Origin of the sequence: Rhodococcus sp. CX, assembly GCF_015865005.1 — a bacterium.
Taxonomy (GTDB): Bacteria; Actinomycetota; Actinomycetes; order Mycobacteriales; family Mycobacteriaceae; genus Rhodococcus.
The window spans coordinates 1-56,092 of sequence record NZ_JADZGH010000145.1 but is presented as its reverse complement, the minus strand read 5'-3'; the positions used below and the strand labels follow the sequence as shown (position 1 = coordinate 56,092).

General features: G+C 68.3%; 54 protein-coding genes and 2 pseudogenes (1 of these 56 cut by a window edge). 31 read left to right on the top strand and 25 right to left on the bottom strand.

Translation table 11 applies throughout. The annotated features are described in order from the left end of the window. Nucleotides 1-171 carry the final stretch of an SRPBCC family protein gene (locus tag I0Q12_RS15355; RefSeq protein WP_197252723.1) on the top strand. Its footprint begins 588 nt before the window's first position, so 171 of the gene's 759 nt are visible here — the last part of the coding sequence; its start codon lies beyond the left edge, outside the window; it ends in the stop codon at nt 169-171. A gap of 72 nt (nt 172-243) precedes the next feature. On the opposite strand, the gene I0Q12_RS15350 is transcribed toward I0Q12_RS15355, so the two are convergent. From I0Q12_RS15350 to I0Q12_RS15335, 4 genes are read right to left on the bottom strand one after another with little or no spacing between them, the layout of a single operon-like run. Then, nucleotides 244-1,173: a BMP family protein gene (locus I0Q12_RS15350; protein WP_307846263.1), complete on the bottom strand. Its 930-nt coding sequence runs from the start codon at nt 1,171-1,173 to the stop codon at nt 244-246. A gap of 57 nt (nt 1,174-1,230) precedes the next feature. After that, the gene (locus tag I0Q12_RS15345; RefSeq protein ID WP_197252722.1) at nt 1,231-2,193 is read right to left on the bottom strand and encodes an ABC transporter permease; all 963 of its coding nucleotides are present in this window, start codon (nt 2,191-2,193) and stop codon (nt 1,231-1,233) included. Next, complete coding sequence (locus tag I0Q12_RS15340; RefSeq protein ID WP_307846262.1) at nt 2,190-3,272, bottom strand: ABC transporter permease; 1,083 nt, start codon at nt 3,270-3,272, stop codon at nt 2,190-2,192. The genes I0Q12_RS15345 and I0Q12_RS15340 overlap by 4 nt, the downstream gene beginning before the upstream one ends. Continuing rightward, on the bottom strand, nt 3,269-4,837 hold the full coding sequence (locus I0Q12_RS15335; RefSeq protein WP_197252721.1) for an ABC transporter ATP-binding protein: 1,569 nt from the start codon (nt 4,835-4,837) through the stop codon (nt 3,269-3,271). Before I0Q12_RS15335 ends, I0Q12_RS15340 begins: the two co-directional genes overlap by 4 nt. 256 nt (nt 4,838-5,093) lie before the next feature. On the opposite strand from I0Q12_RS15335, the gene I0Q12_RS15330 reads away from it, so the two are divergent. Together I0Q12_RS15330 and I0Q12_RS15325 are read left to right on the top strand one after the other, a co-directional pair. Next, the gene (locus I0Q12_RS15330; RefSeq protein WP_197252720.1) at nt 5,094-6,053 is read left to right on the top strand and encodes an isopenicillin N synthase family oxygenase; all 960 of its coding nucleotides are present in this window, start codon (nt 5,094-5,096) and stop codon (nt 6,051-6,053) included. A 221-nt stretch (nt 6,054-6,274) separates the two neighbouring features. Then, a complete protein-coding gene (locus I0Q12_RS15325; RefSeq protein WP_197252719.1) occupies nt 6,275-7,087 on the top strand; it encodes an ABC transporter ATP-binding protein in 813 nt (270 codons plus the stop codon). Nucleotides 7,088-7,140: 53 nt separating this feature from the next. Here the strand turns inward: I0Q12_RS15325 and I0Q12_RS15320 are convergent, their stop codons facing one another. From I0Q12_RS15320 to I0Q12_RS15310, 3 genes are read right to left on the bottom strand one after another with little or no spacing between them, the layout of a single operon-like run. Beyond that, on the bottom strand, nt 7,141-9,843 hold the full coding sequence (locus tag I0Q12_RS15320) for a molybdopterin-dependent oxidoreductase (RefSeq protein ID WP_197252718.1): 2,703 nt from the start codon (nt 9,841-9,843) through the stop codon (nt 7,141-7,143). Beyond that, entirely contained in the window at nt 9,840-10,649 is an 810-nt protein-coding gene (locus I0Q12_RS15315; protein WP_197252717.1) for a xanthine dehydrogenase family protein subunit M, read from the bottom strand. Before I0Q12_RS15315 ends, I0Q12_RS15320 begins: the two co-directional genes overlap by 4 nt. 5 nt (nt 10,650-10,654) lie before the next feature. Beyond that, nucleotides 10,655-12,028, bottom strand: coding sequence for an 8-oxoguanine deaminase (locus I0Q12_RS15310; RefSeq protein WP_197252716.1), 1,374 nt, complete (start codon nt 12,026-12,028; stop codon nt 10,655-10,657). 164 nt (nt 12,029-12,192) lie between these two features. Here I0Q12_RS15310 and I0Q12_RS15305 point away from each other — a divergent pair, with 164 nt between their 5' ends. Next, complete coding sequence (locus tag I0Q12_RS15305) at nt 12,193-13,686, top strand: PucR family transcriptional regulator (RefSeq protein WP_307846261.1); 1,494 nt, start codon at nt 12,193-12,195, stop codon at nt 13,684-13,686. A 21-nt stretch (nt 13,687-13,707) separates the two neighbouring features. Here the strand turns inward: I0Q12_RS15305 and pucL are convergent, their stop codons facing one another. From pucL to I0Q12_RS15285, 4 genes are all read right to left on the bottom strand, one after another. After that, nucleotides 13,708-14,616, bottom strand: coding sequence for a factor-independent urate hydroxylase (pucL, locus tag I0Q12_RS15300; RefSeq protein ID WP_197252714.1), 909 nt, complete (start codon nt 14,614-14,616; stop codon nt 13,708-13,710). Nucleotides 14,617-14,619: 3 nt separating this feature from the next. Next, a complete protein-coding gene (uraH, locus tag I0Q12_RS15295; protein WP_197252713.1) occupies nt 14,620-14,943 on the bottom strand; it encodes a hydroxyisourate hydrolase in 324 nt (107 codons plus the stop codon). Beyond that, the gene (gene uraD / locus I0Q12_RS15290; RefSeq protein ID WP_307846259.1) at nt 14,940-15,482 is read right to left on the bottom strand and encodes a 2-oxo-4-hydroxy-4-carboxy-5-ureidoimidazoline decarboxylase; all 543 of its coding nucleotides are present in this window, start codon (nt 15,480-15,482) and stop codon (nt 14,940-14,942) included. Before uraD ends, uraH begins: the two co-directional genes overlap by 4 nt. A 140-nt stretch (nt 15,483-15,622) precedes the next feature. Beyond that, complete coding sequence (locus tag I0Q12_RS15285) at nt 15,623-16,549, bottom strand: LysR family transcriptional regulator (protein ID WP_231610718.1); 927 nt, start codon at nt 16,547-16,549, stop codon at nt 15,623-15,625. Between the two features lie 251 nt (nt 16,550-16,800). Here I0Q12_RS15285 and I0Q12_RS15280 point away from each other — a divergent pair, with 251 nt between their 5' ends. From I0Q12_RS15280 to I0Q12_RS32935, 9 genes and pseudogenes are all read left to right on the top strand, one after another. Then, a complete protein-coding gene (locus I0Q12_RS15280) occupies nt 16,801-18,906 on the top strand; it encodes an ATP-binding protein (RefSeq protein ID WP_197252712.1) in 2,106 nt (701 codons plus the stop codon). Between the two features lie 72 nt (nt 18,907-18,978). Next, on the top strand, nt 18,979-19,875 hold the full coding sequence (locus I0Q12_RS15275; protein WP_231610717.1) for an amidohydrolase family protein: 897 nt from the start codon (nt 18,979-18,981) through the stop codon (nt 19,873-19,875). A 194-nt stretch (nt 19,876-20,069) separates the two neighbouring features. Then, nucleotides 20,070-20,567, top strand: coding sequence for a cysteine dioxygenase family protein (locus I0Q12_RS15270; RefSeq protein WP_197252711.1), 498 nt, complete (start codon nt 20,070-20,072; stop codon nt 20,565-20,567). Nucleotides 20,568-20,635: 68 nt separating this feature from the next. Then, entirely contained in the window at nt 20,636-21,544 is a 909-nt protein-coding gene (locus tag I0Q12_RS15265) for an ABC transporter substrate-binding protein (protein ID WP_197252710.1), read from the top strand. 9 nt (nt 21,545-21,553) lie between these two features. After that, nucleotides 21,554-22,645: an ABC transporter ATP-binding protein gene (locus I0Q12_RS15260; RefSeq protein ID WP_197252709.1), complete on the top strand. Its 1,092-nt coding sequence runs from the start codon at nt 21,554-21,556 to the stop codon at nt 22,643-22,645. Then, nucleotides 22,642-23,340 carry an ABC transporter permease gene (locus tag I0Q12_RS15255; protein WP_197252708.1) on the top strand — a complete coding sequence of 233 codons (699 nt, stop codon included), beginning with the start codon at nt 22,642-22,644 and terminating at the stop codon, nt 23,338-23,340. Before I0Q12_RS15260 ends, I0Q12_RS15255 begins: the two co-directional genes overlap by 4 nt. A gap of 65 nt (nt 23,341-23,405) precedes the next feature. After that, nucleotides 23,406-24,068 (top strand): ABC transporter permease, encoded by a 663-nt coding sequence (locus tag I0Q12_RS15250; protein ID WP_197252707.1) that lies wholly within the window; start codon nt 23,406-23,408, stop codon nt 24,066-24,068. A gap of 87 nt (nt 24,069-24,155) precedes the next feature. After that, nucleotides 24,156-24,599: a hypothetical protein gene (locus I0Q12_RS15245; RefSeq protein ID WP_231610716.1), complete on the top strand. Its 444-nt coding sequence runs from the start codon at nt 24,156-24,158 to the stop codon at nt 24,597-24,599. Nucleotides 24,600-24,849: 250 nt separating this feature from the next. Next, nucleotides 24,850-25,944, top strand: a pseudogene (locus I0Q12_RS32935) (FAD-binding oxidoreductase); the annotation flags it as partial. Between the two features lie 36 nt (nt 25,945-25,980). Here the strand turns inward: I0Q12_RS32935 and I0Q12_RS32930 are convergent. Together I0Q12_RS32930 and I0Q12_RS15235 are read right to left on the bottom strand one after the other, a co-directional pair. Next, the gene (locus I0Q12_RS32930) at nt 25,981-26,391 is read right to left on the bottom strand and encodes a hypothetical protein (protein WP_231610726.1); all 411 of its coding nucleotides are present in this window, start codon (nt 26,389-26,391) and stop codon (nt 25,981-25,983) included. A 79-nt stretch (nt 26,392-26,470) separates the two neighbouring features. Further along, nucleotides 26,471-26,920 carry a DoxX family protein gene (locus I0Q12_RS15235; RefSeq protein ID WP_197252705.1) on the bottom strand — a complete coding sequence of 150 codons (450 nt, stop codon included), beginning with the start codon at nt 26,918-26,920 and terminating at the stop codon, nt 26,471-26,473. A 175-nt stretch (nt 26,921-27,095) separates the two neighbouring features. On the opposite strand from I0Q12_RS15235, the gene I0Q12_RS15230 reads away from it, so the two are divergent. The 3 genes from I0Q12_RS15230 to dmpG are packed head-to-tail and all read left to right on the top strand — an operon-like array spanning nt 27,096 to nt 29,910. After that, nucleotides 27,096-27,908, top strand: a complete 813-nt coding sequence (locus I0Q12_RS15230; RefSeq protein WP_197252704.1) for a 2-keto-4-pentenoate hydratase — start codon at nt 27,096-27,098, stop codon at nt 27,906-27,908. After that, nucleotides 27,905-28,879: an acetaldehyde dehydrogenase (acetylating) gene (locus I0Q12_RS15225; RefSeq protein ID WP_197252703.1), complete on the top strand. Its 975-nt coding sequence runs from the start codon at nt 27,905-27,907 to the stop codon at nt 28,877-28,879. Before I0Q12_RS15230 ends, I0Q12_RS15225 begins: the two co-directional genes overlap by 4 nt. Continuing rightward, nucleotides 28,876-29,910, top strand: a complete 1,035-nt coding sequence (dmpG, locus tag I0Q12_RS15220; protein ID WP_197252702.1) for a 4-hydroxy-2-oxovalerate aldolase — start codon at nt 28,876-28,878, stop codon at nt 29,908-29,910. The genes I0Q12_RS15225 and dmpG overlap by 4 nt, the downstream gene beginning before the upstream one ends. A 78-nt stretch (nt 29,911-29,988) precedes the next feature. On the opposite strand, the gene I0Q12_RS15215 is transcribed toward dmpG, so the two are convergent. Both I0Q12_RS15215 and I0Q12_RS15210 read right to left on the bottom strand, forming a co-directional pair. Further along, nucleotides 29,989-31,011 (bottom strand): alpha/beta fold hydrolase, encoded by a 1,023-nt coding sequence (locus tag I0Q12_RS15215; RefSeq protein WP_197252740.1) that lies wholly within the window; start codon nt 31,009-31,011, stop codon nt 29,989-29,991. A 101-nt stretch (nt 31,012-31,112) separates the two neighbouring features. Next, on the bottom strand, nt 31,113-31,466 hold the full coding sequence (locus I0Q12_RS15210) for a hypothetical protein (RefSeq protein WP_197252701.1): 354 nt from the start codon (nt 31,464-31,466) through the stop codon (nt 31,113-31,115). Between the two features lie 66 nt (nt 31,467-31,532). Here I0Q12_RS15210 and I0Q12_RS15205 point away from each other — a divergent pair, with 66 nt between their 5' ends. The 5 genes from I0Q12_RS15205 (at nt 31,533) to I0Q12_RS15185 (ending at nt 35,695) form a co-directional block, all read left to right on the top strand. After that, entirely contained in the window at nt 31,533-32,099 is a 567-nt protein-coding gene (locus I0Q12_RS15205) for a helix-turn-helix domain-containing protein (RefSeq protein WP_197252700.1), read from the top strand. A gap of 103 nt (nt 32,100-32,202) precedes the next feature. Further along, the gene (locus I0Q12_RS15200; RefSeq protein ID WP_197252699.1) at nt 32,203-33,228 is read left to right on the top strand and encodes an NAD-dependent epimerase/dehydratase family protein; all 1,026 of its coding nucleotides are present in this window, start codon (nt 32,203-32,205) and stop codon (nt 33,226-33,228) included. A 35-nt stretch (nt 33,229-33,263) separates the two neighbouring features. Beyond that, nucleotides 33,264-33,731 carry an SRPBCC family protein gene (locus tag I0Q12_RS15195; protein WP_197252698.1) on the top strand — a complete coding sequence of 156 codons (468 nt, stop codon included), beginning with the start codon at nt 33,264-33,266 and terminating at the stop codon, nt 33,729-33,731. Continuing rightward, nucleotides 33,728-35,323, top strand: coding sequence for an NAD(P)/FAD-dependent oxidoreductase (locus tag I0Q12_RS15190; RefSeq protein WP_307846256.1), 1,596 nt, complete (start codon nt 33,728-33,730; stop codon nt 35,321-35,323). The genes I0Q12_RS15195 and I0Q12_RS15190 overlap by 4 nt, the downstream gene beginning before the upstream one ends. Nucleotides 35,324-35,407: 84 nt before the next feature. After that, nucleotides 35,408-35,695 carry a hypothetical protein gene (locus tag I0Q12_RS15185; RefSeq protein WP_197252697.1) on the top strand — a complete coding sequence of 96 codons (288 nt, stop codon included), beginning with the start codon at nt 35,408-35,410 and terminating at the stop codon, nt 35,693-35,695. A 10-nt stretch (nt 35,696-35,705) separates the two neighbouring features. Here I0Q12_RS15185 and I0Q12_RS15180 read toward each other — a convergent pair whose 3' ends face one another. Together I0Q12_RS15180 and I0Q12_RS15175 are read right to left on the bottom strand one after the other, a co-directional pair. Continuing rightward, a complete protein-coding gene (locus I0Q12_RS15180) occupies nt 35,706-36,359 on the bottom strand; it encodes a (2Fe-2S)-binding protein (protein WP_197252696.1) in 654 nt (217 codons plus the stop codon). Between the two features lie 73 nt (nt 36,360-36,432). Beyond that, entirely contained in the window at nt 36,433-36,615 is a 183-nt protein-coding gene (locus tag I0Q12_RS15175; RefSeq protein ID WP_197252695.1) for a hypothetical protein, read from the bottom strand. Nucleotides 36,616-36,789: 174 nt separating this feature from the next. Between I0Q12_RS15175 and I0Q12_RS15170 the strand changes: the two genes are divergently transcribed. Then, nucleotides 36,790-37,296, top strand: coding sequence for a hypothetical protein (locus I0Q12_RS15170; protein ID WP_197252694.1), 507 nt, complete (start codon nt 36,790-36,792; stop codon nt 37,294-37,296). Nucleotides 37,297-37,305: 9 nt separating this feature from the next. On the opposite strand, the gene I0Q12_RS15165 is transcribed toward I0Q12_RS15170, so the two are convergent. Continuing rightward, complete coding sequence (locus I0Q12_RS15165; protein ID WP_197252693.1) at nt 37,306-38,874, bottom strand: YfcC family protein; 1,569 nt, start codon at nt 38,872-38,874, stop codon at nt 37,306-37,308. Next, nucleotides 38,871-40,244 (bottom strand): M20/M25/M40 family metallo-hydrolase, encoded by a 1,374-nt coding sequence (locus tag I0Q12_RS15160; protein ID WP_197252692.1) that lies wholly within the window; start codon nt 40,242-40,244, stop codon nt 38,871-38,873. Before I0Q12_RS15160 ends, I0Q12_RS15165 begins: the two co-directional genes overlap by 4 nt. Nucleotides 40,245-40,413: 169 nt before the next feature. Between I0Q12_RS15160 and I0Q12_RS15155 the strand changes: the two genes are divergently transcribed. Together I0Q12_RS15155 and I0Q12_RS15150 are read left to right on the top strand one after the other, a co-directional pair. Then, nucleotides 40,414-41,025, top strand: a complete 612-nt coding sequence (locus I0Q12_RS15155) for a maleylpyruvate isomerase family mycothiol-dependent enzyme (RefSeq protein ID WP_307846255.1) — start codon at nt 40,414-40,416, stop codon at nt 41,023-41,025. 68 nt (nt 41,026-41,093) lie between these two features. Beyond that, on the top strand, nt 41,094-42,632 hold the full coding sequence (locus tag I0Q12_RS15150) for an acyl-CoA carboxylase subunit beta (RefSeq protein ID WP_197252691.1): 1,539 nt from the start codon (nt 41,094-41,096) through the stop codon (nt 42,630-42,632). A 63-nt stretch (nt 42,633-42,695) separates the two neighbouring features. On the opposite strand, the gene I0Q12_RS15145 is transcribed toward I0Q12_RS15150, so the two are convergent. Continuing rightward, nucleotides 42,696-43,922 (bottom strand): oxygenase MpaB family protein, encoded by a 1,227-nt coding sequence (locus I0Q12_RS15145; RefSeq protein WP_197252690.1) that lies wholly within the window; start codon nt 43,920-43,922, stop codon nt 42,696-42,698. Nucleotides 43,923-44,098: 176 nt separating this feature from the next. Here I0Q12_RS15145 and I0Q12_RS15140 point away from each other — a divergent pair, with 176 nt between their 5' ends. The 4 genes and pseudogenes from I0Q12_RS15140 (at nt 44,099) to I0Q12_RS15125 (ending at nt 47,753) form a co-directional block, all read left to right on the top strand. Then, entirely contained in the window at nt 44,099-44,752 is a 654-nt protein-coding gene (locus tag I0Q12_RS15140; protein ID WP_197252689.1) for a TetR/AcrR family transcriptional regulator, read from the top strand. Nucleotides 44,753-44,806: 54 nt separating this feature from the next. After that, nucleotides 44,807-45,843 (top strand): annotated as a pseudogene (locus I0Q12_RS15135) (TIGR03857 family LLM class F420-dependent oxidoreductase). Between the two features lie 89 nt (nt 45,844-45,932). Next, nucleotides 45,933-46,691 carry a cutinase family protein gene (locus I0Q12_RS15130; protein WP_197252688.1) on the top strand — a complete coding sequence of 253 codons (759 nt, stop codon included), beginning with the start codon at nt 45,933-45,935 and terminating at the stop codon, nt 46,689-46,691. Between the two features lie 105 nt (nt 46,692-46,796). Beyond that, nucleotides 46,797-47,753: a DUF808 domain-containing protein gene (locus tag I0Q12_RS15125; protein WP_197252687.1), complete on the top strand. Its 957-nt coding sequence runs from the start codon at nt 46,797-46,799 to the stop codon at nt 47,751-47,753. A gap of 65 nt (nt 47,754-47,818) precedes the next feature. On the opposite strand, the gene I0Q12_RS15120 is transcribed toward I0Q12_RS15125, so the two are convergent. Beyond that, complete coding sequence (locus tag I0Q12_RS15120) at nt 47,819-48,430, bottom strand: phosphoribosylanthranilate isomerase (RefSeq protein ID WP_197252686.1); 612 nt, start codon at nt 48,428-48,430, stop codon at nt 47,819-47,821. Nucleotides 48,431-48,609: 179 nt separating this feature from the next. On the opposite strand from I0Q12_RS15120, the gene I0Q12_RS15115 reads away from it, so the two are divergent. Then, entirely contained in the window at nt 48,610-49,113 is a 504-nt protein-coding gene (locus tag I0Q12_RS15115; RefSeq protein WP_197252685.1) for an SRPBCC family protein, read from the top strand. Between the two features lie 13 nt (nt 49,114-49,126). Here the strand turns inward: I0Q12_RS15115 and I0Q12_RS15110 are convergent, their stop codons facing one another. Continuing rightward, nucleotides 49,127-49,576 carry an iron chaperone gene (locus I0Q12_RS15110; protein ID WP_197252684.1) on the bottom strand — a complete coding sequence of 150 codons (450 nt, stop codon included), beginning with the start codon at nt 49,574-49,576 and terminating at the stop codon, nt 49,127-49,129. A gap of 286 nt (nt 49,577-49,862) precedes the next feature. Here I0Q12_RS15110 and I0Q12_RS15105 point away from each other — a divergent pair, with 286 nt between their 5' ends. Both I0Q12_RS15105 and I0Q12_RS15100 read left to right on the top strand, forming a co-directional pair. Continuing rightward, nucleotides 49,863-50,528: a PadR family transcriptional regulator gene (locus tag I0Q12_RS15105; RefSeq protein WP_231610714.1), complete on the top strand. Its 666-nt coding sequence runs from the start codon at nt 49,863-49,865 to the stop codon at nt 50,526-50,528. An 84-nt stretch (nt 50,529-50,612) separates the two neighbouring features. Then, nucleotides 50,613-52,097: a DHA2 family efflux MFS transporter permease subunit gene (locus tag I0Q12_RS15100; protein WP_197252682.1), complete on the top strand. Its 1,485-nt coding sequence runs from the start codon at nt 50,613-50,615 to the stop codon at nt 52,095-52,097. Between the two features lie 36 nt (nt 52,098-52,133). Here I0Q12_RS15100 and I0Q12_RS15095 read toward each other — a convergent pair whose 3' ends face one another. The 3 genes from I0Q12_RS15095 to I0Q12_RS15085 all read right to left on the bottom strand — a co-directional run bounded on the left by I0Q12_RS15095 (nt 52,134) and on the right by I0Q12_RS15085 (nt 55,352). Continuing rightward, nucleotides 52,134-52,613, bottom strand: coding sequence for a hypothetical protein (locus I0Q12_RS15095; protein WP_197252681.1), 480 nt, complete (start codon nt 52,611-52,613; stop codon nt 52,134-52,136). Nucleotides 52,614-52,806: 193 nt separating this feature from the next. After that, nucleotides 52,807-53,562, bottom strand: coding sequence for an alpha/beta hydrolase (locus tag I0Q12_RS15090; protein ID WP_197252680.1), 756 nt, complete (start codon nt 53,560-53,562; stop codon nt 52,807-52,809). Nucleotides 53,563-53,873: 311 nt separating this feature from the next. Next, nucleotides 53,874-55,352: a glyceraldehyde-3-phosphate dehydrogenase gene (locus I0Q12_RS15085; RefSeq protein ID WP_197252679.1), complete on the bottom strand. Its 1,479-nt coding sequence runs from the start codon at nt 55,350-55,352 to the stop codon at nt 53,874-53,876. Nucleotides 55,353-56,092: the final 740 nt, after the last annotated feature.

Genomic DNA, 56,092 nt, shown 5'->3' with positions numbered 1-56,092 from the left:
CCCGCGGCTGCCCAGGCCCCGGTGGCGCCGGTTGCCGAGGCCGAACCGCTCGACCTCATGCAGTACGCGCGGGGCTCGGCGATCAAACGCATCGGACCCGCCGTGGGCGCGGCCGCGCTGCTGGTGATCGTCCTCCTGGTGCTGCGGCGCCTGCTCGGCTCCCGCGACTGACGCGTCCGGCCGCCACCTGCCCGGTGGCGGCCGGAGCGCCGGTTCGTTCATACCTCGACGATCACCGTCGGGTCAGTCCCCGCCCTTGTATTCGACGACGTACTCACCGGACATGATCTTCTCCCGGTACTCCTCGAACAGCGCCATCGCCTCGGGCGAGATCTTGTCGGCGAACGCCGGGTTGATCACGACGTCGAGGTTCCACACGATCGACGAGACGACGTTGTCGGGCGCGAGGGGCGTCTGGTCCATGGCGTATCCGACGACGTCGACGCCGCGCTGCTCGGCGCCCTCGACCGTGGCGGCGTCGACACCGCAGCTGGTGAACTGGTCGGCACCCTGGTCGACGAGGGCGTTGACGGCCTCGAGCGTCTGCGCGGCCGCGTCGGACCACCCGCCGATGTAGGCCGGCTTCAGGGTGATCTCACCCGGACCCTTGTAGGTGAGCTTCGCGCCGTCCGCGAACGACTCGATCTGCGCCTTGCACACGGGAATCTCGAATCCCGCTGTACCGGCGAGGATTCCGGTCTCGGTCAGCGATCCGGCGAGGATGCCGGTCAGGAACGAGGCCTCGTAGAACGGCTGGCTGTAGTCGGCCATGTTCTCGGTGATGTCACCGAACCCACCGGCGTAGGCGAACAGCACATCGGGGTAGTCGGCGAGGATGTTCTTGATCGGTTCGCCGTAGTTGAAGGAGTGGCCGACGATGAGCCGGTTGCCGTCCTCGGCGAGATCGGTCGCGATCTGGGCGATCTGATCGGAAGTCGCACCCGAATCCTGCTGTACCACAGTCAGATCGATGAGCCCTTCGTCGTCGAGTTTCTGTGCGCCTTCCACCATGCCCTGGTTCCAGCCCAGGTCGTTGACCGGGCCGGAGGTGATGACGGCAACCTTGATCGCGCCGTCGCCGGAGGCGTCGCCGCCCGAATCCGAACTCGAACATCCGGCGACGGTGACGACCACGGCGGCCGCGGCCGCGACGGCGGTACCCAACTTCTTCACAGAACTCTCCTAACCACGGGGAAACCCGTTACGTGTACTGCCATTTCGCGGGGGCTGTCATTTCGCGGGAACGAAGGGGCTTCCCAGCGCAGAGGGGGCATTGGTTCGGCGGAACCACACGGTGGTGACGACGACCGCGATCAGGGTGACCGCGTACGGTAAGGCCTGGAACAGCTCGTAGGGCACGACCGTGGCCTGCCCGCCCGACGCGGACTGGACGCGGAGCTGGAACGCGTCGACGAGACCGAACATGAAACCGCCGGCCATGGCGCCCAGCGGGTTCCATCGGGCCAGGATCACCACCCCGAGCGCGACCCAGCCTCGACCACCGGTGATGCCGTCCTGGAAGAAGCCGAGGCCGTCGACGACCAGCGCACCGGCCAGACCGGCGGTGGCTCCGGACACGAGCAGTGCGGCCCATCGTGTGCCAGGCACGGAGACCCCGACCGAGTCCGCGGCGTTCGGATTCTCCCCGGATGCGCGCACCGACAGGCCGAATGCGGTGCGCCCCAGCACCCACCAGAGGGCGACGACGATCGCGATCGACAGGTAGACGAGGGGGGACTGCGAGAACAGCACCGGCCCGAGCAGCGGGATGTCCGACAGGACGGGGATCTCGACCGGCGCGGTGCCCTGCGTGCGCGGCGGCGTGCCGCTGATCCCGAATGTCTGCAGGTACAGGAACGATGCGAGACCGGTCCCGAGAATCACCACCGAGATGCCGGTGATGATCTGGTCGATGCCCAGCGTGATGGTGGCGGCGCCCACGACCGCGGCGACGGCCAGGCCGGCGGTCGCCCCGACCGCGGCACCGAGCAGCGGGCTGCCGCTGTAGTAGGTCGTGATGAACGCGGCGACCGCGCCCATCATCATCTGCCCCTCGATGCCCAGGTTCAGCACCCCGGAGCGTTCGGCGAGGCACGCGCCGGCCGCCGCGACAATGATCGGCATCGCCAGGCGCAGCGCCGCGGTGAGCAACGGCACGATGGCACCGGCGCCCAGGACATCGGACCAGTTCATCGGGCACGCTCCACAATTCGATTCGCCACCAGCACGGTCAGGATCATCACCGCCTGTACCACCGTCCCGATGGACGCCGGGATCTCCTGCGTCCGCTGCACCGCCTGTCCGCCGAGTGTCAGCCCGGACACCAGCGCCGCAGCGAGGACGATCCCGAAGGGGTTGCGCCGGCCGAGCAGCGCGACGACGATCGCGGTGAAGCCGATTCCCGACGAGATCGCCAGGGAGAGACGGAACTCGCTGCCGAGCAACATGATTGCGCCCGCAATTCCGCCGAGGGCGCCGCTGATCAACGATGCGGTGATCACCGTGCGGGCCACATCGATACCGTTGGCGGCGGCCACGGTCGGGCTCTCCCCCACCACCTGCGACGCGAAACCGAAACGGGTGGAACGCATCAGCCACCACACCGCGGGGACGGCGAGCACGGCGACGAGCACACCGAGGTGAATCTTGGTCCCGGGGAAGGTCGCCAGCTGCGCCCACTCCGGGATCCGTTCCGACTCGGGGGTGAAACCGTTGGGGTTCGCCAGCGGTTTGCGCACCGCCCACGCCAGGCCGTAGAAGACCAGGTAGTTGAGCATGAGCGAGGAGATGATCTCGTTGACGCCGAGCCGGGCCTTCAGCACCCCCGCGACCGCGCCGACGAGCGCACCTGCCGCCGCGGCCGTGACCGCGACGACCGGGATCGCCACCCAGCTGCTCCCGAGCGGCAGGCCGAGCACCACCGCGGTGGCGGTGATCGCACCGACGTCGTAGTGGCCCTGCGCCCCGATGGTGACGAAACCGGTGCGGTAGGCGACGGCATAACCGAGTCCCATGAGCACGAGCGGGGTCATGCCGGTCAGCAGCCGCCCGAGCTGGGTGTCCCCGCCGAGCGCGGCGTCGAGCATGGTGCCATAGGCCTCGAGGGGTGAACCGCCGGCCAGGACGATCAGCACCGCGCCGACCGCCAGGCCGACCATCACGGCGAGCAGCGGCACCGCGGCTGCGGTCGCGGCGGCTCGCACCCGGGACGTGCCGGAGCCGTCCGACGGTGCCGGTGGGGCGGGCGGGGCAGTGAGCGTGCCCGCGTTCACGCGGCGTTCTCCTGGATCTGCCGACCGCCCATCGCGGAGCCGATCGCCTCGCGGTCGAACGGGCCGTCGGCGAACTCGGCGACGATCCGGCCGCGGTAGAGAACGACGACCCGGTCGGCGAGGCTGCAGATCTCGTCGAGGTCCGAGGAGATCAGCATGATCGCCGCTCCCCGAGCACGGTGTTGTTCCAGTGTGGCCCAGACGAATTCGGTTGCCCCGACGTCGAGGCCACGGGTGGGCTGAGCGACGAGCAGGACGTCGGGCTCACCGTCGAGCACGCGGCCCAGCACCACGCGCTGCGCGTGTCCGCAGGAGAGGGTTCCCACCGGGACGGACGGGCTCGCGGCCTTGACGGACAGCGCCTCGATGATCCGGACGGCGCGGTCGCGGATCGCTTTGCGCGACAGCGCCCCCCAGCGCCGAGCGACCGGCGGCCGCGCGGACGAGTCGACGGACAGGTTCACATCGATCCCGAGGGCCTTGGCGAGACCGCGGGTGTAGCGGTCGGACGGGACGATCCCGACCCCTGCGGCGCGGACCGTACCGGGGGTGAGCCGCTCGACGACCTCACCTCCGATCCGGACGACCCCGGCGGTGGCCGGGGCGAGCCCGGACACGACGTCCTCGAGCGTCGCTTGGCCGTTGCCCTCCACACCGGCGACCGCGACGAGTTCCCCTGCCTTCACGGCGAGATTCACGTCGTGCAGCTGCCCCGGCACGGACACGCCGGCGAGTTCGAGTGCCGTGGCGCCGGGCGGCGAGGTGGCCGCCCGTCGCACGCCCAGCCCGACCTCACGGCCCACCATGTGGCGGGCCAGTTCGGCGGTGGTGACGTCGGCGACCGCCTTCTCGGCGACCAGACGGCCGCCCCGCAGGACGCTGACCCTGTCGCAGGCCTCGAGCACTTCCTCGAGGTGGTGGGTGATCAGCACGATGCCGACGTTCAGATTGGCTGCGAGGTCGCGGATCCGGGACAGAAGGGCGTCAACTTCGGGGGGAGCGAGGTTCGCGGTGGGTTCGTCGAGAAGCAGATAGTGCGCGCCCTGGTGCAGGGCCCGCAGGATCTCGACGCGTTGCTGCTCGCCGACCGAGAGCGAGTCGATGCGCGCCCGGGGATCGCACTGCAGGCCGGTTTCCTCTGCGAGCGATTCGATTTCGCGTGACATCGCGCGGAGACGGTTGCGTCCGACGATGCCGCGGGACCGGCCGAGCAGGAAGTTCTCCGCGACGGTCATGTTGGGCACGAGCATGAAATGCTGGTGCACCATCGCAATCCGATTGCGATTTCCCTCGGTGAGTTCCGCCCCGTCGAGCGTGACGGTGCCCTCGTCGGCGGGCAGCAGTCCGGTGAGAATCCGCATGAGAGTGGATTTGCCGGCGCCGTTCTCGCCGAGCAACGCGTGGACCTCGCCCGGGCGCACGTGCAACGAGACGTCGCGCAGGACCACGTTGTCGCCGAACGCGCGCCGGATGTTGCGCATCACGACGCCCGGTGCAGCGGGGTCCGTGTCGGACACGGTGTCGGCGTCCGATGCCGTGCGGCGCAGAGCTGAGGCAGTCATCATGCGGTGTACGCCCTTCCGCGCAATCGTTGTTTGCAATAGGCAGACAATGCAGGTCGATGGTTGAACGGCAATGTCCCATTCGTGACGTTTGTGTTTCGGGGCTGCGCCCCGGTGTGCCGTTGTGGCGGCCCTGACCGCCACAACGGCACACGGGCGCGAAGCGCACGTAACGCCGATCTCACGGCTCCGAGACGGGACCGCATCATCACCGGAATTAACTGGGAACGACCATCATCCGTCCATCTGCGGAGGCCCCATGGAGACACTCCCCGTCATCGACCTACGACCGCTGCGCGACGGCAGCGATCCTGGAGCGGTCGCCGCCGCGCTCGACGCCGCATGCACCGACCTCGGCTTCTTCGCCGTCACCGGGCACGGCCTGGATCCCGCGCTGCGGGCCGCGACGATGGACCAGGCGAAGCGATTCTTCTCCCTTCCCACGGAGACGAAGATGGAGATCGCCATCGCGAAGTCCGACTGCCACAGCGGATATGTCCCACCGCGGGCCGAAACCCTCGACGACGCCGCTGGTGCCGACACCAAGGAGGCGCTCGACATCCCCACCGACCGCGGCCCGGACCACCCCGACGTGATCGCCGGGACCCCACTGCACGGCGCGACCCCGTGGCCGGCGGCACTGATGCCCGGGTTCCGGGAGGTGGCCGACGCCTACGCAACGGCGTGTTTGGACATCAATGCACACCTGATGCGAGGCCTCGCGCTCGCGCTCGGACTCGACGCGGATTGGTTCGCACCGATGTTCCGGGATCCCCTTGCGACCCTGCGAATGCTGCACTACCCACCGGTCCCCGCGAACGAGACAGCCCCGGGCGCGGGCGCCCACACCGACTACGGCTCGCTGACGCTGCTGGCGCAGGACGACGTCGGTGGACTTCAGGTCGCGGCGCGCGGCGGTTGGATCGACGTGACGACTCCGCCGGACGCTCTCGTCGTCAATCTGGGCGACATGATCGCGCGGTGGACGAACCACCGCTACGTTTCCACCCGCCACCGTGTCCTGGCTCCGGTCGGACGCGACCGGTACTCGCTGCCGTTCTTCGTGGCACCCGATTTCCACGCGATCGTCGAGGCTATACCGACGTGTGTGGAGCCGGGGGCCGAGCCGCTGTACCCATCGATCACCGCCGGTGAGTACATGCTGTCCCGATTCGACGCGACGCACGACTACCTGAAGGCGCGGTCCGGCGCGGCGTGAGCCGTCGTCTTGGATAGCATTGAGAAGCAACATGTTACGGATATCTTCGAACGATCTGTTTGCCGGTCGGTTAAGGATGCGTAACGCGGCGCACCGGCTTGACAGGGCCCGGCGCGAGCGGCACGGTGAGAATTCGCACCGGTCCCGGACCCGCGCCGTCGTCCCGGCCGTGTCCGCTTCCGGTCGTCTCGGAATCGCCCACGGATCGGAGTTGCGCCATCGTGACTGCTACCTCTTCACCCGCCGCCGACGGTCTGCGGCCCCTCGGCACCGGCCTCGACATCACCGGCCTGTCGCGCCGGTTCAAGTCCGGCCGCACCACGGTCACGGCGCTCGACAACGTGGATCTGCGCACCTCCGAGGGTCAGTTCCTCTCCCTCCTGGGGCCGTCCGGCTGCGGTAAGTCGACGGTGCTGCGGATCCTTGCGGGTCTCGACCACCCGGACGCCGGCACGGTGCTCGTCAACGGCATGAGCCCCGAGGAACTCCGCAACGCCCACCAACTCGGTGTGGCCTTCCAGGATTCGGCACTGCTGCCCTGGCGGACCGTCGAGGCGAACATCGCCCTGCCCCGGCAGGTAGCCGGACTTCCCGCCGAACCCGAGTTGGTGCGCGAGCTCATCGAACTCGTGGGACTGCGTGGCTTCGAGAAATCGAAGCCCGCGCAACTGTCGGGCGGTATGCGGCAGCGTGTTTCGATTGCGCGAGCGCTGGTGCTACGCCCGTCGGTGCTGCTGCTCGACGAACCCTTCGGTGCGCTCGACGACATGACGCGCCAGCGCCTCAACCTCGAACTGCAGCGGATCTGGACCGAGAAGCCCGCGACCACCCTGATGGTCACGCACGGTATCGCCGAGGCCGTGCTGCTGTCGGACGCGGTCGCGGTGATGAGCGCACGGCCGGGCCGGGTGCTCGACGTCGTCCCGATCGACCTGCCGCGTCCCCGCACCGCAGAGACGATGCGCAGCCCGGAGTTCCACGCCTACGTCGACATGCTGTCCGCGCTGCTGTTCCAGGGGGCAGAGGCGGCCTAGCGGCCGGTGTGCCTTTGTGGCGGCTCCTGCCGCCACAAAGGCACACGGGCGCGTCAGCGCCCGAGCGCCCTCCAGACCCGGTCGCGGGAGATCGGCAGTTCGTACGGCCGCACCCCGATCGCGCGGCGTACCGCGTTCGCCAGTGCGGGCGCGACGGGGTTGTACGGTGCCTCGCTCATCGACTTCGCACCCATCGGGCCGATGGTGTCGAACGTGTCGACGAAGTGCACCTCCGTGCGCGGCACGTCCGCATACTGCGGAATGTGGTAGTTGCGCAGCACATTCGTCGTCACCCGGCCGAGGTCGTCGGTGATCAGTTCCTCGTAGAGGGCCGTGCCGATGGCCTGTGCGACGCCGGCACGGTCGTCAACCCCGAACAGTGCCGCGGCCAGGTGGAAGGCGGCGTCGGCGGCCTGCACCGACTGCAGAATCCGGACCTCACCGGTCCGCACGTCCACCGCGACCCGGAAGCCGTGCACGTTGAACGACAGCGACCGTGGCAGACCGCCGTGGTTGCCCTCGGCGCGCAGCGGCTCACCGGCCGCCTCGAGCAGTTCCGCGGGGGTGACCAGCACATCCCCGGCCCGGGCACCGTCCGGTTCGAGGACGACCGCGTCGGCGTCGGTGCCGGTCAGTTCGGCGGCGAGTTTGCGGATGCGGCCGTGCAGTTCCCGCGCCGCCGCCAGCAGGGCCTTGGCCGCGACCACCGTGCCGGAGGATCCGTAGGCACCGGTGTCGTGGGTGGTGACGTCGGTGTCGGATTGCCGGACCTGGATCCGGTCGGGGCTGGTGCCCAGTTCGGTCGCGGCGATCTGGGTGTGCACCGTGGTGGTGCCGTTCCCGAACTCGGCGGTGCCGACCCGTGCGAGATACGTTCCGTCGGGCTGCAATTCGATCGACGTGTCGGCGTAGTGACCGCCGGGCGGGTTGGACGCGATCATCGACAGCGCCATGCCCTCGCCGATGCGCCACTGCTCCCCCACCGGCGCCACCACGTCGTTGCCCCGCGACAGGGCTTCCTGCACGACGTCGAGGCACTGGTCCAGGCCGTAACTGCCGAACACGAGGTCGGCACCCTCCGGGTGTGCTCCGATCAGATCGTCGCCCGGCACCACCACGTTGCGCCGACGCAGCTCGAAGGGGTCGATCCCGAGTTCCAATGCCAGCTCGTCCATCGCGGATTCGACGGCGAAGATCACCTGCCCGAGGCCGTAGCCGCGGAACGCCCCGGACGGCCGGTTGTTCGTATACACCGACTGGGCGTCGACGCGCTTGTTCGGGCAGCGGTACACCTCGATCGATTCGCCGCAGCCGTGGAACATGACGCTCGCCGAATGGTTTCCGTACGCGCCACCGTCGTTGAGCACGTCGATCGCCAGCGCGGTGAGGATCCCGTCGGCGTCCGCGGCAACGGTGACGTCGACCCGCATCGGATGCCGGCACGGTGCGACCGTCAACTGGTCGCTGCGGGTGAACTCCCACTGAACCGGACGTCCGGTCCGCAGCACCGCCGCGGCGACGACGTCCTCGACCAGCATCTCCTGCTTCCCGCCGAACCCGCCGCCGAGCCGGGCCGTGAACACCCGCACCCGGTCGCGCTCGAGCCCGAACACGTGGCACAGTTCGTCGCGGACGAGGAACGGCACCTGCGTGGAACTGCGGATCACCAGGCGTCCGTCGTCGTCGATCCAGCCGATGGCCCCGTGGGTTTCGAGGTGCGTGTGCTGCACGCGCTGGGTCTGCCACCGGCCGCGCACGACAGCGGCGGCCGCGGCGATACCGGCGTCGATGTCGCCGACCCCGCCGTGCACCTCGCCGATGATGTTGCGGGACGGATCGCCGATGCGCGACTCGGATCCCTTGCCGGCGTGCAGCAGCGGCGCCCCGGGTGACCGTGCCTCCTCCGGGTCGAGGACGAACGGCAGCACCTCGTACTCGACCTCGATCAGGCGGCAGCCCTCCTGCGCGATCGCCGGGGACTCGGCGACGACCGCGGCGACGCGCTGCCCGTGGAAGCGCAGCACCCGGTCGAACAGTAGGGTGTCGTCGGGATCTTCCTCCCGGTTCTCGTGGCGGGCAGTGGAATACGCGACGTCCGGGGCGTCCCGGTAGCACAGCACCGCGTGCACTCCCGGCAGCGCTTCGGCCGCCGAGGTGTCGATCGCCGTGATGCGGGCGTGCGCGTGCGGGCTGCCGAGCACCGCGATGTGCAGGGTGCCCTCCACGACGGTGTCGAATGTGTACGGCTCGGTTCCGGTGACCACGCGCGGACCGGCCGGGGCGGCCTGCGACCGCCCCAACGACGGCTCGGACCCGGCACATTCGACGTTGGTGACGCCGCGCAGGGAATCGTCGATGGACCGGTACCCGGTGCACCGGCACAGGTTGCCCTTGAGCCGGTTCGGCAGGTCGTCGAGGTCGTCGTCGGTGAATGCCGAAGCGGTGACGATCATCCCGGCGGTGCAGAACCCGCACTGGAATCCCGCGGCGTCCACGAACCGGCGCTGCAGCGGGTGCAGGTCCTCGGGGGTGCCGAGCCCGGAGACGGTGGTGACCTCATGGCCTTCGATTCGCTGCGCGGGGTAGATGCACGAGTGCACCGCTTCCCCGTCGACGAGGACCGAACACGCGCCGCAGTCGCCGGCGTCGCACCCCTTCTTCACCTCGAAGTGGGTGTTCTCGCGCAGCAGGGTGCGCAGGCACTGCCCGGGCCGTGCAGGGGTGTCGATCTCGCGGCCGTTCACGGTGAACTTCACGACAGCTCCTCACAGATCTCCCCGGCGAGCACGGCGGTGACCGCGCGCCGCCAGTCCGCGGCCCCGTGGGCATCGGTGTAGTAGGCCGAGACGGGAATACGCTCTGCCAGAGATTCTTCCAGCTCGCGCGCGTCCGGGACCCGGTCGAAGGTCAGCACGTACGGCCGTTCGGTGGCTGCGGTCACGGACAGCGCGACCGCCCCGTCCGGGTCCCGCCGTCCGATCACGACCGCACCCGAGCGACCGAGCGGGGACAATGCGATCTTCCGGAACGCGGTGCGCGCCTGCAACATCGGTGCAGGGATGTGGATACTTCGCACCACGTCTCCGGCGCCGAGGACGTTGGTGGCGATTCCGGTCACGAAGTCCACCACCGGGATCCGTCGATCGGAGCCGTCCGCCGACCAGATCAGCACCGTCCCGTCCAGGGCGGAGACGAGGGAGATCATCGCGCCCGCGGGGAACGACAGGCACAGGTTGCCGCCGACGGTCGCACGTTTCCAGATCTTCCACGACGCCAGCAGCGCGGAGGCGCACTGCCGGAACAGTGGTGCGGCAGGCCATGTTTCGGATCCGGACAGGTTGGCGATCTGTTCCACCGTGCAGGTCGCGGCGATCTCGAGGCCGTCCTCGGTGACGGTGAGCGCCGGCCATTCCAGTCCGGTGAGGTCCACCAGGCGGTTCAGGTGGGGCTGAGGCTCGGAGAACAACCACGTGCCGCCGCCGACGTAGGCGGTGCCCGGTCCGGCCGCGAGATCGTGGCGATCGCGGGCCACCCGGTAGGCGGTGACAGTGTGCAGATCCACGGTATTCACCCCGCCTTCGCGACGAGCGCCCGGTGGGCGGCGGCGACCTCACGCGCGACGGTGTCCTCGTCCACGGTGAGGACCTCGTCGCGGCGCACCACCTCACGGCCGTTGATCAGCAGCAGTTCGAGGGGCGGCTGCGAGCCGAGCACGATCGCGGCGACCGGATCGGTGATCCCGGAATGGGCGAGGGTGTCGATCCGCCACAGCGCGAGATCGGCGAGCTTGCCGACCTCGACGGACCCGATCTCGTCCTCGCGACCGAGTACCCGGGCGCCGCCGATGGTGGCGAGTTCGAGGCTCTGGCGCACGGTCATCGCGCGGGGACCGCTGCGGGCCCGCGCGAACAGTGCCGCGTGGTGGGCTTCCTCGAGCATGCAGCACGATTCGTTGCTTGCGGCCCCGTCGACCCCGAGGCCGAGCGGAACCCCGGCGGCATACAGGTCGGCGGCGCGTGCGATGCCCGCGCCGAGCCGGCCGTTCGACGTCGGGCAGTGCGCGGCGCCGGTGCCGGACGCGGCGAGCACCCCGATGTCGCGGTCGTCGAGGTGCACCGCGTGCGCGTACCAGACGTCCGGGCCGGTCCAGCCGAGCGACTCCATGTACTGCACGGGATTGCATCCGAATCGCTCGAGGCAGAAGTCCTGCTCGTCGAGGGTCTCGGCGAGGTGCGTGTGCAGCCGCACCCCGAGGTCGCGGGCGAGCACCGCGGACTGCCGCAGCAGCTCGGTGGTGACGGAGAACGGTGAGCACGGCGCCAGCGCGATCCGCAGCATCGAATCGAACGACGGATCGTGCCACTGCTCGACGGCGCTCCGGCTGCCCTCGAGGATCGCGTCGAGATCCTCGACGATGTGATCCGGCGGCAGGCCGCCGGCGCTGGTGCCCAGGTCCATCGAGCCGCGGCACGGATGGAACCGGATGCCCACCTCGGCGGCCGCGGCGATCTCCGCCCCGAACACGTCACCGCCGTCGCGCGGCACGACGTAGTGGTGGTCGGTGCTGGTGGTGCACCCGGTCTTCGCCAGATGTGCGAGCGCGCCCTTCGCGGCGACGTGCACGGCGTCGGCGTCGATCCCGGCCCACACGGGATAGAGCGTGGTGAGCCATTCGAACAGGGTGTGGTCCACGGCGAGCCCGCGGGTGATCCACTGGTACAGGTGGTGGTGGGTGTTGATCAGCCCCGGCGTCAGCACGCATCCGCTGCCGTCGACGATCGTGGCGCGGTCGTATCCGGCCGGTTCACCCGCACCGAGCACCCGCGCGGCTATGTCGTCGTGGAAGGCAACCGCATCACCCGGATCGGTGCGGGCGGAATCCATCGTGACCAGGTAGGCATCGCGGATCACGATCGGTGCCGTCGGCTGTTGCGGATCCATGGGCGCTGCTCCTCACCTCGTGAACAGTTCCAGTGAACTCCCGATTCGTCGCAATATCCCGGGCACCATCGACGAAACCGAATCGAAACGGCGGTTTCCTATTGTGCGATCGTCCAAACCCGTGGATCCGGCGGCGGTGACCCGCCGGACCTCGCCCGGAAGGGGTGACGATCGTGCTGCTGCAGGACGTCCTCGACACACCCGGACTCGGCATCCGGCTGCTGCACGGTGACGCGGCCGCGCTCGCCCGCCCGGTGCACCGCGCGTGCACCACCGACATGCCCGACCCGACGCGCTACGTCAGCGCCGGATCGCTGGTGTTCACGGGTCTGGTGTGGCGCCGCGCGCCGGAGGACTCGGAGGTGTTCGTCGCGCACCTCGCGCGCGCCGGGGTCGCGGCCGTCGCCGCCGGCGAGGCCCTGCTCGGAGAGGTGCCCGCGGATGTCGTCGACGCCTGCGCCCGGCACGGGCTGCCGCTGCTCGCGGTGCCCGACGACGTGCCGTTCAGCACCGTCCTCGAGCACCTCACCCGGCAGTGGTCCAGCGCCCGCATGGACCGGCTGCAGACCGGCCTGGCCCGCCAGCGTCGGTTGCTCGCCGCGTTCGCCGACGGTCACGCGCTCGGTGAGCTGCTCGCCCGTGTGTGCCGCGAATTCGACGTTCCGGCATGGGTGTTCAGTGCTACCGGCACGCTCGTCGCCGGCAACGACGAGCTCGGGGAATCGGTGATCGACGCGTGCTGCGACGTCGCGCTGTCGGCGCCGCGTTTCCCCGCCGAGATCCCGAACGGATACACGGTGCTGCCGGTCGGCTCGGCGCTGCGCGACCGCACGACCGCCTGGTTCCTCGTCCTCGGACCGGCCGCCGCACGCAACGAGGACTGTGTCGACGCGTTCACCGAACTCGCCACGGTCGCCGCGCTCGAGCGGGTGCGGCGCGAGGACCGGCTGCGCGCGGCGTGGGACACGGCCGACGCGCGCGGCGTCGCGGACGCCGCGGGTGCGGCCCACCCGGCCGGCACACCGCTCGTCGCGGTCGTCGTCGAGCGGACACCTGCCGCGACGCCCGAGCAGCACGTCGCCCTGCGCGCGGTGGTGAGCGACGCGCTGCCGTCGTGCGTGACCGGTATCGACGCGGCCGGGCGCACGGTCGCGGTGGTGGCGGGCACCGAATCCGACGTCGTCGCCGTGCTGCAGCGCCGGCTCGGGCGTCTCGCACCGGTACTGGCCGGTGCCCGGATCGCGGTGGGGGTCTCCGGCACGTGTGCCGGGGAGTCGATCGACGGCGGCATCCGCTCGGCCGAGTCGGCGGCGGCCATCGCCCGTGGGGACACGGGTCCGGTGTCGGTGCGCGCCGCGGACCTGGATTCGGCGGTGGGCCTGCTGTCCGCGGTGCCGGACCGGGTGCGCCGCGCCTTCGCCGACCGCACCCTGGGGCAGGTCCTCGACTACGACCGGCGGACCCGGGCGGGCCTGATGACGACGCTGGAGGCGTTCCTGGACTGCGACGGCTCCTGGCGGCGCACCGCCGATCGGTTGCACCTGCATCCCAACACCGTGCGCTACCGGATCGGGCGGGTCGAGGCACTCACCGGACGCAACCTCGCGCACATCGGCGACCGTCTCGACGTGTTCCTGGCGGTGCGCGCTCTGGCCTGACCGACTGTCCCGGCCGAGGATTCACGCACGTCCGGTGTACTCGTCCCAGGCGCTGCCGGCGTCGGGGGCGTCCTCGCGCTGCACCGTCACGTGCATGAGTCCGTAGGGCCGGTCGTCGGCGTGGAACACCTCGCCGCGGTTCGCGATGCCGAAGCGGTCGAGGTCGTACAGGAAATGGTGCTTGTTCGGTGCCTGCAGACGGATCTCCGCGAGATAGGGGAACGCCTCGAGCACCGCGCGGCCCATCTCGAACAGCGTCTGCTGCAGGGCTTTCGACTGCAGGTTCGCGAACCGGTCGAGCATCACCGCGCGCACACCCGCGTAGGTCCGATCCCAGTCGACTGCGAGGTCCGTGTATCGCCACCGCGCGACGAGGCTGGTCGCAAGAACCCGGTCGTCGGTGGGCTCGAGCACCGTGAACGAATCTTCGAGGAAACCGGCGAACTCGGAACCGGTGGACTTGAGGACCACCAGATCCTTCAGCCCCGCGACGACCCATTCCCGGCGGGTGTCGCCGGAACCGGTGACGGTGATCGCGGCGGTGCGTACCTCCGAGCCCTTCCGGGTCCACGTGTGCGGATGATCGCCCACCCGCTCCCACGGGAAGTCCTCGATCTCGATGCGCGCGGAGGACACCGGGCCGATGTCGTCGACGAAGTGCCGGGCCAGCGCCAGCCCGTAGTCCTCCACGGACCCGTTCGAGTGCGTGGCGGCGTAGGCGAAGATCGTCTGCTTCTGACTGTCGGTGGGCAGGACGTTGTGCTGGTCGCCCGTCACGTGAGCCGCATCGAAGTCGCCGCGCAGACTCGACGTGACGTTCAGGTCACGGATCTCGTGCCGGACGGTGTCGCGAAAGATGCGCACGACCCGGTTCTCGGCCTTGCCGTAGCGATTGGAACCGAGGACGATCCGGCCGGTGAGCGGGTCCATGGGTCAGCTCCCTCGGTAGGTGGAGTACGCGTACGGCGACAGCAGCAGCGGCACGTGGAAGTGCCTGTCGCCGTCCGGAATGCGGAAGGTCACGACGACCTCCGGATAGAACGACTCGACACCGCGCGCGTCGAAGTACTCGCCGGTGGCGAACGTCAGCGTGTAGGTGCCGGGCTCGAGCGGTCCGTCGCCGAACGATCCGATGCGGCCGTCGGCGTCGGTGACCCCGGACGCGAGCGGGGTGCCGTCGGCCGAAAGAGTCACCGCCACTCCGGTTGCGGGGGCGCCGGAGGTGGCGTCGAGGATGTGCGTGCTCACAGTGTTCACTCGGAATCTCCTGTGTCCTGAGTGACGACTCCGCCGTCGGTGCCAGGGACGGCGACTGCATCGTCGATCAGCAGTTCCAGCCGGAGGCGGTTGATGTCGGCGAGCGCGGCACGAACTTCGCCGCGTTCGGTCGCCGCGTCGTTGCCGAGCCGCCGGTTCAGGATCTCGAGCAGCTCATCGGCCGAACGGCCCGCTGCCCGCACGAGATACACGTGCCCGAACTTCTCCTCGTAGGCCCGGTTTCCGGCGGCGAGCGCCGCGCGCACCCCGTCGGCCGCGGTCGCCACCGACGACTGCTCCCGCTGCGACGCCGCGCTTTCGCTGCGCTCCCCGATCCGCGGATGCCCGGCGAGGGCATCGTCGAGTTCGTCGTCGCTCAGCGCCAGCGCCTGTTCAGTTGCGTTCCGCAACAGAGCGTCTCGATTGCCGTACGGACGGGCGGCGGCCACCCGGCGTGCCCACGCCGGACTGCTGCAGCAGGTCAGCAGCAGCGCGACGGCGTCGGCCTCGGGCAGCGCATCGAATGTCGCACAGTCCACGATTCCTCCGATCTGTTCCGTCTCCACCTTGACGGATCGGCGCTCGCGGCGCCGGGAACATCGCGACAACGATCACCGGCTGCGCACGGCAGGCTTTGGAGGATCGACCAACACCGCGAGGATCGATCGAGCTCGGGAGATCAGCCGACACGGGCCACGCGAGCGGACATCTCCATGATCTGCCCGCGCAGCCAGGTGTGTGCGGGGTCGGACTCGTGCACCTCGTGCCATACCGCGTACTGCCGCACCGGGGCCAGCGGAAACGTCGGTTCGAGGATTCGGATGTCCGCACTGCCGACGAGGCGGGACGCCAACCGCGCCGGGATCAGGGTGACCAGGTGGGTTTCCTCCAGGGCGTACGGCATCACCGCGACGTTCGCGGTGGTCGCGCCGACCCGGGCGTATACACCGACGCGCGCGAGCGACCGGTCGATCTGGCTGCTGCCGTCGTGGGCGGCATACGACAACAGCGGGTACCGGGCCAGCACCTCCGGGGTGAGCTCGGTTCCCCGGTGCGGATGCGCGGTCCACACCGCACCGACGAACCGGTCGGTGAGCACGAGCGCGCGGCCGCAACGGTCGAACTGCGGTTGTTCGAGCAGATGGTCGGGCAGGATGGCCAGATCCACGTCGTGCCGGTGGAACGCGGCGAGGCTCCGCCCGGTGACCGGCCGCAGGTCGAACTGCACCGCGGTCGTGCGGTACCGGTCCGACTTCATAAGGACGCGGAGCAACGCGACTTCGGCGTAATCCCCTGCCAGCACGGTGAACACCCGCGAGTCCCGGGCCGGGTCGAAGTCCGGGGGGCTGAGAATCGAGCGTTCGACGGTGGCCAGCACGCTGCGCAGCGGCTCGACCAACGCCAGCGCGCGCGGCGTCGGGCGCAGGGAGCGACCGTCCTTCACGAGGATCGGGTCTTCGAGTTGCTTGCGCAGCCGCGCCAAGGCGGTGCTCGTGGCCGGTTGGGACATGTGCAGTCGCTGCGCGGCCCGGGTCACGTTGCACTCGGCGAGCAACGCGTCGAGTACAACGAGCAAATTGAGATCGACCCGCCGCAAATCCACCATGCCTCCCCCGCACGCCCCACTGTGAAATTCCACCGGATCCTAACCCGCGCTCGGTCCGACCCCACTCGTACTCATACGCCCAGCGATATAGGTGCTATTCGAATGTGCCCGCGACCTTGTGCACGGCCTGCACCGTTCTTACTCTGACAGCCTGAATCCCCCCGAAAACTGTTTCGACATCGCCATTTTCGTGTATACCGCCGATTCGGCCGGCTCGGCGGTGCCAGAAGCTCGAAAGGAACGGTCCTTCCATGAGCCGCGCATCGCGACCGTTCCCGTCCTATTCACCGCAGAACTGGCGCCTGTGGCGCAAAGTCACGGTGGTGCTGTGCCTGCCGGTGATCGCGGCAAGCCTGTTCGGCGCGTCCCGCGTCAACCGGCTGGTGGAGGAGTCCTCGCACTACTCGACGCAGTCCGAGCAGGTGGCCGTCCTCCCCGCCCTGACCGAGTACGGCACCGCCATCGCGGGTGCCGGGGCCGCGACGATCCTGGGCCTGCCACCGGAGAACGGCGCACAGATCGCCGACGAGGCCGACGACGCGATCATCGAGTTGCTGCGCAGCGGCGACCTCGATCCCGCGATCGCGGCACCGCTGGCGCGGGTCCTCGAAGACGGTAAACAGCTGCTGGGCAGCGCAATGTCGCGGCAGATGGCTCCGCTCGAGGCGAGTGAACGCGTCCGTGAATTCGTCTCCCGAATGACCCACGCGTACCGCACGATCATCAACTCGTCGGCGAACCCCACGGTGCTGACCGAAGGCGACATCCTCCTCGACAGCTGGACGATCCAGTGGGTGCTGCTCGATCAGGTCGTGGCGTTCTCGTCGATGCGCGACGAACCCGGCTCGGCGCTGCTCATGTGGAACAACGCGATGGGCACGGAGCTCGCCCAGCTGCGGGTGCTCGCCGACACGGTTCCCGACCGCGCACCCGTCGACGCGCTGATCGCCGAGGTCGAGAACCGGCGTGCACTCACCGCGAACCTCGACGACGAGACCGCCGATGTCGGCGCGCTGCGCAACTCCCTGTTCGGTGCACTGATGTCGTACAACGAGTTCGTCGACTCCTCCGCCCAGAAGATCGTCACCACGCTCGACGAGCTCGCGTCGAGCACCCGCACCGAATCGTGGCGTGACGGCATCGCCGTCGGGACGGTGCTCGTCCTCGCTGTCGTCCTCGCCATCGCCATGTCGATCTCACTGGTCCGGCCGCTGCGGCGTCTGCGCGACGACACGCTCCGCGCTGCCGAACACGATCTCCCCGAAGCGATCGCCGGCATCCGCGACGGAGCCGACATCGAGACCGTCGACCTGCCGCCCGTCGGGGTGCACACCCGCGAAGAGGTCGGTCAGGTGGCCCGCGCCGTCGACTCCATGAAGTCCGAGGCCCTGCGCCTCGCCGGCGAGCAGGCGCAGCTGCGGCGGCAGGTCAACGAGATGCTCGAAACTCTCGCTCGCCGCAACAAGACGCTCGTCGAACAACAGCTTTCGCTGATCGAGTCTCTCGAGTTCGAGGAGAAGGACCCGAATCGGTTGCACAGCCTGTTCACCCTGGACCACCTCGCCGCACGCATGCGGCGCACGGGTGATTCCCTGCTCGTGCTCGCCGGAACCCGGCAGCGTCTCGGGCGCATGCCCGACACCCCGCTCGGCGATGTGCTGCGCGGCGCCGCCTCCCAGGTCGAGAACTACGAGCGCGTGCACATCGGGTCGGTGCCGGCCGGGAATCTCGTCGGCAGCGCCGTCGCCGACGTCGTCCATCTCGTCGCCGAGCTGCTCGACAACGCGCTGCGCGCCTCCCCGCCGAACAGCACGGTCAGGTTCGCGTTCTCCGGCGCCGTCGACGGCGGGATGCTGCTCGAGATCGCCGACCAGGGCATCGGGATTCCGCCGGACGACCTCGCGGAGATCAACGCACGACTCGCCTCCAGCAGTGAGCACGCCACCGGCGCGACCCGGCGCATGGGTCTGTTCGTGGTGGGCCGGCTCGCCGAGCGCCACGGCATCACCGTCCGGCTGCGCCCGACCTTCGATTCGGCAACGAACGGTGGCATCACGGCCAGCGTGTACCTGCCGACGAAGATCCTCAGCGGCACAAGCCATTTCGTCGACCCCTATCACGTCGAGCCGCGGAGGCTGCCGGGCGAGGGCTACGACCCCGAGTCCTACGCCGGTGCTGTCGAGCCTTACCAGGGGGTGATGCAGGAGCCGGACGTGGATTCGTCGGCGACCACGCAGCAGTGGCAGACCGTCGGTGCGGCAACCGGTGCGCAGTACCGCGCTCCGTCCGACCAGTGGCCGGCGGAGCCGTGGCAGGCGCAAGGTCCCGACACCCAGCCGTGGACACCGCCGCGGTGACACTGCCTCGGTGACACTGCCTCGCAGGCCTCGGTGACACCGTCTCGTTGACACGTCTGCGACCGTGGAGCCATGAGCGCCCCGCGGATCGATGTCCACCAGCACGTGTGGCCGGAACCGTTCCTGGCCGCCCTGCGGGCCCGTGAGGCCGCGCCGCGGCTCGACGGCTGGACCCTGCACACCATCGGGGAGCCGCCCTACCGGGTGCAGCCCGGCGACCATTCCGTCTCGGCGCGTGCCGAACTCGCCGCAGCCGACGGAATCGATCTTGCGCTCGTGTCGTTGTCGAGTCCGCTCGGTATCGAGTCGCTGCGCGCGGATCAGGCCCGCCCGCTGCTCGACGCCTATCACGAAGGGGTGCTGGCGCTGCCCCGCCCGTTCGGGGCGTGGGCGGCAGCCGGACTCGACGACCCCGACCCGACGACGCTGCGTGACGTCCTCGGCGCCGGGTGTGTGGGTCTGCAACTTCCCGCGAATGCGATCGCCGACGAGGCCGGGTACGACCGGTGCGGCCCGCTGCTGGCCGAACTCGAACGGCAGGACAAGCCGCTGTTCGTGCACCCGGGTCCGGTGGCCCCGGGCGGGCCTGCGTGGTGGGCTGCGATCGTCGGGTACGTCGGGCAGATGCACGCGGCCTGGTTCGCGTGGCACGAGTACGGCGCGCCCCGGTACCCGCGGCTGCGGGTGGTATTCGCGATGCTCGCCGGGCTCGCGCCGTTGCACACCGACCGGATCGCCGCGCGTGGCGGGCCGGACGGACACCCCGGGACCGGCGTGTTCGTGGAGACGTCGTCGTACGGGTCCGGGACCGTCGACGCGGTGGCCGCGCAGCTCGGTGCCGACCGGATCGTGCTCGGCTCGGACCGCCCCTACGCGCCGCCGCTGAGCGTCGGCGCCGGGGACCGGCGGCTGCGGATCGACAATCCTGCGAGGCTGCTGTGGCCGAGATCCCTCACACAAAACCCTTGACAAAGCGAACGATCACAGATGACATGGTCGGCATGCATCCTTCGGCGACCCCGCGACTCCGCGGGCATCATGTGGACCTCGTCCACGTCGCCGGTGGTTCCTGTGGCTGTTGTTGCTGTTGTTGTCACGACTGACCCAGCAACCCTGCCTGTCTTTCGGGTGCGAACGCGCCCGCAGTTCTTCGAGGAACCACGATGCCCGCCTCCGTTCTCTCCCGTACGTCCGTCGAGCTCGCCGCCGTCGCCCGCTCCATCGCCGACGACCCGGACCGGTGGCTGCCGATCGTCCGGTACGACGCGCAGGAACGCTGGTACACGCGGCTCACGTTCACCGACGAGTACGAGGTGTGGTTGCTCAGCTGGCTGCCCGGGCAACGAACCGGCGTCCACGACCACGGCGGTAGCGCCGGGGTGTTCGCGGTCGCGGACGGCTCGCTGCGCGAGATCGTCGTCGAAAATCCACGCGACGGCCTGCTCGAAGGGTTGGAGCCGACCCTGTCCACCGCGGAGTACGACGCGGGACAGGCCCGCGAGTTCGACAGTCATCACGTCCACGAGATCGTCAACGCCGGCGACCGTCCCGCCGTGTCCGTGCACGTCTATGCCCCGGCCCTGAGCAGCATGCACCGCTACCGGATCGAGGACGGGATCCTGCGTCTGACGAGTTCCGAACGCGCCGGGGCCGATTGGTGACAAATCCGGCACGAGTCGGGGTGTCGGGTTAGAGTCGGTCGGTCGCCGACTGCATTGGAGATCCCTCGATGAAGAGTCTCGTGCGTACGTTCGCTGCCGTGGCCGCCGCAGCCGTGGTCCTCACCGCGTGTTCCGGCGGGGACACCGACGATCCGCTGGCATCCGGAGACGGGAACGGCAGCGTCGTCGTCGGATCCGCCAACTTCCCCGAGAACGTCCTGCTCGCCGAGATCTACGCGCAGGCCCTCGAGAGCACCGGCGCCGACATCACACGCCGGTTCAACATCGGAAGCCGCGAGATCTACTACGACCAGGTCGTTTCCGGCGGCATCACCGTGCTGCCCGAGTACAACGGTGCGCTGCTCGCCCGCGTGAACCCGGACAGCACCGCGACCACCACCGACGACGTGAATGCCGCACTGCGCGAGTCCCTTCCGGACGGCGTGGAGATCCTGGACTCGGCGAGCGCCGAAAACAAGGACGCGGTGGTCGTCACGCGGGAGACGGCGGACCGCTACAACCTGGAGAGCATCGCCGATCTGGCGCCGGTCGCCGGCGAACTCGCGATCGGCGCGGCCCCGGAATTCGAGACGCGGCAGCAGGGTCTGGTAGGGCTGAAGGACGTGTACGGCGTCGAGTTCCGGCAGTTCGTCCCCACCGACACCGGCGGGCCGATCACGATCGCCGCGCTCGAGGACGGCACCGTCCAGGCCGCGAACATCTACACCACGGATCCGTCGCTGTCGACGAAACCGTTTGTCGCGCTCGATGATCCGCAGACCCTCTTCGGAGCGCAGAACGTCACTCCGCTCGTGCACCGCGCCGACCTGTCCGACGAGGCCGTCGAGACCCTGAACAAGGTGTCCGCGCAGTTGAGCACCGAGGATCTGATCGTCCTGGTCGGGCAGGTCGTGACCGAGGGCGGCGACATCGACGTGGTCGCCGCGGAATGGTTGCAGTCCGCCGGCATCGGGTAGGACACGACGGTGATCACGTTCGACAACGTCGAGAAGCGCTATCCGGACGGCACGGTCGCGGTCGACGGACTGAGCCTGGAGGTGCCGACCGGCACCCTCACGGTCCTCGTCGGACCGTCCGGCTGCGGGAAGACGACGTCGCTGCGCATGATCAACCGGATGGTCGATCCGACCGCCGGGCGGGTGCTGCTCGACGGCAAGGACGTTCGCGAACAGGACCCGCAGACGCTGCGGCGCGGCATCGGATACGTCATCCAGCACGCCGGCCTGTTCCCGCACCGCACCGTCGTCGACAACGTGGCGACGGTGCCGCGGCTGCTCGGGGCGACCCGCAGGCAGGCCCGGGCGACCGCCCTCGAGGTGCTCGAACGGGTCGGGCTCGGAGCCGAGTTCGCGCGGCGCTATCCGGCCCAGCTGTCCGGCGGCCAGCAGCAGCGCGTCGGCGTGGCCCGTGCGCTCGCCGCCGATCCCCCGGTGCTGCTGATGGACGAGCCGTTCTCGGCCGTCGACCCGGTGGTGCGCAAGGAACTTCAGCAGGAACTGTTGCGCCTGCAGTCGGTACTCGCCAAGACGATCGTGCTCGTAACCCACGACATCGACGAGGCGATCACCCTCGGCGACCGGGTCGCGGTGATGCGGCCGGGCGGGACCCTCGCGCACTACGGACCGCCGGAGGATCTGCTGACCGCACCGGCCGACGACTTCGTCGCCGACTTCCTCGGCACGGACCGCGGCGTCCGGCTGCTGTCGTTCTTCCCGTCCGACGACCTGCCGCTGCGCACCGACCCGGTCGTCACCGCCGGAGACGACCGCATCCCCGGCGGCGAACAGTGGCTGCTGGTCGTCGACGACGACCGGCGTCCGGTCGGCTGGCGCGACGCCACCGGTGGACCGGTCCCCGCGGGCCGCGGATTCGTCCCCGGCCGGGATTCGGTGCGGGTCGCGCTGGACGCGGCGGTGCTGTCGCCCTCCGGGCACGCCGTGGCCGTCGATTCGGACGGCCGAGTGCTCGGGGTGATCAGCCAGGAGGAACTGGCCGCGACGATCCGCGCGCACCATGCCGCCCGCTCCGTCGACGTCACCGAACGGACCGACGCGTGAACCTCGGAATACCGTCGTATCTGGGCAGTTTCACGGAACTGCTCGTCGACCACCTGGCGATGGCGCTGGGGGCGTCGCTGCTGGGGCTGGTCGTCGCGCTGCCGCTGGGGTTGCTGTGTGTGCGCCGTCCGCAGTGGTATCCCCCAGTGCTGGCGGGCGCGAGCGTGCTGTATTCGATTCCGTCCCTTGCGTTCTTCGTGCTGCTCATCGCGTTCACCGGGATCAGCCGCACGACCGTGGTGATCCCCCTCGCCGTCTACACGCTCGCCGTGCTGATCCCCAACGTGGTCGACGGTCTGCGGGCGGTGCCCGAGAGCGTGCGCCAGTCGGCCACCGCGATGGGCTACTCGGAGACCCGCCGGCTGCTGACGGTGGATCTGCCGATCGCGTTGCCCACGGTGCTGGCGGGCCTGCGGGTCGCGACGGTCGCGAACATCAGCATGGTCAGCGTCGGCGCGCTCATCGGGATGGGGGCGTTCGGGTCGCTGTTCACGGCCGCGGTCCAGCTCGACCGGCTGGGTCTGGCGATCACCGGCATCGTGGTCACCGTGGTCATGGCGCTCGTCGTGGACGCCGCGCTGCTGGGGGTGCAGTGGCTCGCGACGCCGTGGCTGCGGCGAACACGGACACAGGGGCGAACACGGACACAGGGGCGAACACGGACACAGGGGCGGACGCGCAGGAGTGCCCGATGAACACACGGAGCGGTGCGACATGAACACACGGAGCGGTGCGCCATGAATACACGGAGCGGTGCGACATGAACACACTGCTGCACTACCTGGGCGAGTACTTCGGCACGTCCGCGAACTGGACCGGACCGGGCGGCATCCCGACCCGGCTGCGCGAGCACTTCGGGTACACGGTGCTCGCGCTGGGTCTCGCGTTCGGGATCGCGTTCCCCCTCGGCCTGTGGACGGGACACACCGGCCGGGGCGGTGCCGTGGTCACGCTGATCGCGAACTCGGCGCGCGCCCTGCCCACCTACGGTCTGCTCGTGCTGCTCGTCGTGCTGTCCGGGATCGGTCTGGTGCCGGTGCTGATCCCGCTGCTCGCGCTCGCGATCCCGCCGATCCTGCTCAACACGTACGAGGGGATCCGCGGTGTCGATCCCGCCCTCACCGACGCCGCGCGCGGGATGGGGATGACGCGACGGCAGGTGCTGTTCGGGGCGCAGCTGCCCGTCGCACTGCCGCTGATCCTGGTGGGAACGCGGACCGCGGCGGTGCAGATCGTCGCGACCGCGACCATCGCCGCGGCCGTCAGCTTCGGCGGGGTGGGCCGCCCGATCGTCGACGGGCTCGCCCGCAACGACTACACGCTCGTCGTGGGTGGGGCGGCGCTGGCCGCGGTGTGCTCGCTCGTGGTACTTGCGATCTTCGCGGGGCTGCGGCGGCTGCTGGTGTCCCCGGGCCTGCGCTGAGCCGGCAAACGTGTCGTACCGCCGTTTCACACTGGTGTTCGAAGAGATGGTTCGACACCTGATGGTTCGACACAGGAGGCGAGCGCCATGAACACCGGGCGCGGGACGTACTTCAGTTGGACATCGCGACGGGTGATGCTTCCGCGGACACTGACGGCGGTGGTCACGGACCCCGCGTCGCAGTCGGGGCTGACGATGGACCGGCGGGTGGTCACGGAGACGGTGCGGGGACGTCTGGTCGCGTACCACGACGCCGAAGAGGATCACGACTACGTGGCCCTGATGGTCGGGGACGTGGAGGGCGGCGAGGACGTGCCGGTCCGCGCGGTCGGCGAGGAACGCCTGCTGCTGGAAGGTGGGCGCAGCGGACTGCCCGCGGAGATCCTCGTCGGCACCGGCGACCTCGACGAGGCCGCCGAGCAGCGCGAACTGGACCGGCAGCTGTGCTGCGACGGGCCGTTGCGGTGCCTGCTGTGTTTTTCCGGCGCGCGGTCGGTCACCGTCGACTGGTGTTCGGTGGCCGCCGCGTGACCCGCCGCGGCGCGGACCACGCGCGAGACGTTCGTCACGATCGGGAGGCGTCGACGTCGGTGGTGCCTACGTCGAACGATGGCCGGGAGGCCCCAACGGCCCGGGACCTCGGACCTGTATCCATGGTCCTGGAACAGGTTGCAGCCGAGCCGTTTCCGAAAGCCGGAGGCCGTCGCCGCATCACGCGTGACGCCTAGAGTCGAATCCCGGTCGTCCCCCCGTACCGATCGGGAGAGGACACGCGACGGAGGTGACGAACGCAGTGGATTCGAGGCAGTGCTCGCTGATCCGGACCAACTTCGAGTCGCTGACCGACAGCCCCGACCGAACACACGCCCTGTCCAACTCGTTCTACTCGATCCTCTTCGCGCGCCATCCCGAGACACGCGAGTTCTTTCCCGCGACGATGGCCGGTCAGCGTGATCGGATCGTGCGCGGCCTGGCACACATCGTCGACGGGCTGGACCGGCCGGAATCGGTCCTGCCGCTCGTCCGGCAGCTCGGGCGCGAGCACCGCAAGCACGGTCTCGACCCCTCCCGATTCGCCTGTCTCACCGAGGCACTCGCACTCGCGGTCGAACAGGCGAACGGCGAGAACTGGACGCGCGATCTCGCCGAATCATGGTGTACTGCACTCGATCTCATCACCACCGCGATGGCGGAGGCGGCCGAGGCCGACGAGGGGCCGGCCGCGTGGGTCGGCACCGTCATCGAGCATCGCCTGGTCACCGACGACATCGCCGTGATCCGATTGCAGCTCGACAAGCCCATGGATTACGCCGCCGGGCAGTACGTCAGTGTCCAGGTGCCGGGGCGGCTGCGTATGTGGCGGTACCTGTCCCCGGCGATACCGGCCGACCGTACGGGGCTGATCGAGTTCCACGTCCGGCGCGTGTCCGGCGGCTGGGTCAGCCCGTCCATCGTCCGGCACACCCAGGTCGGGGAAACGTGGGTGCTCGGTTCACCCCTGGGCTCCCTCGGCGCTCGCGACGACGGCGACCGCGCGGGCCGCCCCCGCCTGATGATCGCGTCCGGCACCGGTATCGCACCGATCCGCGCGCAACTCATGGCGATGGCGCAACGGACCGACAACCTGCCCACGCACGTTTTCTACTCCGGGCGTTTCCCCTACGACCTCTACGACCTGCCGACGCTCGAGTCCCTGGCCCGGATCTCCCCGTGGCTCACGGTGGTCCCGGTCGTCGAGAACACGGAGACCCCGCTCTGGCACACCGGTTCGTCCGGCCCCGGCACTGCTGTGCGCGAGGGCGTCGTGGGACAGGTCGTCGCGGAGCACGCCACGTGGACCGACCACGACGTACAGATCTGCGGATCACCGTCGATGGTGCGGGCCACCACGACCCGCAGCCCTGACGCCCGCTCAGATGCCGGGGATGAATCCCGGGTAGACGTAGTGTCCGGGACCGCCACCCGGCAGCGTCGACCCGGTGACGGCCGGGAAGTTGAACGGCAACCTCACAAGCTTGTGCGGGTTGCCGTCCCGATCGGCCTGCCAGCAGTCCATCAGCACGCCGTGGAAGGCGGTGCATACGATGCGGGTGCTGTTGCCGAACGGCGACGTCAGCCGATCCCGGGCGACGAGCGGGTTCCAGAAGTCGGGGTTGTCCGGGGTGAGGAATCCGCTCGTCTCGTACGGACCGATGGCGCTGGGTTCGTCGGGCACCGGCGGCCATTCGTCGGCGGCAGCGATGCCCGCACCACCGACGCCGACGAGGCCGGCGCCCACCACGATCGCGACGAGACGGGCAGCACGTCGAGCAACTCTGCGCATGTTCGTGCCCACTTTTCTCCCCGACCTCGGATTGCGAACTGTCGCATCACCTTAACGGTGACGAGCGAACTCGTGCGATCTATCGGGTGAGTGCGGGCTCCGATTCGGTGGCGAGCCAGGGCAGCTTGCCGGCGAGCAGTGCGTCGACGCTGCACTTGCCGGCACCGACGACCGCGAGCAGCAGCGCACCCGCGCCGAGCGCGAGGACCAGTTCGTATCCGCCGTCGGACACCCACAGGCCGTTGCCGATGTGGGTGATGAACAGCGCGCCGATCATGTTGAGGAACAGGAGGCCGCCGACGATCGGGGTGAGCACGCCGACGATCAGCGCGAGGCCGCCGAGGACCTCGATCCAGGTCGCGAGGAAGGCGGACACCGCGGGCACCGGGGCGCCCATGGCTTCGAATCCGGCCTTGGTGCCTTCGAAGCCCCAGGAGTTGACCTTCTGCAGGCCGTGCGCGAGGAAGATGACGCCCAGCGCGATGCGGGCGAGGAGGATTCCGGTGTTGCGGACAGCGGGATTGTTCATTGCGAACCCTTCGAGACGGACGGACGCCGGCGCTCGCGCAGACACCCTTGATGGTTGATGCTTCAACTAGAAGGTACGGAGCTGAAGTTGACGTGTCAACCAAGTTCACCGGACCGTTCCACTCAGCGGTACGCCGCGCTGTTCCCCAGCCCGTACACCCCTCAGGCTGAGAGACATGTCGCAGAAAATCGATACCGACACCGCCGCGATCGGCGAGGCCGCGGAGCGCCTGCTCACCGCCGCGGCCAGCGGAGTGCCGTGCGCACCCATCCGTGACCTCATCGGAGCGACCGACATCGCGGTCGCCTACGAAGTGCAGAAACACCTCACCGAGGCGAAGCTCGCCGCGGGCGCGACGATCGTCGGCCGCAAGATCGGCCTGACGTCGCCCGCAGTACAGGCACAGCTGGGTGTCGACCGCCCCGACTTCGGTGTGCTGTTCGACGACATGGTCTACGACGAGGACACCGTCATTCCGATCTCGCGGCTGCTGCAGCCGAAGGCCGAGGCCGAGGTCGCGTTCGTGCTCGCCGAGGATCTGGCCGACGGTCCCCTCGACGTCGAGCAGGTCCGCGGCGCGGTCGCCTACGCGGTCGCCGCCCTCGAGATCGTCGACAGCCGCGTCGCCGACTGGGACATCAAGTTCGCCGACACCGTCGCCGACAACGCGTCGAGCGGCGTGTACGTTCTCGGCGGCCGGCAGGTCACGCTCGACGAGTTCGAACCCATCGCCGCCGAGATGACCATGTCGATCAACGGCGAGACCGTGTCCACCGGCAACGGCGCGGCATGCCTCGGCGACCCCCTCAACGCCCTGTCCTGGCTCGCGCGCACCGCACGCGAGTTCGGCGAACCCCTGCGCGCCGGACAGGTCGTCCTCTCCGGTGCTCTCGGCCCGATGGCGCCGCTCACCGGAGGCGACGTCGTCCGCGCCGACATCACCGGCCTCGGCTCGGTGACCGCGACATTCTCGAAGGAGGAACAGTGACAGACACGACTCCGGCACCCGCCGGCAAGAAGACCAAGGTCGCCATCATCGGCTCGGGCAACATCGGTACCGACCTGATGATCAAGGTGATCCGCCTGAGCAACGTCCTGGAGATGGGCGCGATGGTCGGCATCGACCCCGAATCCGACGGCCTCGCACGCGCGAAGCGCCTCGGCGTGCCCACCACCCACGAGGGCGTCGACGGCCTCATCGCCATGGACAACTTCGACGAGATCGACATCGTCTTCGACGCCACGAGCGCCAAGGCGCACATCGCGAACGCCGAGAAGCTCGCTCCGCTCGGCAAGCTCCTCGTCGACCTGACCCCCGCCGCCATCGGCCCGTTCGTGGTGCCCGCGGTGAACCTCGACGAGCACCTGTCGGCGCACAACGTCAACATGGTCACGTGCGGCGGCCAGGCCACCATCCCGATCGTCTCCGCGGTTTCGAGTGTCACCCCGGTCCCGTACGCCGAGATCGTCGCGTCGATCTCGTCGAAGTCGGCCGGTCCGGGCACGCGCGCGAACATCGACGAGTTCACCGAGACCACGTCCCACGCGATCGAGAAGGTCGGCGGCGCCGGACGCGGCAAGGCGATCATCATCCTCAACCCGGCCGAGCCGCCGCTGATCATGCGCGACACCGTGTTCTGCCTCATCGGCGATCCGTCCGAGGAGACGCACGAGCGCATCCGCGCCTCCGTGAAGGACATGGTCGCCGAGGTCGCGACCTACGTTCCGGGCTACCGCCTCAAGCAGGAAGTGCAGATCACCCCGGTTCCCGAGGACCGGCCGGTGCACACCCTCGTCGGCGACGCCGCTGTGACGCACCAGGTTTCGGTGTTCCTGGAGGTCGAGGGCGCGGCCCACTACCTGCCCGCGTACGCAGGCAATCTCGACATCATGACGTCGGCGGCACTGCGCGCCGCCGAGCGCATGGCAATCCGTACCACCTCGGAGGTGTCCGCATGACCAAGATCTTCGTCCAGGACGTCACCCTCCGTGACGGTATGCACGCCATCCGTCACCGCATCTCCCCCGAGGATGTCGGACGGATCGTCGCCGCCCTCGATGCGGCCGGGGTCGACGCCATCGAGGTCGCCCACGGCGACGGTCTCGCCGGCGGTTCGGTGAACTACGGCCCGGGCAGCAACACCGACTGGGAGTGGATCGAGGCCGCGGCAGCGCACATCGAGAACGCGCGCCTGACGACCCTGCTGCTGCCGGGCGTCGGCACGATCGCCGAACTGCGGAAGGCCTACGACCTGGGTGTCCGGTCCGTCCGTATCGCGACGCACTGCACCGAGGCCGACGTCTCCGCCCAGCACATCGCGACCGCGCGTGAACTGGGCATGGACGTCTCCGGCTTCCTCATGATGAGCCACCTCGCCGAGCCGGCGAAGCTCGCGGAGCAGGCCAAGCTCATGGAATCCTATGGCGCACACTGCGTCTACGTCACCGACTCGGGCGGCCGGCTCACCATGAACGGTGTCCGCGACCGCATCCGCGCCTACAAGGACGTTCTCGACGAGGGCACCGAGATCGGCATCCACGCCCACGAGAACCTGTCGCTGTCGGTGGCCAACTCGGTCGTCGCCGTCGAGGAGGGTGTCTACCGCGTGGACGCGTCCCTCGCGGGACACGGTGCGGGAGCGGGCAACTGCCCGATCGAACCGTTCATCGCGGTCGCGAACATCAACGGCTGGGAGCACGGCGCCGACCTGTTCGCGCTGCAGGACGCCGCCGACGACATCGTCCGTCCGCTGCAGGACCGCCCGGTCCGCGTGGACCGCGAGACGCTCACGCTCGGCTACGCCGGTGTGTACTCGAGCTTCCTGCGTCACGCCGAGGCCGCGTCCAAGCAGTACGGCGTGGACGTCCGCACGATTCTGCTCGAGGTCGGCCGCCGCCAGCTCGTCGGCGGTCAGGAGGACATGATCGTCGACATCGCGCTCGACATCGTCGCCGCCGGCAAGGCAGAGACGGTCGGCGCCGCGAGCTGAGCGCTCGATCGCGTCGAAACACGGGTGATCCCCGGCCGGATGTCCGGCCGGGGATCACCCGTTTCTGTCGGGGGTCGGTCAGCGACCGCGCGCGGCGGCCCATCCGTCCATCGCGGCGACGAACTCCCCGGAGACGGGCAGGAGCGCCACCAGATCCGCCGGACCGGGCGGCAGCGGGCCGAGTTCCTCGAGACCGTGGTTCGCGGTGGCGAAGTGCTCGAACTGCAGGTCGGTGTGCGCGAGAGCCGACCGGAGCGGCTCGACCTGCGCGCAGCTGACGTTCGTGTCCTTGTCCGAGCAGGTGAGCAGCACCGGGGTGCCGGTGGCGAGTTGCGCTGCGAGTACGGGCGGATCGAATGCGTCCGCCTCGGCGAGGAACTTGGCGTTGGCCGGGTTGAGGCCGAGCTGAGCCAGGAGCGGGTGCTGGTCGGCGGGGACGGTCCCTGTGGTCCGCAGCGATTCGACGGTGCGGGGGAGGCCGGCGCGGACCGCGTCACCGTCGGCACCGAGCTGTCCGGAATCGGCGACGGCGGTGATCTGCGCGGTCAGCAGGTCCAGGTAGCGCATCGGCAGGGGCTGCAGCAGAGCGAAACCGTTGCCGATGCCGCGGTCGGCGAGGGCGAGGGCCGTCAGCGCACCTTCGCTGTGCCCGACCACGAGGATCTCGTCGGTGGGGATCCCGGTGCGATCCGCGAGCGCGCGGGCCGCCGCCTCGGCGTGATCGACCTGTTCGGTGAAGCCGTACTCGCCGACGGTTTCGAGAGTGTAGGCCCCGAGACCTGTCTCCCCACTACCGATCTTGTCGAATCGGTAGCTGGTGATGCCATGGGCGGCAAGGACATCCGCGGTGCGGGTCAGCGTGCCGGACGCGGCGCCGGGCTGGTTGCCGTTGCGATCGGTGGGGCCGCTTCCGGGCAGTAGCAGCGCGGCCCCGGCGGTCGCGCCGTCAGGAGTGCGGAGACTGCCGTGGAAGACGGTCCCGTCGGCCTCGAAGGTCAGCGGGCTGTCGATGCCGGCAGCTTCGACAACCGACCCTGTGACCGGCAGTGCCGTCGCCGTTCCGGCGAGGAATACTCCTCCGCCGAGCGCCATCACGGGCACAGCTGCGGCGCCGATCCACCGTCGCGCGTTTCTCATGAGCCGAGCCAAGGGAAGACTCCGTTCGTGTCACTCGTGTCCGGACAGAAACAGTGCCCGGTCGGTCAGGAACGCTCCACGGTACCCAGTCGCTGCGCCCATTGCTCGGCGTCGTCCACGCCGAGGACGAGGGCATCGCGCTTGTGACCTGCGAGTTCGATGCGCACGGCGGGCTGATCCCGCCGGACGGAGACGAGCGTGTTGCGCCCGGGAGCCCGCCAGGTACCGATCTTGCGCATTCCCGGCAGTCCGAGTCCGGGGGCGCGAACTCCTCGGGCCGCGGCGAGACCGTCGGCGTGGACCTCGACGTTGCGGATCGCGCTCAGTGGCACGTCGACGTCGCCGATGAGACCGGCGATCTTCTCGAGGGTCGTGAAGCGCACCTGCAGGGTTCCGTTTGCGATCGTCATTGTTGTCATACCCGGTATTATTCTCATTGTTGAGAACAATGTCAACCGTGAGAAGATCGTCGCCGGAGGGAATACATGAGCACCGCAGAACTGCTGTTGCATCCGATACGGCTGCGGATCGTCCAGGCGCTGCTCGACGGCCGCACCGCGACCACCGCCCAGCTGCGCACCCTTCTCGACGACGTCTCCCCCGCAACCCTGTACCGGCAGATCTCGACACTCGCCGACGCGGGAGTGCTCGAGGTCGTGTCCGAGCGTCGCGTCCGGGGAACGGTCGAACGCACTTTCCGTCTCGTCGTCGAACGCGCGCAGGTGACCCGGGACGAAGCCGAGGCGATGAGCAGCGACGACCACCGGCGCGCATTCCTCGTCTTCGTCGCGCAACTGCTCGCGGACTTCGATGCCTACCTCGACGACCCTCACCGCCGAGGACTGGCCGAGGACGTCGTCGGCTACCGGCAGGTGGCTCTCGACCTGACCGACGACGAGGCGTTGTCCCTCGTCACGGAGATGGCGCAACTGCTGACGCGCTATCAGGAACTCGGTCCCGGGGAAGGGCGTCGCCGTCGACTGTTCAGCCGGATCATCATGCCGGTCGGTGGGCTCGAAGGCGGAGACGCCGATTCGGCAGCGGGAGAATAGATTTCCTGACGACCTTCCCGCTCTTGATGATTGCGGACGAGTTCCCACCGGTCCGGATACGAAATCGGGTGTGGGCCGACGCCGTCACGGGTACCTCTGTGCAATGCCACCGCTCCGAATCGTCGTCACCGGCGCCACCGGCAACGTCGGGACCGCCCTCCTCGCACGCCTGTCGGCGCAGTCGGACGCGTACGAGGTCGTGGCCGTTGCGCGTCGGGTCCCGCCGTCGATTCCGCCCTATCGACACGCGTGCTGGCACGCGATCGACGTCGGGGACCCGGACGCGGAGGAGATGTTGTGCCGAGCCTTCGACGGGGCCGACGCCGTCGTCCACCTCGCATGGGGTTTCCAACCGTCCCATCGCTCGGACCTGCTGCGGCGCACCGCAATCGACGGTACCCGCGCCGCGGCCGCCTATGCCCCCGGCGCATACGGCCGGACGGTCGACGAATCATGGCCCGCGACAGGCATTCCCACCTCGCAGTACAGCACCGACAAGGTCGAAGCCGAAAAGATCGTCGCCGAAGCCGCACGAACGACGGGGGCACCAGAGGTCACGGTGCTGAGGCCGGGGCTGATCGGTCAGGCCGCTGCCGGAGCGGCGCTGCGCCGGTACGCGATGCCCGCCTGGATGCCGGCAGTGGCCATGCGCGCACTCCCGGTCCTGCCGATCGATCCGTCCGTCGCACTCCCCGCCGTGCACGCGGCGGACGTGGCCGCGGCCGTCGAACTCGCCCTCGCCGCGCCCGGCGCCGGAGTGGTGAACCTGTCCGCCGCCGACCCGGTCCGCACGGAGGACGTCGTCGAATCCCTCGGGGTCCGGCCGTGGCGAGTCTCGCGTCGGACCCTGCGCACCCTCGCACAGGTCACCTGGCGGGCACATCTGCAACCGGTACACGGCGGCTGGATCGATCTCGCATACGACACTCCCCTGCTCGACTGCAGCCGCGCGCAACGCGTGCTCGGCTGGTCTCCGGCCGTCTCCGGCCGGGAGGTGTGGCGGGAGACGATCGCGGGTATGCGCTCGGGTGCGAGCGGAACGGGACCGGTACTCGGGGCCCGAAGCCCACGAGAGATGGTCGCCGACCTGGTCGCCGGCGGTACGGTCGGCATACGACGGGTGCCGTGACCAGGGCAAGCAATCGTCGGAACAGAGGTGGGACAGTGGCACGAGCAGCGGTGTGGAAGACCCGGGCGGACTGTGACCGGGTGTGGGAGGTGCTCGCCGACGGGTGGAGCTTCCCCGGTTGGGTTGTGGGCGCCGCGCGGGTGCGGGCGGTCGACGCCGACTGGCCGGACCCGGGTACGCGCATCCATCATTCGGTGGGGTTGTGGCCGGGGCTCCTGCACGACTCCACCGAAGTCGTCCGATCCGTCCCGCGGTCCGAACTGGTTCTGCACGCGCGTGCCTGGCCGTTCGGTGTCGCCGAGATCCTGTTGCGCCTCACCGAACGCGACGGTGGATGCGAGATCGAGATGCGTGAGCACGCGATCACCCCGCCGTGGAAGTGGCTTCCCGACCTCGTCCAGGATTGGTCCGTATACCCGCGTAACCGGGAATGCCTGCGCCGACTGTCGTTGATCGCCGAGCACGCGACCGATCCGACGGCGGGTACGGCAGGTGAGGTGTGAGTGCGATCGCCGAACAGGTCGACGCGGTCGTCGTCGGAGCAGGCCCGAACGGACTGACCGCCGCCGCGCTGCTCGCCGATGCGGGATGGGACGTGCTGATCCTCGAAGCCCAGCCCGAGCCTGGCGGTGCGGTCCGTACCGCCGAACTGCACCCGGGCTACCGCGCCGACCTCTTCAGCGCGTTCTACCCGCTGGCTGCCGTCTCCCCCGTCTTCACCGAACTCGACCTGCCCGCCCACGGACTGGCGTGGTCCAGGGCGCCCGCGGCGTTCGGACATCCGCGTGCGCCGGAAGACGAGGACGCGGTGACGCTACGGCCCACGGCGCAGGAAACGGCGGAGGACCTCGAGCGCCGGTGCGCCGGTGACGGGGACGCGTGGATGCGCCTGTACGAGCAGTGGACGATGGTCCGCGAGCCCTTCCTGCGCACCCTGCTCGGTCCGTTCCCGCCGATCCGGAGCCCACTCACGGCCCTGCGCCGCCTCGGCGCCGGCGAGACGCTCCGCTTCGCCCGAATGCTGGCGTTGCCGGTGCGCCGGATGGCACAGGAGCTATTCGAGGGCGAGAGTGCGGGGCTGCTCTTCCACGGCAATGCCGCGCACGCGGACATTCCCGTCGACGCCGCCGGCAGCGGCCTGATGGGCTATCTGCTCACCATGATCGGCCAGGACGTCGGGTATCCCGTTCCGCGAGGCGGCGCGGGCGAACTGACAACCGCACTCGTACGACGCGCGACGAGCGCCGGAGCCCAATTACGTTGCGCCCGTGAGGTGGAGCGTATCGAACCGACGGGCGATGCGACGATCGTGCACACCACCGGCGGCGAGCGCATCACCGCGCGGCGGGCCGTGCTGGCCGACGTCTCGGCGACCTCGCTGTACGGGAAGCTGCTGCCGCAGGAATCTCTTCCGGACCGCGTACGGCACGACGTGCTGCGGTTCGAATGGGACACCCCCGTGGTGAAGGTGAACTACGCGATGTCCCAACCTATTCCGTGGCGGTCGCCGAGTCTGCGCAGCGCCGGCACCGTGCCCGTGCTGAGATCCGCACCCCAGCGGACCAGCCCGTTGCTGTCGGCGCCGATGTGCACGGTGCCGCGCTCACCGTTCGTGATCATCGGTCAGATGACCACCGCAGATCCCACCAGATCACCCGCGGGCACCGAAAGCGCTTGGGCGTACAGTCATCTCCCGCGTGGAATGTCGGACGACGAGGCCGGCACCCTACTCGCGCAGCGCATGGACGAGACACTCGAGGAGTACGCCCCCGGCGCGCTCGCCAACGTCGTCCATCGCAGTGTGCAGCTACCCTGCGACCTCGAACTCGCCGACGCCAATCTCGTCGGTGGCGCGGTCAACGGGGGCACGGCACAGCTGCACCAGCAGCTGGTGTTCCGGCCGATCCCCGGTCTGGCCGGGCCCCGCACGACGGTCGACCGGGTCTATCTCGCCGGCGCGGCCGCGCACCCCGGTGGCGGTGTGCACGGCATGTGCGGCGCGCATGCCGCCGCGGCAGCGCTGGCCGACCACGGCATCACGGGACGTCTGCGCGGACGGGTTCGGGGCATGATCGCGCACGCGCTCGCCGACTAGCGGGTTCGAGCGCTCGGGCGACATCACCACCGCAGCAGGGCACCATGGACGGATACGCGTATCCGTCCGCACCCGGGAGCCCCGATGCCACCGAAGCATCCCCCGCAGTCGTCGTACCGCAACGGCGTCGGCAGCGTCGCCCTGGTCACGGGCATCGTCGCGCTCGTGTTCGCGTTCGTGCCGATCGTCGGGGATCTCGTGACGATTCCCACGGGGATCGTGGCGGTGATATTCGGCTGGCTCGGGTTCGGCCGCGTCGAGAAGGGAATTGCGTCGAACCACCGCGAGGCGCTGACCGGTATCGCCCTGGGCACCGCGGCGCTGTTCGTCGTCTTCCTCGTCTTCGTCGCGACGCACAGTCCCGGCGGGTGACCGGCGGCGCTCAGGTGTCCTGCTCGACGAGAGGCGCGGTGGGAAACGGACAATCACCGCATACTCCGCCGGACGGGGTGCGGTAGAACAGACAGCAGCTGCGGCGACGTCCCGTCTCCGGATCCAGGGCGGCACTCAACCGGGCGTCTCGGCGCAATGCGTCAACGACGGCATGGGCATCCGGGCCGAGGACGTCGCCCGCACCGCGCAGGGCCGATGCGACGTTGCCCCACAACAGTCCCGGCGCCACGATGTCGCACCACGCATCGATCAACGGGACGAGCTGACCGTCGAGGACCTCCAACTCTGCCGGTCCGCCGAAACGCGGTTGCCGGATATGCAGGCGGATGGATCCGGATTCGTTGCACCACAACAGTTCCTGGTCGCCGAGGCTCACGCAGCGACCTGCGACGACGACCGAGCCGACCGCGACCGACCAGAGCCGTGCCGCATATCCGAAGAACACGGTCGACGCGGCGACACGAGTTTCGGTCACGCCCATCCGTTCGGCGGTGGACGCGACGAGGTCGTCGCGGACGGCAGGGTCACGCAGCGTCGCCGTCGGCTGCCAGGTTCCGTCGGGCACCGGTCCGGTACCCACTGTGAAGTAGGAACCGTGGTCGGCGAGCCTGTCGAGTGTCGTGGTTGCGTCCAGGTCAGGCATGTCCGATCTCCGCGTCGATGTCGGACGCCATTCTGCCGGACGCCCTGAAGGCGGTGGACGCGGCGACCGTGTGTCACACGTCGAAGAGACGGAACTGCGCTTGCTGGGCGCGTGCATCCGTGTCCTCGCGGTATCGCTCGGCCATGGCCTGCGCGAGCGATACGTCGCAACCGAGTTCCTCGGCCACCGCGGTCCAGTCGTGCCCTGCCTGACTGAGCTGCCACGCCAGCTCGTGCAACTGTTCGTCCATCTCCATCTCGCTGCCCCTCGCAGGTCCGGATGTGTGGTGCGCTTCCGGTACGGTAGCCCGCGCGGAACCGTTCCGGGCGGTAACATGCCGACGCAAGCTCACCGAAGTGCGTCCGAGGCTGTGCGCCTGCGGGTTACGATGCTGACACCCATCCACTCTTCCGAGGTGATCGGAGCCGGCATGAGCAAGCTCGAGAACTCACTGTCCGAGGACGAATACGTTCTGGTTCGGGAAACCAAGAAGTCGCAGATGGCGGATCTCGACGAGGACGCCCTGATCGACCTGCACAGCCGGGTTCGCCGGGCTCGCAACAAGTACGTGAAGTTGTACCGCCGGGCCGGAGCCGAGAAGGTGGACAAGAAGAAGTCCCGGGCGACGGGCCGGTCGGCGAACCAGCGCAACGCCGATAAGGCTGAGGTGTTCGAGGACGCGCTGGCCCGGGTGAGCCGACGGCTCGGCGCGGTGGCCCGGCAGTCCGCCGAAGCACTCAAGCAGGAGCGGCTGGCCCTCTCCCGGGTCGACTCCCCGGTCGCCGGCGACGGCGTCGCGGGCCAGGGCAAGGTGAAGTCCTCGGGGAAGATTCGTGTCGATTCGACGCGGGAGTCGTCCGGCCGCAAGAAGTACGAGGCATCGAGCATCGCTGCCGGTGCCCGTCGGCAGGCCAAGAAGGACAAGAAGAAGAGCTGACGGTTCCGGCTACTCGAACGCCGCGGCGAAACCGATGATCACACAGACGATCACGAAGTCGATCGCCAGCAGTGGCCAGAGGAAGCGGAGATAGCGGTCGTACCCGACCTTCGCCATCGCGAGTCCACCGACGACGACGACATTGGTCGGAGCGACCAACAGCATCAGGCCGTGACCCATCTGGAAAGCGGTGATGACCAGATCCCTTCCGACACCGGCGAAATCACCGAGCGGGGCGAGCAGCGGCATCGCCAGCGTCGCATGCCCCGACGAGGACGGGATCAGGAACGCCAGCGGAACGTTCACGACCGTCACGAGAATCGCGAACACGGCCGAGGACGCGCCACTGACCAACTGCTCCATTGCATTCAGGACGGTGTCCAGGGTTTCGGTGTTGTTCAGGATCACCGAGACCCCGCGGGCGAGCATGATGACGATCGCGGGTCCGACCATGTCTCCGGCGCCCTGGGTGATCAGAGAGACGGTCTTCTTCTCCCCCATGCGGGCGACGAGACCGACGAGCAGCGCTGCGAACACGAACAGCATCGCCAGTTCCGGGAACCACCAGTTCAGTTCGAACCAGTAGGGATCCGTTGCGGTTTCGTGGTACTGCTCGTATTCGGCGGGCCCGGGATCCGCGCCGAAGATCGCCGACCACGGGATCACCGCGAAGATCATCAACCCGAACGTGAAGACGGTGATCGCGAGCACCGATTTCTGTACGCCCGAAAGCTTCTCGTCGGGTGGCGGTTCGTTCTCTGCGGCACCGGGATCGATGTCGGTGACGGAGTCTGTTTCGGAGTCGAATCCGACGAGCGAGCGGGACGGATCACGCTGGACGCGGCGCGCGTAGCGCACGACGAACACGACGGCCACGGCGGTGAGCACGACCCACAGCAGCACGCGCAGGACGATGCCGTCACCGATCGACACTCCCGCCTCCCCGGACGCGACACCGATCGAGAACGGATTGACCGTCGAGGCCATCGTTCCGGTCAGGGCACCCACGATGATCGTTGCGGCAGCCACCATCCGGTCGTATCCGAGGGCCAGCATCAACGGCACGATGAGGGCATAGAAGCCGAAGGTCTCGACGGAGAACCCCATCGTGGAACCCAGCAACGAGAACAACGTCATGATGACGGCGATGAGCAGCCATCCCCGATCCCCGAGTCGCGCACCGAGTCCACTCACCGCGACCTCGAGGCTGCGCGTGGCGAAGCTGACCGAGATGAACGCGCCGAGCGCCATGATGAACAGCACCACCCCGACCGAACCGAAGAGCCGGCCGAGGTTGTCGGGATCGACGAATCCGCTTATCGGATCCTGTATTCCGTAGAGTCCGTTGACGGGGGAGAGGATCAGCTCGCGCACCCGCTCGCCGAACGTCAATGGCGAGTCGATCTGCTCGAACGAACCGGGTATCGGTGCGCCGTCTTCGTCCGTCGCGAAGCGGCCGGACGGGATCACCAGGGCGGCCAGCCACACCACGACGGTGACGAGCGCGAGCACCGTGATCGAGCCCGGGAACTCGAACTTCTTCTTCGCGGGTGCGGCGGATTCGGTGTCGGTGCTCATGGCTGCTCCCGGTAGCGGCGGGCGAACTCCTCGAAGAACAAGGCCTTCGCGACGACGGCTTTTTCGAGTTCGTCGATCAGAACGCGTTCGTTGGGACCGTGGATGTTGGCGTAGCCGTCGGTCGCTCCGAAGAGGAGTTTCTCGGCGCGCGGCACGGCTTCGTGCAGGGCCATGACGAGGGGGATAGAACCTCCGCCGGCCAGCAGTCCCGCGGAGGTGCCCCAGGCCTTCTCCAGGGCGCTGATCGCCGCGTCGAACGCGGGTCCACCGGTTCCGGCCGCGAAGCCGTTTCCGGTCTCCCCGGCGGTGACCACGAGTCTCTGTCCGAGTGGGCGCAGCGCTTCGAGATGCCGGATCAGTGCGTCCTGCGCCTCCTCCGCGTCCTGCTCGGGGTGCACACGGAGGTTCAACGATGCGCGTGCCGATCCGGCCACCGCGTTGACGGCGCCGTCGACCGAGGGCGCGTCGAATCCGGTGACGGTGATCGCGGGGCCCGACCAGATCCGTTCGCCGAGTCCGCCCGTACCGAGAAGGGGACGGCCCTCGAGTATCTCGGCGAGATCGCGGAACTCCTCCTCCGTGTACGACGCGCCCGTCCACTCCTCGCGCCGGAGACCGTCGACCGCGACGTTGCCGTCCTCGTCGTGCAGGGTGGCGAGTGCGTGGATCAGCGCGAGCCGCGCGTCGGGTGCGGCGCCGCCGTACAGGCCGCTGTGCTTGTCGGCGGCGAGGGTCTCGATCGCGACGGTCACGGACGCGGAGCCGCGCAGTGCCACGGTCAGCGTCGGGGCTCCGGGGCGGACGCTGCCGACGTCGGCGATCACCATGGCGTCGGATTCGAACACTTCCGGCGCCTGCACGGGATAGAAGTCGAACGGGCTGCCCACCTCCTCCTGACCTTCGAGGACGATGCGCAGTGTCACCGGCGGCTTGCCGTCGTAGATGCGGAGTGCGCCGAGGATTCCGATGATGTTGGCCTTCGAGTCTGCGGTACCGCGACCGTAGATCGCCCCGTCACGCTCCTCCGGCTCGAACGGCGGGCTCTCCCACAGATCGGTGTCATCGGCGGGAACGACGTCGTAGTGCGTGTACAGCAGGACCGTCGGTGCGCCTTCCGGGCCGGGGACGGTCGCGACGATCACCGGCGCCGTCTTGCCCTCGATCACCAGGTCGTCGATCTGTTCGACGCCTGCGTCCCGCAACAGCCGAACGACCAGATCGTGCGCCTCGAAGAGCGGTTCCGGTGGATAACCGGCGGCGGAGATCGACGGAATCCGTACCAGCCGGCACAGATCGGAGACCAGTTCGGGCATGAGTCTCGCCGCAGCATCCTCGACGGGCTCGGATATCCGATTGTGGGAATCAGACATGCCTACCTCGATCCGTGTAGGAAATGTGCGACCCCCCGGAGTATGGCACCGAACCCGTTGCCGATCCGGCATTTTGGACGCAGTGGCCACCACCAGCCTCTAGATTCACCCTTTGTGAAATGTCATAGGACCGAACGCAATCGCGGTGCGCTCGAGGTGTGGTGGATCTGTGTACACTCGTAAGCACATTATCGCCGAACGTGCCGAACTCGTGGATCTGCTCCGCTCGCTGACGCCGGAACAGTGGGCGACGCCGTCGCTCTGCGAGGGGTGGTCCGTGCGGGACGTCGCCGGCCACCTGTCGATCGACGGCGTGCCGTTCCACCGTTATTTCCTCGCCGGCCTGCGCAATCCGTCCGCCGACCGCCTCAACCGGCACTACGTCGAGGCAGCACGCAACGTACCCGTCGACCGCCTCGTCGACGGATTGGCGACGTCGATCTCCGGAAGCTGGTTTCCCCGTTGGTTCCCGCGGCTGACCCTCGCCGATCATCTTGTGCACCAACAGGACATCCGCCGTCCTCTGGGGATTCCCCGGGCCATCGACGCCGATCGTCTTCGCCTGGTCCTCGACCGTCCGGATCCGTTCGCCCGCCCCTCTCGCTATATCCGCGGGCTGCGTCTCGTCGCCACCGACATTGCGTGGGAGCGGGGCGACGGCCCGATGGTGCGAGGCACCGGCGAAGCACTCGCGTTGGCGATGGTCGGCCGGCCCGCCGTGCTCGACGAACTCGAGGGCCCCGGTCTCGACTTGCTGCGCTCACGCGTCGAACGAGCCTGACCTGCGCCGACAGCGCCTGCAACGATCGCGGGTGCGGGCAACCGGCACGCGGTTCCTATTGTGTCGGCATGACGATTCGCCCCGATCTCCTGGACGTACTCGCACGCCGTGCCCTCACCGAGGACTCGGCGCGGCCCGACGCCGTCGAGAAACTGCACGCTCGCGGCGGGACCACCGCCCGAGAACACATCGCGCGCATCGTCGATCCGGGCAGCTTCGTCGAGTACGGCCGCTTCGTCACCGCGGCGCAGGAAGCGCACCGCAGCATGGACGAACTGCTCGACCGCACGGTCGCGGACGGGATCGTCGGGGGAGTGGCGACGATCGACGGACGGCCGTGCGCGGTCCTGTCCTACGACTATCTCGTCATGGCGGGAACCCAGGGGATGCGCGGGCACCGCAAGACCGACCGCCTCATCGAGGTCATCGGCCGGCTCCGCCTGCCCACCGTGTTCGTCGCCTCCGGCGGTGGCGGGCGCCCCGGCGATACGGATCTGCCGCTGGTGTCGGCTCTGGACGTGACCACGTTCGCCGAGTGGGCGGCGCTGTCGGGTCGGGTACCGCGGATCGCCGTCGTCGACGACAACTGCTTCGCCGGGAACGCCGTCATCGCCGGCTGCGCCGACCTCATCGTCGCAACACCGCGTGCGTCGCTGGGCATGGGCGGTCCGGCGATGATCTCCGGCGGTGGGCTGGGCGACGTCGCCGCTGCCGACATCGGGCCGCTCGACGTGATGATCGAGAACGGGGTCGTCGACGTTGCGGTGGACGACTCCGAGGACGCGGCGGAAATGGCGTGCCACCTGCTCGGCTACTTCCTCGGAAGGTCCGAGACATGGTCCGCAGCAGATCAATCCGTACTCCGCGACCTCGTTCCCGAGCACGAACGCACGACTTTCGACGTCGCGCCCGTCGTCGAGACCCTGTGCGACGAGGAGTCCGTCACCGTGCTGCGGCCCGGCTTCGCACCCGAGCTGTACACCGCCCTGGGACGGATCGAGGGCCGCACGGTCGGGATCCTCGCGAACGATTCCCGCTACACAGCCGGGGCGATCACCTCCGACGGCAGCGACAAGGCCGCACGGTTCCTGCAGTTGTGCGACGCATACGGATTCCCTGTGATCTCGCTCGTCGACACCCCGGGCATCATGGTCGGCCCGGACGCGGAACGGACCGGGCTGGTTCGGCACGCGTCACGGCTGCTCGTCGCTGCGGCCCGGATCCAGGTGCCGTTCATCGGTGTGATCCTCAGGCGCGCTTACGGACTCGGCGCCCAGGCGATGCTGGCGGGCAGCACCCACTCGCCGTTGATGACGATCGCGTGGCCCGGAGCAACGATGGGCGCGATGGGACTCGAAGGTGCCGTGCGACTGTCGATGCGCGCCGAACTCGAGGCGATCACCGACGACGACGAACGCGAGGAACGGGTCCGGCAACTGACCGAGATGCTGCGAGCCAACTCCACCGGCCTCAACGCGGCCCGGTACTTCGAGATCGACGACGTCATCGACCCGGCCGAAACACGCTCTCTCATTGCTCATCTCGTAGAGGCCGCGGACGCCGGTGGGGGTATCTCCGGGAGTGGGGGTGCCGTCGATACCTGGTGAACCCCGGTGTGCCTTTGTGGCGGCCCTGACCGCCACAAAGGCACACCGGCAGCGCAGCTGCACCTAAGGGTAGTTGGGGTTGTTGAACGTCGGGATCTCGATGCTGATCGTCTGCAACTCCGACATGTACAGCAACACGAACTGGCGCAGCAGTTCGTCGAACGCCCAGTAGGCGTCCGGTGCGAGCGGCAACGGCAGCAGGCCTTCGCGCACCGCGATGAACGGCCGCCACCCGACGTTCAGCAGCGTGCCCCAGACCGGCTCGGGAGGGATCTTCAGCCAGTCGGCGATCCGGTCGCCGAGCACGTAGCGGGTCAGTGCCCCCAGGATCGGCCGGGTCAGCAACGTGAAGTCCAGTCCCGCACCGAGATCGAGGAGCATGTCGGCGAGCTTCAGCCCCTCCGGGGTCGGCGCCAGGATCGGATCGAGCACCTGCGTCGCCTGGGCTTCGGCGTCTGCCCACGTCGCGGGAATGTACTGGTCCTGGACACCGAGCATGTGCGCGCTGACCTGCCACGAATGCAGGAACGCCTCGCTCTCGTCCGCGGCGACCGGCACCTGCCAGTTCTTCAGCACGCGCATCACCGAGGTCGGGAGGCTGTGCCAGGTGACCATGATGTCGTGCTGACTGATGGGATATTCCTCGGGCGCCACGTCGATCCAGTGCGACGACTGCGGCAGCAGGTGCCGCACCCCGGCGTGCGCGAGACGTGTTTTCAGGCCCGTCACGATCATCTCGCCGTCGGGCAGATAGGCGTTGCGCGAACCGATGTCGTAGCCGAGTTTCGCCGTCCGCGAGATGCGGCGCTTCATGTTGGCGCCGCCCTTGGAGTAGTAGACGGCGACCGATTCCTTCGGGATGACGGTGCTCATCATGCCGCTCGCGAAGCCGTAGAGGACACCGAGATAGAGCCCGCGCTTGTCGTTGAATTTCACTGCAGTGGCGAGCTTTCCGACATCCGCCCATTCCGGGAGCTGTCGATGCCGCTCGAGAAAGGCGTGCAGGTCGGCAGGCAGCCCGGCGGGGAGCGGCTGCCCGTTCTTCTTCCACCCGCGCAACAGGTCGTTGACCAAGGGGACCTCACCGCGCTCGAACAGCGACGCGACCAGCGTGTCCGCCTCCTCATCCCACACCAGGTGAGGATCCGCTCCGTCGCCGGTACCGGGTATCGACCCGGCCGGCGACCATCTCCACGGACGAGCCTGCGCCGGGGTCGCCGCCGCGACCGCCCCGAGCGCCGCGAGCGCCCCTCCCGCTTTCAGAACGTTCCGTCTGCTCAAATCGGACATCCGCAGCCCCCATTGGCTTCGATGTGGCAATGTAACAGCAGCAGTTACCCTGTATCAGGAGAGCACATCGCCACGATCCTCACGGAAGATTCCCGGAATCCGTCCCGAAGCGTCACCCTGTAACAGGGTCATCACAGGAGGTAGCCGTGGAATCAAGATCGTCGACCAGGTCGGGATTGTTCAGATCGACGTCGCTTCTCGAACGCGCGTACAGCGACGCCGTCGAGCCGGCGGACGACCCCGACACGACCCGAACCCGTCTGCTCGATGCGGCATACGACCAGTTCTGCCGGATGGGCATTCAGCGGTCGACGATGGAGGATGTCGCCAAGCGCGCCAACCTTTCCCGCATCACAATCTACCGCAAGTTCGACACCAAGGAGGCCCTGGTCGACCAGGTGATCCTGCGGGAGTTCAGCCGGTATTTCACCCGGTTCATCGAAGAGGTCGCCGGCGCCCCCACGGTCGCCGACCGTGTGATCCTCGGCTTCGTGAGCTCACTGCGGACGATCCGCACCAATCCGCTCGTCACCGCGCTGATCGAAACCGACCCCACCTCGTTCGCCGGATCCATCATCGGTGCGAACGGCGAAATGCTCTCGGCAGTACAGATATTCGTTGCCGGGCAGCTTCGACGCGAGCAGGTGTCCGGCACCGTCGCCGCGGAACTCGACGTCGACCTGGTCGCGGAGATGATGGTCCGGATCACCGGCTCGTTCCTCGCTTTTCCCAGTCGCATCGTCGATCTCGACGACGACGCCGAACTGACGGCGATCGCACGCCGATTCCTGGTGCCCATGCTGCAGGTGCCGCAACAGGAAGCCGGCTGAGTCACCCACCGAAGCAAGGATGTTCCCACCCCGCCGCCGTCGGAAGGCCCAACCGTGCACCACACGCTCGACGAACTGGGTTACTACCTGCTGGCGGGGGCGGGCGGCGACGGGCCGAGAACTCTGGTCGAGGAGGCCCGCCGCGGGGAGAAACTCGGCTTCGGCACCGCGTTCATCTCCGAACGGTGGAACATCAAGGAGGCCTCGTCGCTGACCGGGCGGCGTGCGCGGTCACCGAGCGCATGCGCATCGCCACCGCGGCGACCAACCACAACACCCGGCACCCGCTCATCACCGCCTCGTGGGCCACCACGATGCACCGCCTCTCCGGTGGCCGGTTCACCCTCGGGATCGGCCGCGGCATCGCCGCTCTGTACTCCGCGTTCGGTGTGCCCGAGGTGACCACCGCGCAGATGGAGGACTTCGCGCAGGTCATGCGCAGGCTGTGGCGCGGCGAGGTCGTCGTCGGACATTCCGGTCCGATCGGTGAATACCCGCTGCTGTTCCTCGATCCCGAATTCGACGAGGACATCCGCCTCGCCCTGGTGGCGTTCGGTCCACGCTCACTCGCGCTGGGAGGACGGGCGTTCGACGACGTCGTCCTGCACACCTACTTCACACCCGAGACCCTGCAACGGTCGGTGGCAATCGTGAAGAAGGCCGCCGAAGAGGCGGGTCGCGACCCCGACGAGGTCCGGGTGTGGTCGTGCCTCGCGACCGTCGGCGACCACCTGCCCGAGGAACTGCGGTTGAAGAAGACGGTGGCGCGGCTCGCGACGTACCTGCAGGGTTACGGCGATCTGCCGGTGCGGACGAACAGCTGGGATCCCGCTGTGCTGCAACGCTTCCGGAACGACCCTGTGGTGCTCTCGATTCCGGGTGGGATCGACCACAAGGCGTCGGCCGACCAGATCGAGCACATCGCGACACTGCTTCCCGACGAATGGCTCGAACCCGCGGCCACCGGATCCGCCGGGCAGTGTGCACAGCGGATCCGACGCGAGTTCGACTACGGCGCCGACGCGGTGATCCTGCACGGTTGCACACCCGACGAACTGGAGCCGATCGTCACCGCCTACCGCGCGAGGTGATCCGGGCACGGTCGACCGGTCGTCCGAACGCACGACGTCGTCGACGACCGACCCCTGATACCGTCCACGCGGAGCAGGGGGAAGCACGCATGGACCGGCGGCCGCGAGCGACACGGTTCGGCACGATCGCCGTTGCCGCAGTCGCGATCGCCGGGCTCGCGACCGGTCCCGCCGGCGCATCCCCGCCGGAGCAAGACACCTGTCCGCACACGATCGTCTTCGGTGTCGGCGGCACCCTCGAGGTCGGCAAACCCACCTCGACCGTGCATCCGATCCTCGAGGGCCTGGCCGAGCGCGGCGCACGCACTGTACGGATCGACTATCCGGGGGAGATCAGTCCGCTCGGGAGCCACACGTACGACCGGTCCAAGGAGATCGGAGTCCGTGAACTGCACCGGCAGATCATCCTCGCCCACGCCGAGTGCCCCGGGGCGGCATATCGCGTCGTCGGTTTCTCCCAGGGTGCCGCGATCGCCGGTGACGTCCTCGCCGACCTCGCGCAGGACCTGGACCGTCCGAGCGATCTCGCCGGGGTGGTGATCGCCGACCCGCGCACCCCCGGCACCGGCGCGGAGGTCGTCGCGCCCTGTGCTCTTCCGGGGATCTCGTTCACGGGTGCGCGTGCTGGGTTCGGGACCGTTCCGGTCGCCACGGTTTGCGCCCTGGGCGACGCCGTCTGCGACATGGTCGACCCGCGCGCGGACTCCCGTGAAGCCGCGCGCCGCATCGAGCGCTACTTCGCGATTCATCAGCACTATGTGGAACTGACCGTCGGCGACCGTCCGTTCGTCGACGCGATGATCGATCTTGTCGAGCATCCGCGGACCGCTGTGGTCCGGATCGGCTGACCGCGGCTCGTTGGTGCCCGTCACCGCGAATTCGGTACCGTTCGAGACGACTCGCAACAGTGTGTGTCGCGTTCGGCTCGGCACAGCCGAAAGAGGGAGGTTCCCGTGGCTGGTGGTCTCGTCGCCCTGCTGGACGACGTCGCGCTGATTGCGAAGGCAGCTGCAGCATCCATCGACGACGTCGGTGCCGCCGCCGGTAAGGCCAGCGTGAAGGCGGCGGGTGTGGTCGTCGACGACACGGCCGTCACCCCGCGCTACGTGCACGGGTTCACCCCCGACCGCGAGCTGCCGATCATCCGCAAGATCGCGATCGGATCGATCCGGAACAAACTGCTGATCATCCTGCCCGTGGCGATGATCCTCAGCGAGTTCCTGCCGCAGGCGCTGCCGTACCTGCTGATCGCCGGCGGCCTGTTCCTCTGCTACGAGGGCGCCGAGAAGGTCTACGAAGCGCTCACCGGCGGGCACCACGAGGAAGATGACGCCACCGCGGCCGAGAAGGGGCCCGCGTTCGAGAAGACGATGGTCAGCGGTGCGATCCGCACCGACCTGATCCTGTCCGCGGAGATCATGGTGATCTCCCTGTCGTCCGTCGAGGACGAACCGTTCCTCACCCGGCTGCTGGTGCTCATCGTCGTCGCCATTCTCATCACCGCCCTGGTGTACGGCGTGGTCGCGTTGATCGTGAAGATGGACGACGTGGGTCTGGCGCTCGCAGGGCGCGACTCGAAGTTCAGCCAGAAGATCGGCCGCGGTCTCGTCGCCGCGATGCCCAAGGTGATGTCGGTGCTGACCGTGGTCGGGATCGCCGCGATGCTGTGGGTCGGTGGCCACATCCTGCTCGTCAACGTCGGCGAGGCCGGGTTCCACTGGCCGGCCGATCGCCTCCACGATCTCGAGCACTGGGCCGGTGAACTCGTGCACGGCGGGTTCGGTGGCGTCCTGTCGTGGACCGCGGGCACGGTGGCTTCGGCCCTCGTCGGCCTCGTCCTCGGTGCGCTCGTCGTGCTGATCATGCACCTGATTCCGAAGCGGAAGAAGCACGCGCACGAGGTCCACTGAGGCGGTAGACAGCTGCGCGCTGCCGCCCGCGCGCCGCTGTCTTCTCGCTCGGCGGATCCGGTTCGCTACGCCCCTGCCCGGCCGATCCCGCGCACCGCGTCGGCGAACGCCCTCATCAGTTCCGGGTCCTTGACGCCGCGGCTCGACTCGATGCCGCTGGACACATCCACACCCCACGCACCCGACGTCTCGACCGCGCGGGCCACATTGCCCGGGTTCAGCCCGCCGGCGAGGATCCACCGGCCCTGCGGCAGTCCGCTGCGATCCTGCCAGTCCCACGTGACCCCGGCACCGGCGACCGCACCGTCGACCAGCAGAAGGTCGGCGCCGAAGTCCTCGTCGAGTGCCTCGGCACCGCCGGTGTTCACGGCACGGATCACCGTCAGCCCGGCGTCGTGCAGCAGCCGCACGTCGTCCGCGGACCGCAGGTCGTGCACCTGAACATGATCGATGTTCGCGGCTTTCGCGGTCGCGACCACCTCGTCGAGCGGCATCTTCACATACACCCCGACCGCGAGGACTCCCGCGGGAACCCGCGATCGCAGTTGCGCCGCCTGCTCGACGGACACGCGGCGCGGGCTCTCGGCGAAAACGAAGCCGACTGCGTCGACCCCGAGTCCGACGGCCAGCTCTACCGTCGCCTCGTCGCGCAACCCACACATCTTGATGAACGTCACCGCATGCCTCTCGTCCTCGCGTGCCTTCTCATCGACGATATTGCAGGTGCCGGTCTCCGGCGAACACGATCCGCTTCGGCAGGAGCCACCCCTCGCGTAGGGGGTATCGGGACCACGCCCGGGGGCGCACGCTGAATCACACCAGCACCGAATCGCCGAGCGACCGGGAGGAAATCCTTATGCATCGAATCATCCACGCCGATGCACTGTTCCGGCTCGGACCTGAACAGACGTGGGACCTCGTCTTCGGCAACCGACTGCAGCAGTTCGTGGAGTTGTCTCCCTCCATCGTCGCGGTCGAGGACTACGAGATGCGCGCGGACGGGACACCGAGGTACACGATGGCGTTCCGCGTCGGTCCCATCACGATCCGCAGGATCTCCGACTATTCCGTCTTCGATCGACCGAACAGAACCGTCAACGCCGTGCTGGGCGGTCCCTTCGGGGGCACATACGAGACGGTCTTCGGTCCCGAAGGACCGGACACCCGACTGTCGTACCGCTGGCGAATCGAACCCAACACACCGGCGGCGCGAGTTCTGCTGCCGGTGCTCGCACCGTTGCTCGCCCGCGCGCTCCGCAAGGACCTCCGTGCAATCGCGAGCGCCGCCCGGGGTACGCCGCAGGACGAAACGCTCCACTGCTCGATGACCGAACTGCACGTCACCGCGGCGACCTTCTGAAGGACGGAGTGCCCTATCCCGCGGCCTTGCGCACGAGTTCCCGCAGACGATGCTCGATCTCGTCGTTCACCTCGAGCACCGCGAAAGCCGTGGGCCAGAACGATCCGTCGTCGAGGAGAGCATCCTCGTTGAAACCGACCGTTCCGTACCGGGTGTCGAACTTCGATGCAGGTTGATAGAAGACGACGACCTTGCCGTCGCGGGCATAGGAGGGGAAGCCGTACCAGGTCTTCGGGTCGAGGTGGGGAGCCTCCTCGGTCACGATCGCGTGGAGACGCTCGGCGATCTGCTTGTCGGCGCCGGTCAGCGCGGCGATCGCGTCGAGGCACGCCTGCGCCTCACGCTCCCGTTTCGCGGCGCCCTTGCCGCTCCGTCCCTGCTCGCGGAGTTCGGCAGCGCGCTGCTTCATCGCGGCGCGCTCTGCGTCGGTGAAGCCCGTTTCGTCACCGGTATTCGACGCCATCGGTTCCATCCCTTCGTAGGTCCGTAAGGCGGAAATTATCAGCAACGACCCGCAATCGATCCGCTTCTCGAGTATCTGCGGGTACAACCTACGCCCGCTTGCGCCGAGCGGCTGCGATCCTCTGTCGAACACGGCCGGAGCGACCCATTGCCTCCCCGAATTCCGCGCCGTATATTCGGCGTGGAATATTCGCTGCGGAAGCGTTGCCGGACCATATGGAGTGCGTGCGGCAGAGCCGAGGGGAGGCCACACGATGTGCGCGCAGGCGGATCCCACGTTGACGCCGATGGCCATCGCGGTCCTGGCGCTGCTGGAGGAACGTCCGATGCATCCCTATGAGATGTATGTATTGCTGCTCCAACGTCGCGAAGAGAACCTGGTCAAACTCCGAGCAGGCTCGCTCTATCACACGGTCTCCCGCCTTGCGGAGCGAAACCTGGTGCAGGAATTAGGAATCGAGCGGGCAGGGAACAGGCCCGAGCGAACCACGTACCGGATCACCCCGGCGGGTGCGGAGGCAATGCGGACCCGCATCGCCGAGATTCTCCGACTGCCCGTTCGCGAGTACCCGATCTTCCCTCTCGGTCTGGGCGAAGCGCACAACCTGCCCGCCGACGAGGTGATCGCCCTACTCGGTGAGCGCATCACCCGGCTCCGCGACAACCTCGAGGAACTCGACGTGATCCGCGAATGGGTGACCTGCAACGGGGTACCCCGTCGCTACTGGATCTCCCTCGAGTATCTCCACAGCCAGGCCGCTCACGATCTCGAGTGGCTGGAAGGACTCGTCCGGGACCTGCGCGACGGTTCGCTGCAATGGGAGGATGCCGGCGAGGCGGGGCATCGGCGTTCCGGCGGAGCCTGCGGTCTCGGTCACGACTGGGGAGCGGCACTGACCGACGAGGCCCTCGACGCACTGAGGAAGGGCGAGGCCGTCGATCACAACGGCTGACGAATGCGGAATCGGCAACGCTGCAACAAAACTCGCGTTGTTTCATCGATGGAGCGATCGTTCTTCGGACGAGGAATGGAAACCATGACACACCAACGAAATCCGTGGCTTGCGCTGACCGCGCTGGTGGTCGGGTTCTTCATGATCCTGCTGGACATGACCATCGTGGCAGTGGCCAATCCCGCGATCATGACGGACCTGCACACCGATATCAACAAGGTCATCTGGGTCACCAGCGCCTATCTGCTGACCTATGCGGTGCCACTACTGTTCACCGGCCGCCTCGGCGATCAGTTCGGCCCCAAGCGCGTCTACCTGGCCGGCCTGGTGGTGTTCACCCTCGCATCACTGTGGTGCGCAACGTCGAGCACGATCGAAATGCTGATCGCCGCCCGGGCCGTCCAAGGGTTCGGTGCCGCCCTGATGACGCCGCAGACCATGGCAGTCATCACCCGCACCTTCCCGCCGGACAGGCGTGGTGCGGCCATGGGACTGTGGGGCGGCGGCGCCGGTCTCGCCACGCTGGTCGGACCGATCCTCGGTGGCGTGCTCGTGGACTGGCAGGGCTGGAACTGGATCTTCTACATCAACGTCCCGATCGGCATCGTGGCCTTCGCTCTCGCTGCCTGGCTGGTGCCGGATCTCGAAACCCATCGACACAAGTTCGACGTTGCCGGCATTGCACTGAGCGGCATCGGAATCTTCCTGCTGGTCTTCGGAATTCAAGAGGGCAACACCCGCGATTGGGATGCCTGGACCTGGGTGATGATCGTCGTCGGGCTCGCCGTGCTGGTCCTGTTCGTGGTCAACCAAGCACGTAGCACGCGCGAACCGCTGTTGCCGCTGATCCTGTTCCGCGACCGCAACTTCTCGATGTCAAGTATCGCCATCGCAGCGATGGGTGCCGCCGTGACCTCACTCATGGTGCCCGCGTACTTCTATCTGGAAGCGGTGCGCGAATTCACGCCGACGCGAGCCGCCCTGGTCTTCGCGCCGATGGCGATCGTGACCGGCCTGACCGCACCGTTGATCGGAAAGATCTCCGACCGCATGCCGCCGCGGGTACTCCCCACCATCGGATTCGCGGTCTTCGCGATGACTGTGTTCGCCTTCTCCGCGTTGATGAAGCCCGACAGTCCGATCGTGCTCTTCCTGATCGTGGCCGGCATTGCAGGCCTGTCCAACTCGTGCATCTGGGCGCCGCTCGCATCGACGGCGACCCACAACCTGCCGATCCACCTGGCGGGTGCCGGTGCGGGTGTCTACAACACCACCCGCCAGGTCGGTTCGGTCCTGGGCAGTGCCGCGATCAGCGCGCTGATCGCATCGCGCATGGCCGCGCAGGGACTGGGCAACGCCCAGGTCGGTGAGGGCGGCGGAAGCGCGATGGGCAAGATCCCGGAACAGATTGCCGACAACTTCAGTGCGGCACTGGCACAGTCGATGCTCCTACCCGGCGCGATCCTTCTCGTCGGTGTCGTCGCGTCCGCGCTGTTCGTCGGACGCGGTTCGCAAGACCAGGATTCGGAGCCGGAGTCCGAAGCCACCGAAGCCGAGGTCGCGGGCTGAGCCGGCTTCACCGAGTACCGCGCTCCGGTTCATACATCACCCTCCCGTGCCCTGTGCGTCCGGTCCGCTCGCACCGTGGTTGCGAGCTTCGATGGCCTCCACGGACTTCTTGAATTGCTTTCCCAGAACGCGTGATCCGACGACGCCGAGCACGCCCGCGAGAACCTTGCCCTTGAGGTTCTTGCCGTCACGGACCACGACCACGTCCACGTCGGTCTTACCGCTCGGCTGCGGCGTCAGGGTGTAGGTGTGGCTCGAGGCCCCGCCCCACAGATTCGAATCGGTGGTCGTCAGCACGACGTGGTGAGGGTCGCTCCAGTCGTAGTGCAGGCGTTCCCAGATTCCGCTCGAGCCCTCGGTGACGTCGGCGTCGTGGGGGCCTCGGTTGTGCACCTCGAGATAGTTGTCCGCGCTGTTACCGAAGAGTTCCTTGCGACCGGGCCCGAAGTCGGTGAGACCGGCAATGAATTGCTCGGGTGTCGCGGTGGTCGTCTGGTGAAGGTGGATCGTGGTCATGGCGTGTTCCTCGATGATTGAGTGATCCGCTCCCGTCCCGGAGGCCGGGTGATGACCTGTCCAGCACACCACTGCTGAACACATCGCGAAAGAGGGTCCGAATCGCAACGCCTCGTGCCGCTCCCGACCAGGACGATCGGGAGACGGCAGGTATCGGCGTCCGGCACGGAACCGGACGCCGATACGGGTCACGTCATCTCGAAGCTGCGTCGGCAGCGCGGCCGAGATGGTGAGCGAAGAACCGCGCCGAGCTGTCGCGCTCGTAATCCGGGATGCGTCTACCGGGATAGGCGTGCAGCGCCTTCTCCTTCGAGGCGAAGGCGTCGAACAACGCGACTCCGGATGCGTTGTCGAATTCCTTCTCGTCCCACGGAATTCGGCACTCGACCGGAACGGTGACCTTCCTTGCCGCCTCGATCAGATCATCGTTCACGAAGACTTCGCCGAAGCTGAGGACAGCGATCCGGGGTTCGACCGCCGCCCACATCACCCCGGTTGCCACGCCCAGGTTCATGCCGCCGTAGCCGATCGGCGCTTCGACACCGATCTCGGGTAGTGCCTGTAGCGCGTCGAGGGTCGCCTGCCATTCCGGCACCGCACGCTCCGCCAGCGACATGTTGTACTCGGCGACGATCGGAGCGATCGGCTCGCCTTCCGTGCGCGCCCGATGGATGGCCTCGACCCACCGTTGATCCTGAGCGTTTCGTAGTCGGTCACCGTGGCCTGGCGCGTCGATGGCAGCGACGGTGAATCCATGAGCGGTCACGCCGTGGAGTGCGCCGGCCACCAGTCCCGGCGCCTTCTTGTGCATGCCGCCGGAGTGCCCGGACAGCAGCAGCGGTGCGCCTGAGGTTCCGGACGTGGGCGTCCAGAGCACACCGGTGATCTCATCCAGGGTGAATCGACGTTCGATGACACCGTTCGACGATGTCTCGGAGGTGAAGTGCATGATGCAGCCTTTCGGGGTTGCCTTGTTCAGGCGCTCCCGGCGATACCTGCATCGATCACCCGACCGCGAACACGAGTGGGAGCACCCACATGGTTGTTGCGTTCATGGGTCTCACCTCCTCGCGTGAAGTCACGGTCGGGCGCACGCTATCAATCCGAGCCGAAGCCCGTCCATTCAATTTTCTGCCCGCACACAAGGCTGAGCAGTTCCGGTCAATGAATACACCGAAGTGGTGATCGGTGCACGGATATTTCCGTACACCAACCACCACTTCAGGAGTAGATCGGCGGAGGCGCTCCGCCGGAGCGATGTCAGTGCGTAGCGACAGGCTGGTCGGCCTGCTCCACGGCAGCACCGTCCGTCAACGGGTAGACCGGGTACTCCACGCCCGAGAGGTACTGCACGGTACGCACCACCTGGCAGGAGTAGCCGAACTCGTTGTCGTACCAGACGTAGAGGATGGCGGTGTCGCCGTCGACGATCGCAGCGTTCGCGTCGACGATGCACGCCGCGCGCGATCCGATGAAGTCGCTGGACACGGCGTCGGTGGCAGCCGTGTAGTCGAGGTTCCGGCTCAGCGCACCGGTGAGCGACTCCTGGCGGAGGTGCTCGAGCACCTCTTCCTTGGTGGTCTCACGGTTCAACTGCAGGTGCAGGATGGCGACGGACACATCCGGCGTGGGGACGCGGATCGAGTTGCCGGTGATCTTGGCCTTCAGGTCGGGCAGGGCCTTCGCAACCGCCGAAGCGGCACCGGTCTCGGTGAGCACCAGGTTGAACGGCGCGGAGCGACCGCGGCGGTCGGCCTTGTGGTAGTTGTCCAGCAGGTTCTGGTCGTTGGTGAACGAGTGCACGGTCTCGACGTGGCCGCGCAGAACGCCGAACTTGTCGTCCATGGTCTTCAGCGGCGGGACGATGGCGTTGGTGGTGCAGGACGCGCACGAGACGATCTTCTCGGCCGGATCGATGCTGCGGTGGTTGACACCGTGCACGATGTTGGGCAGGTCGCCCTTGCCCGGTGCGGTGAGCACCACCTTGGCGATACCGGGGCGGAGGTGCTTCGACAGTCCGTCACGGTCGCGCCAGATCCCGGTGTTGTCGATCAGGATGGCGTTGTCGATGCCGTACTCGGTGTAGTCGACGGTCGCCGGATCGTTGCTGTAGATGAACTTGATGACGTTGCCGTTGGCGATCAGGGTGTTGTTCTCGGTGTCGACCTTGATCGTGCCGTTGAACTGCCCGTGGACCGAGTCGCGGCGCAGCAGCGAGGCGCGTTTGGTCAGGTCGTCACCGCCACCCTTGCGAACCACGACGGCGCGCAGGTTCAGGCCGTTACCCGAGCCGGCCTTCTCGATGAGCAGACGGGCGACGAGGCGACCGATTCGCCCGAACCCGTACAGGACCACGTCCTGCGGCTTCGGAGTGTGCGTCTGACCGCCACCGACCAGGTCGGCGAGGCTCTCGGCGACGAACTCGGGGATCGATCGTCCAGCGCCCTCGGCGTGGTACGCCGTCACCAGGAGGCCGAGGTCGATCTTCGACGGCCGCAGGTCGAGGTCGGTCAGCGCCTCGAGGAACGGGAAGGTCTCCTCGACGGACAGCTCGTCGCCGCGGATCTGCCGCGCGAAACGATGGGTCCGCAGAATGTCGATGACCGACTTGTTCACGAGGGAGCGGCTGTGAAGCAAGATCGTGACCGAGTGCCGGCGGTGCAGGCCGCCGATGATCGGGATCATCGCTTCCGCAAGCGCCTCTTCGGAGTTCCAATGTGCCAATTCCGGGGTGCTCACTGCGCTCCTCTGTCCTTCCGGCTCGACTGACCCGTCCGCAGGTTGGGTGCCACCCGGACGAGACGCACGTCACTCGCCGGTCAGCGTTCTGGATCGGTGGAACAGTTCGCGACCGACGCCGATTTCGACGTGTGCAGCGCCATCATATGAGAGCGCTCTTACAGGTCGACGCCCGGTAGCCGGAAACCGACCCTCGTGGGCCTGGTCGTCTCACGGGATGACCGGGAATCTCTCCCGGGGCGTGTCCCGGAAAGCACCCTCATGCCGATCCGGGCGGCACCGGAACCTTCCCGGAAGAAGGAAACCGGTCGGTACGAACCAGGACCGAAACGGGTACCCCACCCCGCCGGTCGACCGTTTCCGAACTCCCGCGCGCACGCGATCCTCGAAGAACCCGAAACGCTCCACCCACCGGGAGGCAAATGCCCGACACACCGGCCACGCTCTCACCCGCTGCGGTGATCGAACACGCGACCCCGCCGGCGCGCTGCCACGGCCTCCTGCGGACCGAAGACCGGTCGCCTTCGCCGTCGAATGGACCCCTACGGCGGCGCGGCACGGCCCACCGTCCCTGTTGATTTTCGGCACCGAGTGCCGTAACCCTGAAGAACGGTGCGCAGCTGTCTCCGTCCACTCGGACGACCTCGCTCCCACGAATCGCCCCCTGCCGGCAGTTCGTGGAACCAGGGTCGACAACTCGCCCCACCCCACCCCGACGGCGACCCCAGAAAGAAAAGAAC

What these genes read in the sequence shown, in the direction of transcription:
- I0Q12_RS15250 (WP_197252707.1), top strand. Translation starts at nt 23,406, where the DNA reads ATGAACACACTGCTGCACTACCTGGGCGAGTACTTCGGCACGTCCGCG.
- I0Q12_RS15130 (WP_197252688.1), top strand. Translation starts at nt 45,933, where the DNA reads ATGGACCGGCGGCCGCGAGCGACACGGTTCGGCACGATCGCCGTTGCC.
- I0Q12_RS15200 (WP_197252699.1), top strand. Translation starts at nt 32,203, where the DNA reads ATGCCACCGCTCCGAATCGTCGTCACCGGCGCCACCGGCAACGTCGGG.
- I0Q12_RS15245 (WP_231610716.1), top strand. Translation starts at nt 24,156, where the DNA reads ATGAACACCGGGCGCGGGACGTACTTCAGTTGGACATCGCGACGGGTG.
- I0Q12_RS15170 (WP_197252694.1), top strand. Translation starts at nt 36,790, where the DNA reads ATGAGCAAGCTCGAGAACTCACTGTCCGAGGACGAATACGTTCTGGTT.
- I0Q12_RS15115 (WP_197252685.1), top strand. Translation starts at nt 48,610, where the DNA reads ATGCATCGAATCATCCACGCCGATGCACTGTTCCGGCTCGGACCTGAA.
- I0Q12_RS15150 (WP_197252691.1), top strand. Translation starts at nt 41,094, where the DNA reads ATGACGATTCGCCCCGATCTCCTGGACGTACTCGCACGCCGTGCCCTC.
- pucL (WP_197252714.1), bottom strand. Translation starts at nt 14,616, where the DNA reads ATGGACCCGCTCACCGGCCGGATCGTCCTCGGTTCCAATCGCTACGGC.
- I0Q12_RS15345 (WP_197252722.1), bottom strand. Translation starts at nt 2,193, where the DNA reads ATGAACTGGTCCGATGTCCTGGGCGCCGGTGCCATCGTGCCGTTGCTC.
- I0Q12_RS15270 (WP_197252711.1), top strand. Translation starts at nt 20,070, where the DNA reads ATGCCCGCCTCCGTTCTCTCCCGTACGTCCGTCGAGCTCGCCGCCGTC.
- I0Q12_RS15145 (WP_197252690.1), bottom strand. Translation starts at nt 43,922, where the DNA reads ATGTCCGATTTGAGCAGACGGAACGTTCTGAAAGCGGGAGGGGCGCTC.
- I0Q12_RS15095 (WP_197252681.1), bottom strand. Translation starts at nt 52,613, where the DNA reads ATGACCACGATCCACCTTCACCAGACGACCACCGCGACACCCGAGCAA.
- I0Q12_RS15165 (WP_197252693.1), bottom strand. Translation starts at nt 38,874, where the DNA reads ATGAGCACCGACACCGAATCCGCCGCACCCGCGAAGAAGAAGTTCGAG.
- dmpG (WP_197252702.1), top strand. Translation starts at nt 28,876, where the DNA reads ATGACCAAGATCTTCGTCCAGGACGTCACCCTCCGTGACGGTATGCAC.
- I0Q12_RS15205 (WP_197252700.1), top strand. Translation starts at nt 31,533, where the DNA reads ATGAGCACCGCAGAACTGCTGTTGCATCCGATACGGCTGCGGATCGTC.
- I0Q12_RS15310 (WP_197252716.1), bottom strand. Translation starts at nt 12,028, where the DNA reads ATGGATCCGCAACAGCCGACGGCACCGATCGTGATCCGCGATGCCTAC.
- I0Q12_RS15090 (WP_197252680.1), bottom strand. Translation starts at nt 53,562, where the DNA reads ATGCACTTCACCTCCGAGACATCGTCGAACGGTGTCATCGAACGTCGA.
- I0Q12_RS15210 (WP_197252701.1), bottom strand. Translation starts at nt 31,466, where the DNA reads ATGACAACAATGACGATCGCAAACGGAACCCTGCAGGTGCGCTTCACG.
- I0Q12_RS15160 (WP_197252692.1), bottom strand. Translation starts at nt 40,244, where the DNA reads ATGTCTGATTCCCACAATCGGATATCCGAGCCCGTCGAGGATGCTGCG.
- I0Q12_RS15275 (WP_231610717.1), top strand. Translation starts at nt 18,979, where the DNA reads ATGAGCGCCCCGCGGATCGATGTCCACCAGCACGTGTGGCCGGAACCG.
- I0Q12_RS15180 (WP_197252696.1), bottom strand. Translation starts at nt 36,359, where the DNA reads ATGCCTGACCTGGACGCAACCACGACACTCGACAGGCTCGCCGACCAC.
- I0Q12_RS32930 (WP_231610726.1), bottom strand. Translation starts at nt 26,391, where the DNA reads ATGCGCAGAGTTGCTCGACGTGCTGCCCGTCTCGTCGCGATCGTGGTG.
- I0Q12_RS15185 (WP_197252697.1), top strand. Translation starts at nt 35,408, where the DNA reads ATGCCACCGAAGCATCCCCCGCAGTCGTCGTACCGCAACGGCGTCGGC.
- I0Q12_RS15335 (WP_197252721.1), bottom strand. Translation starts at nt 4,837, where the DNA reads ATGATGACTGCCTCAGCTCTGCGCCGCACGGCATCGGACGCCGACACC.
- I0Q12_RS15265 (WP_197252710.1), top strand. Translation starts at nt 20,636, where the DNA reads ATGAAGAGTCTCGTGCGTACGTTCGCTGCCGTGGCCGCCGCAGCCGTG.
- I0Q12_RS15280 (WP_197252712.1), top strand. Translation starts at nt 16,801, where the DNA reads ATGAGCCGCGCATCGCGACCGTTCCCGTCCTATTCACCGCAGAACTGG.
- I0Q12_RS15230 (WP_197252704.1), top strand. Translation starts at nt 27,096, where the DNA reads ATGTCGCAGAAAATCGATACCGACACCGCCGCGATCGGCGAGGCCGCG.
- I0Q12_RS15285 (WP_231610718.1), bottom strand. Translation starts at nt 16,549, where the DNA reads ATGGTGGATTTGCGGCGGGTCGATCTCAATTTGCTCGTTGTACTCGAC.
- I0Q12_RS15110 (WP_197252684.1), bottom strand. Translation starts at nt 49,576, where the DNA reads ATGGCGTCGAATACCGGTGACGAAACGGGCTTCACCGACGCAGAGCGC.
- I0Q12_RS15105 (WP_231610714.1), top strand. Translation starts at nt 49,863, where the DNA reads ATGGCCATCGCGGTCCTGGCGCTGCTGGAGGAACGTCCGATGCATCCC.
- I0Q12_RS15175 (WP_197252695.1), bottom strand. Translation starts at nt 36,615, where the DNA reads ATGGAGATGGACGAACAGTTGCACGAGCTGGCGTGGCAGCTCAGTCAG.
- I0Q12_RS15330 (WP_197252720.1), top strand. Translation starts at nt 5,094, where the DNA reads ATGGAGACACTCCCCGTCATCGACCTACGACCGCTGCGCGACGGCAGC.
- I0Q12_RS15100 (WP_197252682.1), top strand. Translation starts at nt 50,613, where the DNA reads ATGACACACCAACGAAATCCGTGGCTTGCGCTGACCGCGCTGGTGGTC.
- I0Q12_RS15235 (WP_197252705.1), bottom strand. Translation starts at nt 26,920, where the DNA reads ATGAACAATCCCGCTGTCCGCAACACCGGAATCCTCCTCGCCCGCATC.